Below are 56,476 nucleotides of genomic sequence, written 5' to 3' on the forward strand. Positions count from 1 at the left end.
CGGCAGCGGGGGACCGGCAGCGAGGGACCGGGGAACCGGCAGCAGAGGGCGGGCCGACGATGGCTGACGTCGACGACCGGTGGCGATGGAGTGACCCCTGTCACGAACCGGCTGACCGGTCGGCCGAAACAAACTTCGAGTTCGTTTCGCGAAAGCGCATGCGCAAGCGCTTGTATGCGTCCTAGGCTCCTGCAATCGAGCGACGCGACCGCGTGGCCAGGGGACAAGGGAGTCCACATGTTCAATCACCGTCGGAAGTCCGCGCTGACGATCGGGACCGTGCTCATGGCCGGTTCGCTCGTGCTGGGTCTGACCGCCTGCAGCAGTTCGGATTCGGACAGCGTCAAGGTCGGGCTCATCACCAAGACGGACTCGAATCCGTACTTCGTGAAGCTCCGCGAGGCAGCACAGGCCAAGGCCGATTCCAGCGGAGCCGAGTTGGTGGCTCTGGCCGGCGCATTCGACGGTGACAACGAAGGACAGGTCGCAGCGATCGAGAACCTGGTCGGCCAGGGTGTGAAGGGAATTCTGATCACCCCGAACTCGTCCACCGGAGTCCTCGACGCGATCAAGAAGGCCCGTGACGCCGGCGTCGTCGTCATCGCCCTCGACACCGCAACCGACCCCGAGGACGCGGTCGACGCCACGTTCGCCACCGACAACAAGGCGGCCGGAGTGAGCCAGGGTGCCTGGGTCAAGGGCACGCTCGGCACCACCGCACCCCAGGTCATCATGCTCGACGGCACCGCGGGCGGCACGGTCGACACCTTCCGTCACGACGGGTTCCTCGAAGGCATGGGTCTGACCGACAGTTCGCCGGAGATCGTGGGCCAGGAGAACACCAACGGTGATCAGACCAAGGCGCAGACCGCCATGGAGAACCTGCTGCAGCGCGCTCCGGGCGTCAACGCTCTCTACACGATCAACGAGCCTGCAGCTGCGGGTGCGTACCAGGCGATCCAGTCCGCCGGTCGCGCCGACCAGATCACCATCGGGTCGATCGACGGTAGCTGCACCGGCATCGCGAATGTGAAGTCCGGCATCATCGGCGCGACGGTGCTGCAGTTCCCCGCCAAGATGGCCGAGCAGGGCGTCGACGCAGTGGTGAAGTTCGCGCAGGACGGCACCAAGCCCAGCGGTTTCAACGACACCGGTTCGCAGCTCGTCACCGACAAGCCCGTTGCCGGAATCGATTCCCAGGACACCGCGTGGGGCGAAGCGAATTGCTGGGGCTGATCGCGAATTCCCGGACCGCCGTCGAGTACGAGGACTGATCAGTGAGTACCGAAACCGCTGCGCCTCCCAAGGCACCGAGCCGGTTCAACGTGGGAACCGTCCTGCGTGAACCGCTGCTCGGGCCGTTGGCCGCGCTCGTCATTGCCATCATCGTGTTCAGCTCTATTTCGAGCTCGTTCCTCAACCCGCAGAACGTCTCTCTGATTCTGCAGCAGTCGGTGGTGGTCGGCATTCTCGCCGTCGGCCAGACACTGATCATTCTCACGTCCGGGATCGATCTGTCGATCGGCGCGGTCGCGGTGATGGGCACCATCGTGATGGCACAGTCGGCCGGGGCGAACGGACCGGTCGTAGCGTTGGGTTCGACGCTTGCCGTGTGCGTGGCGTTCGGCGCGATCAACGGCGGATTGGTGACGGTACTGAGACTGCCGCCGTTCATCGTCACGCTCGGCACGTTCACCGCGATTCAAGCGGCCACCAGACTGTTGGCCGGATCCGAGACCTATCAGGTCCCGAGCGGGCCGCTGACTTTTCTCGGCACCTCGTTCAAGGTCGGTAGCTTCTCCACCACCTACGGCGTGGTGGTGATGCTGCTGGTGTACGCCGTGATGTGGTACGCGTTGTCCCAAACGTCCTGGGGCAGGCATATTTACGCGGTCGGCGGGAGTCCGCAGGCCTCGGACCGTTCCGGCATCAAGTCCGGTCGCGTGCTGTTCTCGGTCTACATCGTCACCGGCGTCATCGCGGCGATCGCGGCGTGGGCGGCTCTCGGACGAATCCCCAATGCCGACCCGAATGCGTATCAGAACGCCAATCTGGAAACGATCACCGCGGTGGTCATCGGTGGAACCAGCCTGTTCGGTGGCCGCGGTACCGTCATCGGAACTCTCGTCGGAACCCTGATCGTCGGTGTGTTGCGCAACGGTCTCACCCAGGCAGGCGTCGACAGCCTGTACCAGAACATCGCGACCGGCATTCTCGTCATCGTGGCGGTGGCCGTCGATCAATTCGCACGTCGGAGGTCACAGTGAACGCCCCTCTCGCTCTGGAAGCGCGTGGTCTGGTCAAGACCTACGGCAGCGTGACGGCCATCAACGGTGCAGATTTCGAGTTGCGGGCCGGTGAAGTGTTGGCGGTGATCGGCGACAACGGTGCCGGGAAGTCCAGTCTCATCAAAGCTCTGGCCGGGGCTGTCATTCCGGATTCGGGTGAGATCCTGATGAACGGATCGCCGGTGTCGTTCAAGAACACGCGCGACGCACGAGCGGCAGGCATCGAGACGGTCTATCAGGACCTGGCCGTCATTCCGGCGCTCGACATCGCCTCCAACGTCTACCTGGGGCGCGAGATCAAGCGTAAAGGCATCAGCGGCAGTCTCTTTCGACGGCTGGACATGCCGAGGATGCGAGAGGAGTCGTCGAAGCACCTGCAGGACCTCAAGATCGGTATCAAGTCGGTCAACCAGGCGGTCGAGACGCTCTCCGGTGGCCAACGTCAGGGTGTGGCCGTAGCGCGGGCAGCAGCGTTCGGCCGCGGAGTGATCATCATGGACGAGCCGACTGCCGCACTGGGTGTGCGAGAGTCGGGCATGGTGATCGATCTGATTCGCACCATTCGCGACCGCGGCATACCTGTGGTGCTCATCAGCCACGACATGCCGCACGTGTTCGAGGTCGCCGACCGGATCCACATCCACCGCCTCGGCAAGCGGGCGGGCGTGGTCGATCCGAAGAACCGCAGTATGTCCGAGGTCGTCGCGCTCATGACCGGCGCGGAGGAGCCGACCGACGATGAACGCGCCGGGCTCTGAATCGACAAGCCCGGTCGGTGTTTTCGTCGGGCTGGCGACACTCGACGTCATCCATCGAGTGTCGGCAGCGCCCGCACCCAACCAGAAGATCACCTCGAGCGCTCAGTTCGTCGCGGCGGGAGGTCCTGCCGCCAACGCGGCCGTCACCTTTGCCGCGCTCGGCGGGACGGCCGTGCTCGTCACCGCACTCGGAGACGACCCGGTGGCCGCGCTGGTGAAGGCGGACCTGGCTGCGTTCGGCGTCCGCGTGATCGACGCGGCCGAGGGCTCGAGCAGATCGGTGCCCGTCTCGGCGGTGACGGTGATCGAATCGACCGGCGATCGATCGGTCGTCTCGGCCGACGCCGTGAGATCCGACGCCTCACCGCCGGAGGGGCTGGAGGCCGTCGTCGCCGGTGCCGACGTCGTTCTTGTCGACGGGCACCACCCCCTGATCGCCTGCGCCGCCGCGGAACATGCGGCGGCGCGGGTTACCACGTTGGTCGTGGACGCCGGTCGCTGGAAACCGGTGATGACCGAGCTGATCGAGCACGCCACGGACATGGTGTGCTCGGCGGACTTTCGCGCCCCCGGCACCTCGGACACGGCCGCGAACGCCGCGGAACTCGTTGCATCCGGTGTGCGGACCGTCGTCACCACCCACGGCGGCGAGCCCGTCGAGTGGTGGTCCGAGGGATCGACCGGATCGGTCGATGTGGAGCCGGTCGCGGTGGTCGATACTCTGGGTGCCGGGGATGCGTTCCACGGCGCGTATGCCTACTACTGCACGCAGCCGGGCTCGCTGGCCGAGCGCATCGACAGCTCGGCTCACGTTGCCGCGCTGCGCTGCTCGGTGATCGGCCCCAGAGCATGGCTACGCGAACTTTCCATCAACGGACTCGAAAGCGACAACGGTGAGCATTGACCAGGACGTACAGGAAGCCGCCCTCGACGAACTCGTGGAGCTGGCGCGAAAGCTGGCCGTACCGGGTGAGCGGCGCATACTAGGCCTGACCGGTGCACCGGGTGCCGGAAAATCCACTGTGGCACAGCAACTCGTCGACGCGCTCGGGCCCGAACTCGCGGTACTGGTTCCGATGGACGGATTCCATCTCGCCAACGAGGTGTTGATCGAACTGGGTCGGCTCGATCGCAAGGGTGCCCACGACACGTTCGACGACGGTGGATACGCGCGGTTGATCGCGGCCGTTCACGATCAGCAGCCCGGTGGTCCCCTCGTGTACGCGCCGAGATTTCGCCGAGAGATCGAGGAGTCGATCGGTTCCTCCATCCCGGTCCCGTCGACTGTTCCGCTGGTCATCACCGAAGGCAACTACCTGCTGATGGAATCCGATGCGTGGCCGGCGGCGCGGGCGATGATCGACGAAGTCTGGTTTCTGGCTCCACACACGAGAGTTCGGCACGAGCGGCTGGTGGCCAGGCACGAGGCCTACGGAAAGTCGCACGAGGACGCGGAGTTCTGGGCACTGGGATCGGACGAACGCAACGCGGAATTGATCGGGTCCACCGCACGTCGCGCCGATCGAATCCTGCGGCTGACATGACGATTGCGCAGAACCACGAGACACGACAGCGCTGGGCCGACTGACATGCCCACGATGGACGACGTCGCCCGATTGGCAGGTGTATCGGTATCGACTGTCTCGCACGTGCTCAACGGAACTCGCAACGTCAATGCCGCCACCCGGGAACGTGTCGACGCGGCGATTGCCGAGATCGGATACCGCCGCAACGTCGTCGCTCGATCGCTCGCGGCAGGTCGGACTCACACCGTGGGACTGTCGATCGCCGCGTTGACCAACCCGTATTTCGGAAGCCTGGTCCATGCCGTCGAGCAGCGATTGTCCGAGGCCGGTTACGTCTTGATCCTCGGTGATTCGCACGACGAGCCCAGGTCCGAGCGAAGGGTGACGGACTCGTTGCTCGACCGTCAGGTCGACGGCATGATTCTCGCACCCGCGGCGGGCTCCGAATTCTCGACCATTCCCGAGATCGTCCGCAGTGGAACGCCTCTGGTGTTGATCGACCGGATGCTCGACGTCTCCTGCGATCAGGTGGGTCCGGAGAACGACGCGTCAGCGCACGAGCTCACCACCCACCTCCTCGACGCCGGACACCGACGTATCGCGATCGTGCGCGGCATCGAAGGGATCTCCTCCACGACCGAGCGATTCGACGGCTACGCCCGCGCGCTGGCCGATCGAGGAATCGAACTCGATCCTCGACTGATTCTCGACGGCCGGTCCAACGTCGAGGTGGCCGAGTCTCTGGTGCGTGAGCTGATGTCCGGTCCGGACCGGCCGTCGGCCCTGGTGTCGATGAACAACTCGATGACGATCGGATCGCTGAAAGCTGTTCGAGGCCTAGGTTTGTCGATTCCGGCGGACCTGGCCTTCGTCTGCTATGACGACTTCGAGTGGTCGGACCTGTTCGAGCCTCGGCTCACGGCGGCAGCTCAGGACGTGCAGACCATCGGCCGAACCGCAGCCGACCTGGTTCTCCGGCGCATCGAGGGACACGAGGACGCGCCCCGATCGATCCGAGTACCGACCACCTTCACCCACCGAAATTCCTGCGGCTGCAGTGCACCTCGAGCCGACGTGCCGGCCGCACCCGAAAGATAGGACAGTTCATGCCGATTGCCAGTCCGGACCAGTACGCCGCCATGCTGGATCGCGCCAAGGAGGGCGGGTTCGCCTACCCGTCGATCAACGTCACCGGTTCACAGACACTCAACGCAGCCCTTCAGGGCTTCGCCGAGGCCGAGAGCGACGGGATCATTCAGGTATCGGTGGGCACGGCGCTCTATCTGTCCGGCAATGCGGTGCAGAACCGCTTCGCTGGCTCCAAGGCGCTCGCACAGTACGCCCACGAAGTGGCGCAGCACTATTCGATCTCGGTGGCGCTGCACACCGATCACTGCCCAGCCGAGAATCTGGACGACTGGGTGCGGCCCCTGCTGGCCGACGCCATCGACCGACGCGGACGCGGACTCGACCCGCTCTACCAATCGCACATGTGGGACGGCTCGGCGGTGCCGCTCGACGAAAACCTGCGTGTCGCTCGGGAATTGCTCGATCTGTCGATGCAGGCGAACACGATCCTCGAAATCGAGGTCGGCGTCATCGGCGGCGAGGAGGACGGCGTCTCGCACGAGATCAACGAACAGCTGTACTCGACCGTCGACGATGCTCGGGCCACGATCGCCGCGCTCGGTGCCGGGGAGCGCGGTCGCTACATGACCGCCCTGACCTTCGGCAACGTGCACGGTGTCTACAACCCCGACTCGGTGCACCTGCGCCCGGAAATCCTCGCCGAGATCCAGGCCGTCGTCGGAGCCGAGACCGGTAAGGACAACCCACTCGATCTGGTGTTCCACGGTGGATCGGGATCCAGCGCAGAAGATATCGCCTCCGCGGTCGCGAGCGGGGTGATCAAGATGAACATCGACACCGACACCCAATACGCGTTCACCCGGTCCATCGCCGGGCACATGATCAGCAAGTACGACCAAGTCCTAAAGGTCGACGGCGAGTACGGCAACAAGAAGGCCTACGACCCGCGATCGTGGGGCAAGCCGGCCGAGACAGCGATGGCGGCTCGGGTGGTCGAGGCGACGCAGATGCTGGGCTCGGCAGGTCGCACGATGCGCTGAGAATCTTTTTCGTCGAACGTGTCGAAATCTGCGGACCGGTTCCGTCCCAGGGTCGAATGCGGCAAGAATGGCCGCATCGGACGACAGGAGACACCATGGCCAAGTACCTCATGCTCAAGCACTACCGCGGAGCCCCCGAGCCTGCCGACTGGATCCCGATGGACCGGTGGACACCCGCCGAAGTGCGCGATCACATCGAGTTCATGCAGGACTTCGCCGCCGAACTCGAGAAGACCGGCGAATTCGTCGACGCGCAGGCTCTGGCCCCCGAGGGAACGTGGGTGCGCTCGGATGGGGAAGGGAAGCCTCCGGTCACCGATGGCCCGTTCGCGGAGACGAAGGACCTCATCGCAGGCTGGATGGTGATCGACGTCGACTCCTACGAACGCGCGCTCGAGCTGGCAGGGCAGCTGTCGGCAGCGCCCGGTGCCGGTGGGAAGCCGATCGACGAGTGGCTCGAACTGCGTCCGTTCATGGAGGCACCTCCCACCATCGCCGACTGACGACCGTCGTGGATCCACGGATTCTGCGGGAACTGACGCCCGCGGTGATCGGCGTCCTCGTCCACCGCGGAGCAGATTTCGCGGCGGCCGAGGATGCTGTGCAGGAAGCGATGCTCGAGGCGATCTCGACGTGGGTCTCCGAAGCACCGACCGACCCGAAGGGCTGGTTGGTCACTGTTGCCTGGCGGAAATTTCTCGACGCGCAACGCTCCGAGAACGCGCGACGAGCACGTGAGGATCGAGTCGCCGCCCAACCGGATCCCGGCAGTGTCGGCGGCGTCGACGACACGTTGCAGTTGTTCTTCCTGTGCGCGCATCCCTCGCTCGGTCCGGCGGCAGCGGTGGCACTGACTCTGCGTGCCGTCGGGGGATTGACGACTCGGCAGATCGCGCAGGCATACCTGGTGCCGGAGAAGACCATGGCGCAACGCATCAGCCGAGCCAAGCGCACGGTGCGCGACGTGCGTTTCGACGCCCCCGGTGATGTGGGGACGGTACGACGGGTGCTGTATCTCGTCTTCAACGAGGGGTACAGCGGGGACATCGATCCGGCGGCCGAGGCGATTCGGTTGACCCGGCAGCTGGCCAGGTTGTCCGACGACGAGGAAACGGCCGGACTGTTGGCGCTGATGCTGCTTCACCACGCACGCCGTTCGGCCAGGACAGGGCCCGACGGTCACCTCATTCCTCTCGCCGAGCAGGATCGATCTCGTTGGGATACAACGCTGATCGCGGAGGGAGTGCAGATTCTGCAGACTGCGCTCGCCCGAGATCGGTTGGGAGAGTTCCAGGCGCAGGCGGCCATCGCCGCCCTGCACGCCGACGCGTCGCGTGTGGAGGAGACCGACTGGGTGCAGATCGTCGAGTGGTACGACGAGTTGCTCGCTCTCACAGGCAGTTCCGTCGTGCGGCTCAATCGAGCGGTGGCGATCGGGGAGGCCGACGGTCCGGCGGCGGGGCTTGCGGCACTGGGCGAGGTCGATTCGGCCGTCCCGCGGCACACAGCAGCGGCCGCGTACCTGCACGAGAAGTCCGGTGATCTGCAGCGTGCCGCCGAGTTGTACGTGCAGGCAGCCGAGAGGGCGTCGTCGATGTCCGAGCGGCACCACCTGACGCTGCAGGCCGCGCGGATCCGGGCCGAGTGAGCCCTCCTGGGAGCAAGCGAACGGACCGATCGGTTTCGTAATCCGATCGTTAGCGGTAGGAAGCGAAATTCGTGCGACCCTCGTGTGGTGCTGATGTTACGTGTGGGGCAGAAGAGGAAGAAGCGGACTCGATCCGCTGCGGTCGTGGCGGCCGCGGCGGTAGCGTCGATGCTGATGACCGGAGCGTCGGTGCAGGCGCTGCCGGGGAACACGGGGTCGGCCGACGCGGCTGCGGGCGCCGTCGGCATCCATCAGGTGTCGGCGACCCGAGCGGTACTGAACGTGTTCTCCCCGTCCATGAATCGCGTCGTATCCAACGAGGTGCTGCATTCCCCCGACGACGGACCAGCACCCACTCTCGTGCTGCTCAACGGCGCGCTCGGCAACGAGGACGGCGTGGGCTGGCTCAACAATTCCGGCGTCGAGAAGTTCTTCCTCGACAAGAAGGTCACCGTGGTGGCACCGATCGGTGGCCGGTTCAGTTTCTACACCGACTGGCAGACAACGGATCCGGTGCTCGGCAGCAACAAGTGGCAGACCTACCTCACCCGCGAACTGCCCGCCGCCGTCGACGCAGCCTACGGATCGACCGGCAGGCGCGGCGTGGCAGGGCTGTCGATGAGTGGTGGTCCGGCACTCGACCTCGCGATCCAGGCCCCGGACGTGTTCGACGCGGCCGCGTCCTTCAGTGGATGTCCGGCACCGTCCACTCCGCTTGCCACGGCGGGTATATCGGCGATGATCGCCGGCGGACTCAACAATCCCTTCAATATGTGGGGGCTACCGGGAAGCCAGGGATGGCGCGATCACGACCCATCGCTCAACGTCGAGCGGCTGCGCGGAACCGCGGTGTACGTCAGTTCGTCCCGCGGACTCCCGGGGCCTGTCGATCGCATTCCCGAAGGCGCGATCCCGCCCTTCGGAGGGATGGCGGTCGAAGCGATGGTCAACCACTGCACGTCGATCTTCGTCGACGCTCTGCGCCGAGCCGACGTGCCGGCGACGGTGTCCATGCGCGAGGAGGGCGCGCACACCTGGCCGCTGTTCGAGGATCAGCTACGCGAGGCGTGGTTCACCACGCTGGCACCTGCTCTGGGAACCAGGTGATTGCGCCGACACCGGCGCGGGTACGCGTCGGTGGACAACACCGACGAAGGGACGACTCGAACATGTCGAAGGACGAATTGCACAAGGGCGACAAGGTCGAATGGCAGACCCACGGAACGAAGACCGAGGGCGAAGTGGTGGAGAAGATCACCTCCGATACCGAAGCCGCAGGCCGGACCGTGAAGGCGTCGAAGGACGACCCGCAGTACCGGGTCGAGAGCGACAAGTCGGGTAAGGACGCGGTGCACAAGCCGGACGCGCTCGACAAGAAGGACTGACGACACCCGGCTCTTTCGATGCACCCGAGTGCACGGCCTCGGGTGCATCGGAGGATCTCAGGCCTGAGGCACCGAACGTTCTGCGCCCCAACTCCGTTCGATGTAGCCTCGAATCCGCTCGATGTCTGCGGCCGGGATTCTCTCCGGCTCGCCGTGTTCGAGTGGATCGGTGTGGAAGATGTAGAGCCGTGAGGCGAACTGGTCGAACGGCAGCGAACCTTCGCCTGCGCGTTCGCCGTTGCCCGCCGTACCCACCACGACGCCGTCGCCCCAGTCCTGCCCGCTGTCGTTGTTCGGGTTGAAGAAGTACACCCGCATGACACCGTCGGGGTCTGCGGACACCCGCAGAATCGTGATGGCGTGCCATCCCACATACCGTGCCGCACTGTCGGTTACGGCCACACCGGCCGGTTGTGGATGGATCAACGGTTGGTGCCCGTTGTATTCCGGGTGGTACGCGGCGTAGAACTGCCGCAGGAAGACGTCCAGGTCCACGAGATTGCCGGTCGCGACGTCGACGTCGATGTGGAATTCGCGTGCCGACCACCAGCCGTGGAACTCGGGGTTGACCCAGCGGTGCGGATCACCGGGACGATCGGCGCAACGGCGGACCATCTCGGCGTAGATGCGGTCGAGGTGCGGAACCAACAACAGCGACGCGGGATCGAGGTCAACCGGATCGGACGTGGCGACGCCGCTGACGCTCTCGGTCGACGAGATCGACTGGCCCTCGAAGTGCATGACGATCTCCTCGTCACGCGCCGCCCACACCACCATCTGCAGCAAGTAGTCGGGATCGTTGTAGGCCCACATCGACAACGCCCGCGCCGACTGACACGTCGGGTTGTCGCCTTGGCCGACGCCCAGGGGCTGCCCGAGCATCGAGAGCAAACCCCCGAGCAAGCGTGACTCCGGCGCGGGGACGGGCCCGAACGAGGTGATCAGTCGCTCCCGCACCGCGGGAGCGAGTTTCAGCGAGATCTGGCGCCACAGGGACGGCACGATCGGCGGCTGATGCAGAATTCCCCGATCGAGCAGCAGCGCCAATCCGTAGAGGCACTGCGCGGTCTCGGGATACACCGTCTCCTCGATGAGGCGATGAACCAGTTCGGGATACCGCGTCAGGCAGGTCCGGCCGGTATCGGACAGACCGAGCGCCTCGGGCAGAACATACGAGTAATGGTCGACGAGATACTGCGTCAGCGTCGCGTGGTACGGCGAGACCAGACCGGTGTCGTGCATGGCCCGCGCGAATCCACGGGCCTCGAACTGCAATGCCTCGACGTCCATCGCCTCGAGCCGAGACCGGTACACCTCGACGCCCGGGTCCTCGCGGCAGGCATCGGTGGTGCCGAACAGCGCCGTGATCAATCGATCGAGGCCCTGCCCGGAGTTGCCGAGGTCCACGGTCGGGTCGTCGCGATAGATGGCGATGCGCGTGACCATCGCCTTGATGGTGTCCACCTGAATCGGACGCTGGCGCAGAATCCGCCAGATCTCCTCGACCAACTCGTCGAGCACGCTGTCGTACCCGATCTGCTGCGCGACGTAGCCGAACAGATCACGAATCAGATGCGCGGTGCGGCCCAATCGAACTCGCTCCGATTCCGACGGCGGTGTGAAGAGCACGTCGAGGTTGAGTGCGAGAACCTGCGAGAGAAATCGCCGAGCCTCCTCGGCGGTCACGGCAGGATGCTCGTACTCACCCGCGACGATCGCGATCATGCGCAGTTCGCTGGTCGCCTCGAGCACCACGGTGTCGTCGTTGCCGCTGCGCAGGCTCGGCCCCACGAACGCCGGGACGAGAATGTCCGGCTGGGCCCAGTCGGTACCTGCGAACAGTCCGGCCTGCTCGAGCATCGCGGCGCGTTCGCGAATTGCGCTGCAACCGCCGGGCTGCAACAACACTCGATGCAGGCCGTCGAGCACCCGCCGTACCTTGGTGTTCTTGCTGAACTCGGGTGCTCCGGCCAGCGCCTCGGTGGCGTGGTCCAGCTGGGCCAGCCGTGACACCAGAGCCTTGTCGACCGGTGCAGAGTCGTTCATCGTCTGCGTCGATGGTTCGTGGTCGTTGCCGAGTTGCTGCTTCACACGTAGAAGTCCAGTTCTTCCTGTTGCCTGAGCAGATCACGCATTCGGTACGGGTCCTCGCCGAAGAAGTACAGCAGGCCCCAGTGAGTACCGAATGCTGTTCTCTTGGTGACGGTTTCCTCGACCGGAGCGGACAGGTCGTTGGTCTCGTAGTAGTCGTCGTCTGCGGTGACATCGGGGATGACGAGATCGCTGACGACGCGTCGCCGCGGGTAGACGCCGAAGCATCCGGCGTGACCGGTGGCGTCGACCACCTCCCTCGGGAAGAAGGCGTCGATCTCCTCCTCGGTGGTCTTCGGGTCGAACGCCAATGCCAGGCCCTGGTACGCGTTGAAGCCGTAGGCGCGCTCGAGCAGCTCGAAGACTTTGAAACCCGGTGGCCGGTAAGCAACTTCACCGAAGTACATCTCGCCGTCGCTGGTGACGAAGTACTCGGGGTGAATGAAACCGAACTCGATGTCGAAGGCCTTGATCAGCTTCTCGATCTGCACCGTGATCTGCTCGCGGTACTTCTCCAGTTCCGGTGTGGCCGGGACGAACACCGAGTAACCGAGCCTGACGTACTCGGAGATGTTGAGGAACTTGATCTTGCCGTTGTGAATCCATGCTTCGACCGCGAATTCCCAGCCGTCGAGGTGCGATTCCATCAGCGCCGGAAATTCCTCGTCGGGAATGGAGTCGACCTCGTCAGGGGTGCGAATGACGCGGTGGCCGAGGCAACCTGCCTTGTCGAAGGCCTTGACATGAATCGGGTCATTGGGATCGCCGTCGAGCTTGAGCAGCGTCTGGTTGACACGCTTGAGGAATCGAATGACGTCCTCACGGTCGTGGGCTTCCTCGAAGATGCCCACTCGAATGCCGCCGAGCTGAGCACGGCGCTTCATCAAGGACTTGTCGCGCAACAGCATTGCCTGACCGAACAGGCGTGGGTTGCCGAGCAACACCGAGTTGATGGCACCGGCCCACTCCACTGTCTCCTCGTACAACGGAATCGCGACGTCGACGCCCTTGGCCTGCAGGGTCTCGGCGATTTCCAGCGAGCGATCGTTGAGTCGCTCGAAGTTCCACGGGAGGTACGGAATGTCGTGCTCGGTGCAGTACGCCTCGGCCCACTCCGGAGCGACGACCACGTAGCGCCGATCGAACTTGTCCAGTGCTTCCACTGCGGCCAAACTCCAGCCCAGCAGGGCCACGAAACCTTTGTTCGGGTCTTTCTCCAGCCTGTCTGGCTGAGCCATGAAGTTCCTTCCCCTTGATGATTCATCGGTCGAGGTCCTTCGCTCCACCGTACAGAGGCGCAAACGGTCGCTCGGCACCCCTGTCGGTGACGGTGGATCACGAACCCGCCGTACGCAGGTGCTCGGTGCGGTTCACGATCGACAGATCTCCGCCGATCGTGCACGATCGTGACCGACGAGGTGCGGTGCGCGCCTACCGGGAACGAGGAGTGCGGAATGACGGTCGACAAAACCGGTGCCGAGGTCGAGATCTCCCAGCAGGCGGACCGTTTCACCGTCTCGGTGGAGGGTTCGCAGGTCGGCTTCACCGAGTTCGCCGACGACGAGCAGGGCAGGCGCATCTTCTTCCACACCGAGGTCGACGCAGCCTACGGCGGACGTGGTCTGGCAACGATTCTCGTGCAGCAGGCGCTCGACGCCACCCGTTCCGACGCCAGGCGAATCGTTCCGATCTGCGAACTGGTGGCCGCCTTCGTGGGTAAGCATCGGGAGTACGACGACATCGTCGAACCGGTCACCGACGAGATCCGGCAGTGGCTGGCCGACCGGCAGGGCTGACCGCGGGAATACCGTCGGACACCGCCGGGTTGAAGCGCGTAGAGTAGTTGCAGAGTCAACTACATTGCCGAAAGGGAGCCCATGCCCGCAGTGACGGTCGACAACATCCTCGCGTTGCCCCGCATCCCCATGCCCGACGCCACCGCCGTCCCCCGGCCGGTCCGGTCGGTCACGACGGCACCGACGGGATACGAGGGGGAGGGTTTTCCCGTTCGCAGAGCATTCGCCGGGCTGGACATGTCGTCCCTCGACCCGTTCATTCACATGGATCAGATGGGCGAGGTGAATTACGCGCCCGGTGAGCCGAAGGGGACGCCGTGGCATCCGCACCGCGGGTTCGAGACGGTGACCTACATGATCGACGGGATCATGGAGCACAAGGACTCCCACGGCGGCGGCGGAATCATCAGCGGTGGCGACACCCAGTGGATGACGGCGGGCGGTGGCATTCTGCACATCGAGGCTCCGCCCGAGCATCTGGTGATGTCGGGCGGGCTGTTCCACGGTGTGCAGCTCTGGGTCAATCTGCCGCGCGAGAACAAGATGGCGCATCCGCGTTACCAGGACATCACCGGGAGCAAGGTGGCGCTGGCGTCGAGTCCGGACGGCGGTGCGCTGGTGCGTGTCATCGCCGGCGAGATCGCCGGTCTGCAGGGGCCGGGTTCGACGTACACCCCGATTGCGCTCTCGCACAGCACGATCGCGCCGGGAGCGGCGCTGACGCTGCCGTGGAATCGAGAATTCAACGCACTCGTCTATGTTCTCGCGGGAGAGGGCACGGTGGGCGCGGAGAAGCGTCCGATCAGGATGGGGCAGACGGCACTGTTCGGCCGCGGCGACACCATCGAGATGTCCGCATCCGCGGTGGGGGAGTCGCTCGAGGTGTTCGTTCTGGGTGGCCGGCCGATTCGGGAACCCGTCGCGATGGCAGGCCCGTTCGTGATGAACACCAAGTCCGAAGTGCTGCAGGCGTTCGAGGACTACCAGGCCGGTCGGCTCGGAGTCCCCGTCGAATAATCGCGCCTACCGTGCAACGATCTCCGGCATGAGCGACGCAGAACCCGGTATCGGTGGAACACGGCTGTACAGCCGATTGGTCACCCGCGCGGACGGCCCGCTCGAGCCCGCGCGGGCGGCCAGGAGGCTTTCCGCCTACGTCTACGGAAACATCCTGGTCCTCGCGGCGGTCGCAGCATCGACGCCCAGCTCGATCGAGCACGGAACGGCGGCTGTTCTGGTTCTGGCCACTGCGGTGACGACGTTTCTCGCGCATGTGTTCGCGGACTTCGTCGCGGGCAGTCAGATCCCCGAAGCGCACGGTGATGCCACCGACGAGCAACGCAAGTTCAAGGCCGTCGAGGAATTTCGCGATGCCGTTCCCATCCTGAGTTCCGGCACCGTCCCTGCGTTGATGCTGGCCCTCGGTTGGTTGTCGGTGCTCCCGGGCCAGTGGTCGGAATTGCTGGCCGGCGCAGTGATCGTGGTGCGCATCGCCACGATTCAGATGGTCACCCAGCGAATTCGCGGCAATCGCTTGACCTTCCGTGCCTTTCTGGGTGGCCTGGCCACCGCTGCGGTTGCTGCGTCGATCGTGCTGGCGAAGGTGTTCCTGGGGCACTAGCTCCCGAACTCGGCGTACAACTCCGGTAGGAAGCCCGCGAGATGGTTCATCTCCTGTCCGCAGTGCAGCAGGAGGTCTCGGGCGAGATCGAGGCCAAGAACGAGGTCCGTCGGGTCCACCGACGCCCCACGGCCGACGGCGCACGCGGCCTGCTTGACGTCCGGTACGTGGAGCCCTCGTAGGTTCAGGAAGAAGCGGCTACGCATCTCGGCACCACCGTCGACAGGGCGCACCTGGTGGGCCAGCCAGCCCAGATCCACCGGTGCGATGGAACTGCCCACTCGGCCGAAGACGATCGTCTGATCTGCGGGAACGTCGAATCCGTGCGCGATCGGATCGCGAAAGGCAATGCCCAGCTGCTGCAGCTTCGGACCGACGTATTCGTCCACGAACGTCGTGTTGCCGATGTACTTGGCCTTGTCGGGAATGTCGAGTGACGTTCGATCCTCGGCGAAGTCTGCGTAGAGGTGGGCATCGGGATGCCACAGCTTGTATCGCGCGGCCTCGGTGGAATGCCAGCCGAACCACCAGTCCCACATCGCTGCCGTCACGCGCGGCATCACCGTACGGACCGCCACGAACGTCACCTCGTCGGCGCGGCGACCGTATCCGGTCTCGATCGTGGAGTAGCCGGTGGACGCGAGATCGGTTGTGATCGCATCGAATCCGGGGATCGACTCGGGCGCGAGGGCAGGTCCCGCGTAGGCGTCCGCGACGACCGCCGGTGCGGGCGTCGTCCTCGGTGCCATGTATCTGGCATACGGCAGGTTTCGATCGGCCTCGCGGTAGCCCTGGTAGCGCTCGGTGCACTGGCCGCCCGAGCCGGTCGCCGGGGCCGCTGCCGCCTTGGCGACCGGGCCGACGACGGCGATGGTGGCCGCGGCAGCCGCTCCGATCATGATCTGGCGTCTGCTGGGCCCCCGGCCCGTGTTCCCCCCGTTGCTCAACATCGGTTGAGACTAGGTCTCGGAATCGACGAATGTCAACGGGCTGGCACTACACTGCGCGGTATGAGGTCGGCACACTCCAAGGACGACGAGTCGAGAGTGCGTCGGCGCGACGAGATCGCCACTGCCGCCATCGAGGTGCTCGCCACGCAGGGGCTGCGCGGCTTGACCCACCGGGCGGTGGACGCCGCAGCGGGACTCGGCCCCGGATCGGTGAACTACCACGCGCCCACCCGGAGTCGGCTGCTTCACCTGGCTCTCGGTCAACTGTTCGTCCGCGACTTCGAGGTGGCCGGAGCGACGTTCGGCACTCTGGTGGACGTCAAACCGCTCACCGTCGACGTCGTGATCTCCCACATCATCGACTTCATCGACGCCATGACATCGGCAGACGCGGTCAAACGGGTGATCGCGCGCCACATCATGCTCGGCGAGGCGCAGCACGACGACGAAATCCGCGAGTTGTTCGACAGTCAACGTGCAGCATTCGTCACCTACACCCAGTGGATCGTCGCCTCGCTGGACTCCGAGGATCCGCCCTCCGACGCCGAAACTCTCGTGGTGATGATCGAAGGTCTCGTTCAGCGGCAAGTGCTGATCGGATCGCGCCTTTCCCCCACCTTCATCGAGCAGATGTTGCGCAAGATCATCGTGGCCTCGCCGTTGGTCGAGGGCTGACCGGGGGACGTTGCTTCATCCCAGCAGCGTGCGACGCTCGGTGTGGGTGAAGGTGAAGATCGTTGCGCCGAAGCTGAGCAGTGCGGTCAGAAGCAGCACCTGGGGTCCGGTGATGACGACGCCGATGAAGGCTCCGATCGCTCCGCCCAACGCGAACGATCCGAGAAGGGCTGTGTAGCACAGCCAGTCGTAGCGCGTTCCCCCGCCGAACAGGTGCCGTTCGATACCCTGGCCCAGCTTCACCAGCGTTCCGGTGACGTAGCTCAGCGGAATGTAGGTCTCTTCCTTCTTCGTGAACGCGGTGTTCAGTGCGCCGAGTGCGAAGGCCACCAACAGAATCGGGTAGAAGTTCACGTTCGCCGACGACCATCCCGAGATGGCGATGTCGATGGCTCCCGCTCCGGCGAGCGCGATCGTGGTCAGCACCGTTGCTCCGTGGGGATGGTTCGACCAGTACCGACGGCGGCAGATCGACGAGATCACCACCCCGGCCAGAAAAGAGCCCATGAGCGCGAGAGCCGCTATCGGTGAGGCACCCGGGGTGACCTCCTTGCCCTCGGGGTGCCCGAAGTGCCCGACGACAGCACGTTCGGTGTTGCCGGTCATGAAGGTCACGAAGTAGCCGGCAGAATGCAAGAACGCCACTGCGCCCACCATCCCGGCCAGTCCGGACAATATCCAGGACAGACGAGCTTCGGGACCGACTGCTGTGTCGCGGCTGATTGCCACCGGAGAAGTCATGACTCGATTCTCCTGGCTACGGGCGAACCGGCAAATCTTTGAGTTGTCAATCACATAACCGACGCCGATTCACCATTCGCCACCATTCCGCGATGCATCACCCTGTTTCCCACGACTCCGCTGTGATCGGCTCGATGCATCACACATCGGTTGTCCCACATCACCACATCGCCGGGTACCCACGCATGCCGCAACAGGTTGGTTTCGCGAGTCGAGTGCTCGAACAGCACTCGCACGGTCTCGTGCGCCTCCTCGGAGGACATTCCACTGATCGCGACGCACCGCGCCGGTGCCGACAACGCCAGTGCAGTGCGCCCGGACACGGGATGCACTGCGAACAGGGGATGTTCGGCACTGGAATCGGTGTCCGACGCCACCCCGGTCACTCGATGCGTCACGGTTCGCCCGGCCAGGTTCGCTTTCAGGTCGGCGGGCAGTGTGTCGTAGGCCTCGTACTGATCGCTGAACAGCGTGCTGCCTCCGGCTTCCGGTACCTCGACCGCGCGTAACGCGGTGTAGGCAGGCGGATTCGGCACATACGTGGTGTCGACGTGGAACGTCGACTTCGGCGGGGTGGTTCGGCCGACGTTGCTGATGACGTTCAGATCGGGGAAGCCCGGCACCGGCGTCTCGCCCTCGGTGAACATCATGTCGCCGAACCGTCGGAGAAACGCCAGGAAACCCGCGTCGTCCAAGGGCTGCTCGCGCAGAATCAGCACGCCGTGTTCGGCCAACAGCGCTCGCAGTTCTTCGGTGTCGGTAGAGCTCAGGTCCAGCTCGGCGATCTCGATTCCCAACGTCACGAGGACAGCTCCTTCACAGACAGTTCGTCGAGCGATCGTGCGAACAGTTCGTCGACGGCGATGCCCGCCGCCGAGGCCATCACCGCGAGCACGCTCGACGGCGAGTACGAGCAGTACAACCCGGCCTCGAGGAACCACGGCTCCCCGTCGGGGTCGATTCGGAAGTCGAAGAGACCGTAGTGTCGGCAGCCGAGAGAGCGATAGCACGATCGTGCTGCGGCCCAAACCTTCTCGGTGATCGGATCGGAGACGTCGACCATCCACGCCTTGGTCTGCTCCTTCGCGACCAGGTACAGATCTCCGTCCGAGGTGCGATTCAACTTGTCGGCGCTGGTGCGGATCGACTCGACGGCGTACTCCTCGAGCGGAAGACAGATCAGCTCGTCGCCTCGGGCGATGATGCCGCAACGTACCTCCCGGCCGAGTGGAACGTACGACTCCACCAGTGCCGCAGACGAGTACGCCAGAGCCTCGCTCACTGCGGTTGCCAGACGGTCGGATTCGCGAACGAGCGCGACGCCCATCGAGTTGTCCGAGTCCACCGGCTTGACGACCACGGGCAGGTCGACGTCGATGTCGTCGCCGCAGCGGACCACCACCCCGGTGGGTACGGCGACCCCGGCCGCAGCGACGACGGCTCGGGCACGGGCCTTGTCCGCCGTCATCGCCATCACGTCCGGACCGTTGCCCACGTACGGCACGCCCAACAGATCGAACAGACTGCGGTACGTCGTCATCCCGGGCAGGCAGAACATCTGCGGCACCATGACGTCGAAATGCCACGACGACATGATTTCCACTGCCTGTGCCAACGACATCTGCTGCGCCGCAGCCACACTGGCGGCATCGATCGCGCCGGGGAAGCTCCAGAGCCCACCGGGGGAGACGAACGCCACCTCGAAGCGGTAGTCGGGATTCCCGCCGAGCGCGTCGAGGAATCCGCCCGCGTACACCCGTGACAGATCGCAATGGAACTCGTCCACCGACGATCCGACCAACACCAGTACCGACAGGGTCATCAGTCGCCTCCGTTCTCCACGAGCTTGCCGATGTTGAAGTCGATGCGCGACCAGCCACGTCGCGCCAGCAGATTGCGCAGCAACAGGGACGGGATCTGGAGGTGGTGCACGAGAAAGTACGGCAGAGGATCCCATCCGGTCAGGATGGCGTCCTTGCCGCGGAAGATGCTGCGAAGGCGAGCTTTTCGGTTGCCCTCGGAGAACAAGCGCCATATCTCGTGGTAGACCCAGTAGGTCGGCCGAGCCGTCGGACGCGGCACGATCACCGGGTGGCCGTCGTCGAGATACGCGGCCGCCAGGTCGGGATGGTCGTAGAACATCGTGATGGCCGAGTGGGTGCGGGGGTTGCATTCGATCGCGTAGATGTGGCCGTCGGCGGCGGATTCTATGAAGTCGAACGACAGCTGGCCGGTCACGTCCAGAGAAGAGACGAATGTTTCCACCCAGCGCAGGATGTCCGGCTTGTCCACCATCTCGTAGTTGACCTGGAACGCCGAGGACACGCAACAGCCGTACACCTGCAGCCGACCCTGGCGTACCGTGCCGTGCGTGCAGTACTCCTGACCGGCGATGAACTCCTGCAGAATCCACGGATCGTCGTCCGTGATGTGCAGGCTCCTGGCGAACGACGAGTTCCGCTCCGGTGTGCGTGCCGACAACCGCGTCAGGTCCATTCGCCCGACCGGGTTGTACGAGATCCGTTTCAGAATGTATTCGCGACCCGGCGGAAACTCGAAGTCGTCGATCTGGGCGGGATCGGTGATCCGCCGGAAGTCGGGCACGCGAAGTCCCAACGATGTTGCGTGCTCGGAGAATCGGGACTTGTCGTCGACCATTCGCACGGTGTCCGCGTCGCCGTGGATCACTTCGCAGTGCGGGTCGAGCACGGCCCTGGCGTCTGCGTCGTGAATGCTCGCCGCAGGGCTGGCCACGGGGACGAAGACATCGACGTTCTCGCGTCGAACGATGTCCAGCAGAGCCTGCGCGTATCCCGGGGCACCCGGATCGGGTACACAGTGAAATCGGTCGACGGCCCGGGAGAACCGGTGGCCGGTGAAGCGGTACTTGGCCGATTCCACCAGGATCACCCGATGCCCGGCGAGGTGAAAGGACCGAGCGAGCTGCAGTGCCTTGGTCATCTTGCCGCCGCTGATCAGCACCGTTCTGGGTGACTCGGATCGGCGGGTGGGCGGCGCAGTGCCACCGATCGCGGCCACCGCCGTCGCCGCGAGGTCGACGGGCAGGGTGGCCGCGAGACCGAGCAGCGCGGCAACCGTACGAATCATGTTCGACGGATGAGCGTGACGCCGTCGCGCAGAGGAAGCAGAACCTGCTCCACGCGAGGGTCTTTCGCTACGTAGTCGTTGAATTCGGCGACGGCCCTGCCGTTCTCGGTGGGCTGCTCGCTGTACGGCTGGCCCTGCAGCAGGGTGTTGTCGACCGCGATCACGGCGTTCTCGGCGAGCAGTTCGCTACCGAGCAGATACTCCACGTAGGCGCGGTACCCGGTTTTGTCGGCGTCGATGAACACCAGGTCGAACCGACCGTCGAGCCGTCGAAGGGTCTCCAAGGCCGGACCGACCTCCACCGTGATGGACGAGCCGGCAGGTGATTCCGCGAAGCAGGACTGCGCGAACTCGGCCACGTACGGATCCACCTCACACGCGACCACCTCACCGCCTGCAGGCAGAGCCTCGGCCATCGCCAGTGCCGAATAGCCGGTGAACATACCGATCTCGAGTACCCGCTTCGCCCCGGTCATGTGCACGAGAAACGCGAGGAAGCGTCCCTCCACATGGCCGGAGAGCATCTCCATCTCCAGGGGCCCCGAGCCGGAGACCACGTCGCGTGATCTCCAGTCCTCGGTGCGGGTCCGCGACGCCAGTGTCGCCAGCGCTGCGGATTGGGAGGTGGTACAGGTGTCGAGATACGGGTCGAGTCCCGCTGCGAGATCGCGGGCTCGATGAACACGGGTGGTCAGCTCGTCGGTCACCCCGGCACCGGCGTCGAGCAGATCTGCTATCTCGCTCAGCTCACGCGCCAGAATGGTCGTCGGGGTCACCGGTCGCGGGGCCTTCGTCACGGCGTCGGCGCGGTGAACATGTCGAGGCCCTCGCCTGCCCGGGGGAAGTCCAGGCAGATCTTCTTGTGCAGCGTCAGGACATCGGCCAGCTCCGCTGCGTCGAGGTCGTTGAGGAAGCGGCACGTGCCGATCGGATCGGGCACCGCGGCACGCAGGATCCCGTCGCGTGTCTTGAGGATCGATGCCGTTGCCTCGGAGAGTAATTCGGGTGTCAAGTACGGGCTGTCCAGGGCCAGGCCGATGCTGGACATCACACCGAGTACGCGATCGCGGTCGGCCGTGGACAGATGTCCGCGTTGCTCGGCGACGGTCGTCGAGAGCGCCATGTCGATGTTGATCGCGTGACCGTGGAAGAACGGTGCAGGCGGGGTCAGCTCGAGCGTCGGACTCCAGGTGTGACCGAAGGCGATGACGCGATCGAGATCGATCTCGTGCAGATTGGGGGCCTCGAGTTCGAGCATCGTCGCGATCGCCGAGTAGGTCAGTTTGTCTGCGACCGAACGTAATTCCGCTGTCCCGTCGAGATGGCCGAATCGGGTTCGCAGCAGTTCGGGCCCGTGCTGTTCGAGCATCTCGAAGATTTCCAGATTGCCGACCACGGAGATCTTGATCAGCTCGGCCATGCCGTTGCGCACCTGGTCCTCGGGCAGCGTGCCGAGGAACGAGAAGTCCAGCAGCACCTTCTGTGACGCGTGGTAGGCACCGAGGCGGTTCTTGTGCTTTCCGTAGTTGACGGCCACCTTGATGGACACGCTTGCATCGATCAAGCCGATCAGGGTGGTGGGAATGCGGATGTACGGGGTGTTGCGGCGGTAGCTGGCGCACGCGAATCCTGCTACGTCCGTTGTCAGTCCGCCGCCCACCACCAGTACCGGCTCGGTGCGGACCAGACCGAATGCATCGAACTCACCCACGATGCGCTCGAAGGTCTCGAGCGACTTGGCGGTCTCCGCGATGTGCACCGGAACCACGGTCAGTGCGATCTCGTGGTGATCGAAGTATGCGCTGATCCGGTCGCCGTAGATGTCGTGCACCGCTTCGTCGACGACCATCAGCGCGCGACCGTACGGCCGGTAGCTGTCGGCCAATTCGGTGTTCTCGATCGCGAACACCCCGTCGACGTAGATCAGGTCGTACTCGATGCGCTCGTATCCCTCGACGCGAAACGACCTGTCCCCGGCAACGACCTGGGCCTGAAGATTGCTCACTGGTTACTCCTGGAGGATTGGATGAAAAGGTCAGACAAAACGCGCGCTCCGCAGGTCGGGCTCAGGCGGAGAGCAGAGCTCGGACGCGCTCGGGATCGAGTGCATCGACGGTCTCGGTGGCCGAGTCGAATTCGGTGCCCGCAGTGTTCTCGTTGGGGAATGCCACACAGGTGATGCCCGCAGCCGCTGCCGCCTGGACACCGCCGGCGTTGTCTTCGATGGCCACACTGTCGGACGCGTTCTCGCCCAGCGTCTTCAGCGCGTACTGGTACGAGGCGGGGTCGGGCTTTCCCGGCTCGACCGAGGTGGCGTCGACGATGACGTCGAACGAGTCGGCGGTGAGTTCGGGAGACAGAGCCGCGAGGAGCGCGTCGATGTTCTCTCGCGAGGTCGTCGTCACGAAGCCGACTTTGAGGCCGTTCGCTTTGGCGGAGTCGATCGTGTCGGCGACTCCCGGACGTGTCTTGACGTCGGACTCGCCGATCAGTCGTTGGAAGATCTCCGACTTGGTGGCGTGTACTGCCGCGGCGTCCACCTCGGTACCGGTCTCGGACGCGTATTCGCTGATGCGGTCGGCACCACCGTTCGACCCGAGCATGGCCCGGTAGTCGTCCCGGGACCAGTTCCAGTTCAGATCGTGCGCTGCGAACGCCTCGTTGAACGAGCGACGCTGCAGTTCGGACGTGTCGACGAGTGTGCTGATCGAGCCGAACAGAATTGCGGGCATGGTTGCCTTTCGGAGCGAGAGACGTTGTACCAGTCAACGTCTCGCGTATGCACGATGGGGTGAGTTGGTTCGGGGGGTATGCCCCATCGGGGTCGAACGGGAAACCTTCGAATTTCTTCCGGCCGAGCGATCGTCAGCGGGGCCGCACGGGTGCAGCCAGAATGGTCGGTGTCGAGCGGCCGCGCAGTGTCACCGTCTCGCCCGTCGTCCAGTGCGTGCGTTCGTCGTCGGATGCGTGATCGAGCACCGTCGACGACGTGAGCACATCGGTGTCGGGGTCATCCTTGGCGAGATCGGTGAGCCGGGCCGCCTGGTTCACCGTGTCGCCGATGACGGTGTACTCGAAACGCGACTCGGCTCCGATGTTGCCTGCGATGACCGATCCGTACGTGACTCCGATGCCCAACTCGTAGTCGCCGTCGATGGACAGTTCGGCCGCCAGGGTGCGCGCGGTGCGTAGTGCGGCGGTCGCGGGATCCGGGTGATCGACCGGAGCACCGAAGATCAGCAATGCGGCATCACCCTCGAACTTGTTGACGAATCCGCCGCCTCGCTCGCCGTGCTCCACGACGACCGCGAAGAATCGATTGAGCCAGTCCACCACGGCTTCGGCCGATTCTCGTTCGGCGCGAGCCGTCGAACCCACGAGATCGACGAACAGCACCGCCACAGTCCGATTCTCGCCGCCGAGGCGGGGTGCGCTCGCGAGCGCTCGCTGGGCGACGTCGTGGCCCACGTGGCGACCGAACAGCGATCGGAGACGTTCGCGCTCGTCCAGTCCGACCACCATCTTGTTGAACCCGTTCTGCAAACGGCCGATCTCGGAGGCGTCGTAGACGTCGACACGGGTATCGGTCGCCCCGGCTTCGACGCGTTGCATGGCGCTGCTGACCTGCTGCAGCGGGTCCGAGACGGAGCGTCCGACCAGAAACATGCCGCCGAATCCGACGACCAGGGCAACCGCGGAGAGCGACACCATCGCGGGGGAAAGATCGACGTCGGGAGGGATGACGGTGTCGATCAACCTGCCGAGTCCGATGAGGCCCAACCCGAGAACGGGAATCGCCGTGCTCAGGACCCAGATGAGAACGACACGAAGCCGAACACCGAGAGCTGCGGAATCGGTGACCGCACCGACGTCCATCACCGCGGCTGTGATCGGGCGAAGAGTTCGTTCGGCCACCAGGTAACCCAGCGAGCACGTTGCCAAGCCGCCGAAGCTGACGGCGATCGCCACGATGATCGACAGCGCGGCACCGGCCGACGCATTGACCGAGACGAACACCGCGACGCCGAGCGCCCACAGCAGAACGTGGACGCCGAGTTGGCGCAACGGCAGTCGGACGACGGCGATCGCGGTCTCGTCCGTCGGTGTCCCTCCGGTGTGCAGCCACCGAATCAGGGGTGCTGCGACGCGGAGCCCGAGCCCGATACCGATGGCTATCGCGACCGGTAGGTACACGAAGAACGCCAGGTAATTTCGGTCCGACAGGATCTCTTCGGAACCGACCGGCAGCGGCAGGACGAAGCGCGCCAATACGAACACGATGACGGCCCCGATGGCGTTGGCCGACACCATTCCCACCGCGTACAGACGCATGGGTCTGCGTTCGAGGGCAGATCGCAGGGCGGCGATCACCGGTGGTTCTCCGTGTTCGGCACGCTCGAACTCTAGGGGTCCGGCGAAAAGAATCCAGGAACTTCTGCCCGAACGACTACCTGTGTCGCTGAGTACCTGGTAATCTCCGTAACAGTTACCGACAGCTTTTCGACGATGGAAGGAACCACGGCGATGACCAGCACACTGTCCCGGAACGACGTTCTCGAGCCGGAGGACGTTTCCGCTCGTCTGCTCGATTCCGCCGCCCAGCTGTCCTACGACCCGTCCGAGGAAGTCGACTGGGAAGCCGACCTCGATCCCTCCCTCTACGGACTCAATCCGGAGTGGAGCACCCTGTACGGGACGAAGCTGTGGGACGAGATGAGCGAGGAGCAGCGCATCACGCTCACTCGCCACGAGGTCTGCTCCATCATGAGCACCGGCATCTGGTTCGAGATGATCCTGCAGCAGATGGTTCTGCGCGATCAGTACTGCAAGGACTCGTCGAACTCCGACTTCCAGTTCGCGCTCACCGAGATCGCCGACGAGTGCCGTCACTCGATCATGTTCGCCCGCGCCTGCCAGAAGATGGGCATCAAGGCATACCTGCCGCGTCGATCGAGCATCGAACTCGGCCGCGGCTTCAAGGCTCTCGCGTCCGCCGAGGTCGCCTACGGCGGCATCCTCGTCGCCGAAGAGGTGCTCGACGTCATGCAGCGCGACTGGATGCGCGGCGAGAACGTGCTGCCACTCGTGCGCACCACCAGCAAGATCCACGTCGTCGAGGAATCACGGCACATGACCTTCGCGCGCGCTCAGATGCGTGAGGAGATCGCCCAGAAGAGCCCTGCTCGCCGGAAGACCAGTGCGCTCGTCGTCGCGATCGCTGCTCGGCTGATCGTGTCCAACATGGTCAACAAGGAGGTCTACGCAGCAGCGGGCCTCGACGTCGACCGCGCGGTGAAGGAAGCGAAGAACAACGCGCACCACCACACGATGATGCGTACTTCGAGCGAGCACCTGATGGCATTTCTTCTCGACTGCGGTTTGATCACCAAGCCGGCCGAGATGATCTACCGTCGCTTGCACATGCTCTGATCGCACCGCTCCCGCTCGAGGCCGTGAAGGACATCCGATAACCCATGCCGTTCGCGATCACGCAGAACTGTTGCAACGACGCATCCTGCCTGTCGGTGTGTCCGGTCAATTGCATTCACCCGACACCCGACGAGCCGGACTTCGGTAAGACGGAACTGCTCTACATCGATCCGCGCTCGTGCATCGACTGCGGAGCCTGCGCCGACGCGTGTCCGGTGGACGCGATCACGCGCGTCTCGAGACTGACGCCGGATCAGCAGATCTATGCCGACATCAACGCCGACTACTACAAGGACAAGCCCGCCGTGGCCGAGTGGGGCGCGCCCCGATTCCCGGTGGCGACGGTCAACGACCTACCGCCGATCGACATCGCCATCGTCGGAACCGGGCCTGCGGCCTGCTACACCGCTCAGGCGTTGCTGAGGGTGCCCGGCACCAGCGTCACCTTCTACGACCGGCTGCCTGTCGCGGGCGGTCTCGCCCGCTACGGCGTCGCTCCCGATCACCTGGGTACCCGACGCATCAGCGAGCACTTCCGTGGGATCTTCGCCCATCCTCGGGTGACGATGAAGCTGGGCGTCGAGGTCGGCAAGGACGTCGACCACGTCGAACTGGCCCGCAAGTTCGATTCGGTGGTCTACGCCGTCGGTGCCGACAAGGACCGGGCCCTCGAGATTCCCGGTATCGACCTCGACGGATCCGTCAGCGCGCGCACCCTGGTGGGCTGGTACACCGGCCACCCCGACGTTCCCGCCGACGCGATCGATCTCGCCGGCGTCGACCGCGTCACCATCATCGGAAACGGCAACGTCGCGCTCGACGCTGCTCGTATCCTCACCGCCGACCCGGACGGGCTCGACGGAACCGAGATCGCCCCGCACGCGCTGGCCGAGCTGCGTCGCCATCGAGTGAACGAGGTCGTCGTCCTCGCCCGTCGTGGGCCCGAGTTCGCGGCGTTCACTCGTTCCGAGTGCAAGGCTCTGGTCGATCGGGCAGGCGTCGACGTCGTGGTGGCAGGTCCGGACGGAATCGTCGACGCGATCGATCGGCTGCCGTTGTCCGCTCCCGCATCGGCTCTTGCCGGGGCGACGCGAGTCGAACTGGGATCCTCGGTGCAGGGCCGGCGCATCGTGTTCGCGTTCGGCCGGGCACCGGCTGCTCTGCACGGAAGCGGCTCGGTGGAGTCCATCGAGGTGGGGGTGGGTGAACACGCGGTCACTCTCTCGTCGGAGCTGGTGCTGCTCGCGATCGGATACCGCGGAACTCCGTCACCGGGCATTCCGTTCGACGACATCACCGGCACCATTCGCAACGAGGGTGGTCGTATCACCGCCGCCGACGGCACTCCGGTTCCAGGCTGTTACGTCGTCGGTTGGGCCAAGAGAGGTGCCACCGGTGGCATCGGCGACAACAAGATCGACGCCGAGGAAACCGCCGAAGCGCTGCTGGCCGACGTGCCGACACGCGGGTCTGCGCGTCCGCTCGGGTGGTACGGAAAAGTGAGCGCGGCCCTGGGCGACCGCGTCTCGCGAGTGCGCTGACCGGCCGGTATCGCTCGGTTCTGTTCACCTTGTGTAGCAGTCTCATTCGAGTCTGAGCGATTCGGATGTGCAGCGCGGCGCGCAGGGTTACCGTTGAGTATGGCTGAACGGGGGGCCAAGCCCCAGGTTTCTTTTGTGAGACGGACGATGCTGCGCGCAGTCCGATCGTTGTTCAATCCGCTCCGTCCCGACGACTACCTGTCGATGATCAATCCGCTGTGGACCACTCGCGAACTTCGAGGGAAGGTCGAGCGGGTGGTTCCGGAGGGGTCGGAGGCCGTCTCGGTGTACATCCGTCCAGGTTTCGAGTGGCAGGGCCACACGCCCGGGCAGTACGTCCGACTCGGAGTGCTCATCGACGGTCGGTACCACTGGCGGGCGTATTCGATCACCTCCGATCCGGATCCGGTGGACGGCCTGGTCAGTGTCAGCCCCAAGCTGGTGCCCTCGGGCACTGTCTCGCCGTACCTGGTGGGCACCATCAGAACGGGCGATATCGTCCGGCTCAGCGAAGTCGAGGGTGAGTTCACTCTGCCGAGCCCGATTCCGGAAAAAATGGTCTTCATCAGCGCGGGCAGCGGGATCACGCCCATCATCAGCATGTTGCGCGCCCTCGACCACCACGATCAGGTGACCGATGCAGTCGTGGTGCACTCGGTGCACAACCGCGAGCAGTTGATGTTCGCGGACACGCTCGACGAGCTCGAAGCCAAGCACGCCGGGCTCACGGTGAAGTTGCGGATCACCAGCGACGAGGGGCGGATGAAGGCCTCCGAACTGGACGAGTTGGTTCCCGATTGGCGTGAGCGTGAAGCATTCTGCTCCGGCCCGGGTGAACATCTGGACGATCTGCGCTCGTACTGGAAAGACCAGGGCGACTACGACAGATTCCATCACGAGAGCTTCCAACCGGTCATCGGCGGCGGAGACGACGCGGGCGAGGGCGGCACCGTGCGCTTCCTCAACAGCAAGAAGGACGTCGAATGCGACGGCGGCACAACCATTCTCGCCGCAGGTGAAGAAGCCGGGTTGGATCTGACCTACGGCTGCCGCATCGGCATCTGCCACACCTGTGTAGGTACCCTCAAAAAGGGGCGTTTACGTGACCTACGTAACGGGGATATCTCCGAACCTACGGGGCAAGCGGTTCGGATCTGTGTCAACACCGCCGAGGGCGACATCGAAATCGAACTCTGATCAACCATCGAACAGGGGAATTCATGACGATCGACGAAACCACCAGGCGTACCGGCACCAGTGACGAACCGGTGAACCCGTTGGCGCACCTGAGCGACGAGACCATCGCCGAACTGGCCAAGGAGTTCGACGCCATCCACGACGAGGTCTACGCCAGCCTCGGCGACAAGGACCGCAAATACATCACGTCGGTGATCGCCGCCCAGCGTCAGTTGCTGGTCGCGGGGCGTGTGCTGCTTCTCGGCTCCACCAGCAAGCCGGCCTGGCTCGCCGGAACGACATGCCTCGGGATCGCGAAGATCCTCGAGAACATGGAGATCGGCCACAACGTCATGCACGGCCAGTGGGACTGGATGAACGATCCGGAAATCCATTCGTCCGTGTGGGACTGGGACACCGCCTCCACCGCCAGTTCGTGGAAGCACTCCCACAACTACGTGCACCACACGTACACGAACATTCGCGGCAAGGACAAGGATCTCGGGTACGAGATCATGCGTATCGACCCACGTCAGAAGTGGCACCCTGCGTACCTGGCCCAGCCGTTCTACAACGTTCTGCTGATGGCGTTCTTCGAGTGGGGCGTGGCCCTGCACGATCTCGACATCGAGGCCATCCGTCGTGGCGAGAAGCCGATCAAGGATCTCGTCGAGGACCTCAAGGGCATCGGCGTCAAGGCTCGTAAGCAGTTCGTCAAGGACTACGTGGGCTGGCCGATCATCAGCGCCGGTGCGTTCGCGCTGGCGCAGCTGGCTTCGGGTGGCCGGTTGCCCGAGAGCAAGAGGTCGCGTCTGGCGTCCAAGCTGCGTGGGTCGGCTCGGTTCGGAAAGAACCGCAGGACGGCGTCCTTCCTGGACAGCCGGTTCAGTGGAGTGGAGAGCACGTTCCTGTCCACGTTGGCCGCCAACTTCACCGCCAACATCATTCGCAACGTCTGGTCGAACGCGATCATCTTCTGCGGCCACTTTCCCGACCAGGCCTACACCTTCAGCCAGGAAGAGGTCGAGAACGAGACTCGCGGCGGCTGGTACGTCCGTCAGCTGGTCGGTGCCGCCAACATCGACGGCGGACCACTGTTCCACCTGATGAGCGGCAACCTCAGCTACCAGGTGGAACACCACCTCTACCCGGACATGCCCAGCACTCGCTACGCGGACGTCGCGCCGAAGATCAAGGACATCTGCGAGCGCTACGAGCTGCCGTACAACACCGGACCGTTCTTCAAGCAGTGGGGCATGGTCCAGCGGACCATCGCACGGCTGGCGTTCCCGGGCGGCAAGACTCGGCCGAAGCCGGGCCCCTACCGTCCTGAGGAGAGCTGGCGTCGTAAGTTCGCCGAGGGTGCCACCAAGGACAGCGAGGCCGCGAAGACGCGTGGGCGCGTGCCCGCAGGGCACCCGGCTGCCGGGCCCGAGCACAACTCAGGTGGCGTAGATGTTGCGCCACCGCCCCGCGGCGACGACTGAGTTTCGTCCGTAGAGAGCCGACAAGAACCGCGGCCACCCGACTTCCGGGTGGCCGCGGTTCTGCGTTGTGGTGGGTCAGGTCATGTCGACGTCCTTGGTCTCGATCAGCCTCTTGGTGCACACCAGACTCAGTACCGACAACAGGGCCAGCATGACGCCGATGGAGATGCTGCCGAATGCGGCCGTGAGCGGCGCGGCGAGCATCGGCGGAATCGCTCCACCGAGAACTCCGGCGAGGTTGTAGCCCAAACCTGCTCCGGTGTAACGGAATCGAGTCTGGAACAGCTCGGGGAGCAGGGCTCCGGTCGGTCCGTAGGCCACTCCGAAGATGGCCAGCGTGACGCACATGCCGATCACGAACGCTGCCGGTGACCCGGTGTCGAGAACGGGGAACAGTGCGATCGACCAGGGTATCGCGATGATGCACGCTCCCATGATCACCCGCCGACGTCCCACCCGATCGGAGTAGGTGGCAGAGACCGCGATCGCGATTCCGAAGATCACCGCGGCTCCGATTCCGGTGATCAACACGAACGGGCGCTCGAATCCGAGTGTCTTGGTGCCGTAGCTCGTCAGGTACGCGGTTCCCATGTAGAAGAAGGCGAACAATGATGCCAATGCACCTGCAGCAGTGATGATTTCGCGCTTCTGGATGCGCCAGGCGTCGAAGATCGGCAGTTTCGTCGGAGCCGCGTTCGCCGGTGCCTGCTCCTCGACGAGTTTGTTGGCGCGAAAGACCGGGGTCTCCTCGATGGCCAACCGCATGTACAGGCCGATGAGTACCAGAACGGCGCTGAGCAGGAACGGGATTCGCCAACCGTAATTGAGGAACGTCTCGTTGGTATCGCCGAGCAGGAGGCCGGTCGCGAGGAATGTGGCGCTGGAGAAGATGAAGGCGGCCGACGGTCCCAGCTGGGGGAACATCGCGTAGAACCCGCGTTTGCCGGGCGGTGCGTATTCGGCCGTGAGCAGGGTCGCGCCGGCCCATTCGCCGCCGACCGCGAACCCTTGTCCGAACCTGAGCAGTACCAGGATGATCGGCGCGGCCACGCCGATGGTCTCGGCGCCGGGGAGCAGACCGATCGCGAACGTGGACACACCCATCAGCAGCAGTGTCGAGATCAGGGTCTTCTTGCGGCCGATGCGGTCACCGAAGTGTCCGAACAGCACTGCGCCGACGGGCCTGGCGATGAACGCGACGGCGAACGTCGCGAACGAGGCCACCGTGCCTGCGGTGGAGCCGAGGGCCGGGAAGAAGATCGTCGGGAAGACCAGCGCTGCTGCGGTACCGTAGATGAAGAAGTCGTAGAACTCGATCGTCGTGCCGATGCCACTGGCGACAGCGACCCGGCGGACACTGGTCTTGGTCTGCACCGCAGGTGGCGTCGACGCGGACACACCCGGGTCGTCGGGTGAGACAGTGGTCATTGTTCCTCCGTTTTGTCGGGTATCGGGTAAATGTGCGATACCGAGTGCGACGAACGGTAGTGACCCGGGTCACCCCACGAATACCCCCGGATGGGGGTGTGGGTGGCGGAGAGTGCGCACGTCCGCCGAGGGTTCGACTCAGGCGCACCTCAGGGTTCGCCGGTACCGTTTCGTCACGGGGGCGGAGAGCCCGTTTCTGCGGTCGGTGAAGCGGAGGTGTTCGTATGTCCATAGACCACAATCGAGACGTGTTCGACAGCGCGCGGGTAGCCGCTGCATACGTGGAGTACGCGGGTCCCACCGATGGGTTTCTCGACCGTGGGGAGGCGGCGGCGCTGGTCGCAGCAGCCGGGGTTGCTCGCGGGAAACCGGTACTGGATGTGGGCGTCGGCAGCGGCCGAACCACGGCGCTGCTGCGACTGCTCAGCGACAACTACGTCGCGATCGACTACGCACCGAACATGATCGCGAGCTTTCGACGGAACTTTCCCGACCTACCGGCGCACGTGGCCGACGCACGTGATCTCGCGGACTTCGCCGACGGCGAGTTCGGCTTGGTTGTGTTCAGCAACAACGGAATCGACACCGTGACACACGACGAACGCCGTCGGGTGCTGGCAGAATTCCACCGAGTTCTCGGCGAGTCCGGAACTCTGGTCTTCTCCACTCTCAACCGCAATGGACCGTCGTTCGGGGAGAAGCCGTTTCAGCTGAGCAGGCCGACCCAGAAATTCACGTTCTCACTCGAGCGCATCGTGACCGCCGTCGGCAGGCGACTGCTCGATCCCGCCGGAGTCGTTCGTAGCGTTGCCAATTGGTGGTCTGCGCGCAGTCGAGTCGTCGATCGCGGAACGTGGGCCGTCGCTCCGCTCGCTGCGCACGATTTCGCTCCGATCATGCACTTCACCACGGTGACGGATGTGCGACGACTGGTGACCGACGCCGGATTCACCATCTCCGAGATCTTCGCCGACGACGGTTCGATCGTGGCCCCCGACGCTCCGACGAGCTCGGCGGACAACTTCACCGTCGTCGCGCGAAAGTAGGGGCCCTCAGCCCAATCGCTCGAGTGCCTCGGTCATCTTCTCCACCGTATCCGGCGCGACCTTGGCCTCGAACCCTGCCTTCAGAAACGGGCCGGCCACCTTGGCGGCACCGTTGAATTCGATTTTCGCGTGGTAGTCGACTCGGGTCGAGCGCGGTCCTTCGGCGGTCAACGTGATGTCGTCGACGCTCGTGGCCGTCTTGTTCTCACCTTCGAACACGACGTGATCGGGCTCGTCGGTGACCAATGTGTAGGTCAGTTCGGTGGTGATACCGAACAACTTCGAAACGTTGTGCCACTGCGTGCCGACGGCAACCGGACCGTCGGAAATCTGTGTACAACTCTGGGTCCCGGGATCCCACGCTGCCGCATTGGAGAAGTCCCGGAGAAATGCCGCTGCCTTCTCGATCTCCACTGCGGCGGTGAATGTTCTGGTGACGTCGACCATGACGCTCTCTCTTTCTTCTTCGTGTGGATCAGTCTTCGAGGCGGACGCCGAGATGGTCGGCGAGACGGCGCATGGTGTCGACGATCTGATCCTCGGTCACCCGGGGGAAGCCGGCCATCTTCCTGAACTCCTGGTCGGTGACGCGTGACCAGTCGTAGACCTGAGTCAGGGCAGTGCGATCCTCGGAGACCGCGTCGAGCTCCCAGGACCACCGCGTACCGCGAGGCTCCATGCCTCGACGACGAGGAATCCATCCGATGCGCCGGTCCTGCTCGAACACGAACACGGTGTTCTCCATGACGTACTCGCCGAGCTCCGGCTGATACATGTCCATCGCGAAGGTGTCGCCCACGGCCCCCAACGGCATCGGGTCGATCGCCCCACGCAGCATTTCCGAGCCGTCGACCGCGGCCTGGACCTCGGGGTTGACGAGCGCGGTGAACACGGAGGCGGGGGGAGCGTCGATCACGCGCCTAACGGTCAACTCGTCGGTCATGGAACACGCCTTTCAGTTATTTGTGCTGGCTACGGACTTACCCCCGTCTGCGGGGAAAGAAACTCCGATCGCCGTTTTTGCCTCGCAGTGGACACAGCGACGAAACACGACCGCCACCAATCGTTCGTACAGTCGCCGGGTCGGACTCCGCACAATCCAGGTGCGGAGCAGCACCTTGTCAAGGGGTAGCCATGAGTGGAAATACCGTCCGCCTGCAGGCGATCAAAGACGTCGAGGCGTATGTACCGCCTGCGGTCAGCTTCGTCGGAGACGAGAAGCCGGGCGAGATCTTCGGTGAGAACGTCTTCAGCAAGGTCGTCATGCAGAAGCGTCTGCCCAAATCGGTCTTCAAATCGGTGATGGCAACGATCGACAAAGGCAAGAAGCTCGACCCCATGGTCGCCGACGCTGTCGCGTCGGCGATGAAGGACTGGGCACTCGAGAAAGGCGCGACGCACTACGCGCACGTCTTCTACCCGCTCACCGGGTTGACGGCCGAGAAGCACGACAGCTTCTTCGATCCGGTCGGTGACGGCAGCGCACTCGCGGAATTCGCGGGCAAGACCCTGATCCAGGGCGAGCCCGACGCATCGAGCTTCCCCAACGGCGGCCTGCGCAACACGTTCGAGGCGCGCGGATACACCGGCTGGGACGTCACCAGCCCGGCATACGTGCTCGAGAACCCGAACGGCAACACTCTCTGTATCCCGACGGTGTTCGTCTCGATGACCGGTGAAGCCCTCGACCACAAAACGCCGCTGCTGCGCAGCCAGCAGGCGATGGGCGGTCATGCCGAGCGCATCCTGAAGCTCTTCGGCCACGAGAACGTCGAGAACATCGTCTCGTTCTGCGGCCCCGAGCAGGAGTACTTCCTCGTCGACCGGCACTTCTTCCTCGCCCGGCCGGACCTGCTCAATGCAGGCCGCACCCTGTTCGGCTCGAAGCCGCCCAAGGGCCAGGAGTTCGACGATCACTACTTCGGTGCCATCCCCGAGCGGGTGCTCGGCTTCATGATGGACACCGAACGCGAGCTGTTCAAGCTCGGCATCCCGGCCAAGACCAGGCACAACGAGGTCGCACCCGGACAGTTCGAGATCGCCCCGATGTTCGAGCGCGGAAACATCGCGGCCGATCACCAGCAACTGCTGATGACGACGTTCAAGACCATCGCGAAGAAGCACGGCATGGAGTGCCTGTTCCACGAGAAGCCCTTCGAGGGCGTCAACGGCTCCGGCAAGCACGTCAACTTCTCGCTCGGAAACTCCGACCTCGGATCGCTGCTGGTTCCCGGCGACAACCCACACGACAACGCGCAGTTCCTGGTCTTCTGTGCCGCCGTCATCCGCGCGGTACACAAGTACGGCGGTCTGCTGCGCGCGTCGGTGGCGTCGGCGACCAACGATCACCGCCTCGGCGCGAACGAGGCTCCGCCCGCGATCATCTCGATCTTCCTCGGCGATCAGCTCGCCGACGTGTTCGATCAGATCGCCAAGGGCGCGGCCACCTCGTCGAAGGGCAAGGGCACCATGATGATCGGTGCCGACACCCTGCCCGTGCTGCCGACCGATCCCGGTGACCGCAACCGAACCAGCCCGTTCGCCTTCACCGGCAACAGGTTCGAGTTCCGTGCACCCGGTTCGATGCAGACCGTCAACGGCCCCATGGTCACGATCAACACGATCATGGCCGAGGCTCTCGACTACATGGCGACCAACCTCGAGACGGCCGTCGCAGACGGCACCGATTTCGACACCGCGGTGCAGAACCTGTTGACGGAGATCATCACCGAACACGGCGCCGTGGTGTTCAACGGCGACGGCTACTCCGACAACTGGCAGATCGAGGCCGAGGCACGCGGTCTACCGAACCTGCGTACGACGCTCGACGCGTTGCCGGAGCTGATCTCGGATTCGGCCATGGAGCTGTTCGAGAAGTACAAGGTCTTCAACCACCGTGAGATGCACTCGCGTTACGAGGTGGGACTCGAACAGTACGCGTTGACGGTGTTCGTCGAGGCTCGTCTGACCCTCGAGATGGGCCAGACCTCCATCCTGCCCGCAGCGGTGCGATACCAGACCGAGTTGGCGCAGAACGTCAGCGCGCTCAAGGGTGCCGGTGTCGACGATGTGGACATGACTGCGCTGCAAGCAGTGTCGGCTCCACTGTCGGAGCTGCGCGCAGCGTTGACGACGTTGAAGACCGCCCTCGAAGCCGATCCCGGCGGCGAGGCACTCGCCGAGGCGACACACGCGAAGGACGAACTGCTGCCGGCAATGGCCGCCGTTCGATCTGCCGCGGACACCCTCGAGGCAATCGTGGCGGACGATCTCTGGCCGCTGCCGACGTACCAGGAGATGCTGTACATCCTGTAGTGCGCTGCGGGCAGGAGTGGAGCCTGCGGAACGACCGGGTAGCGCAGTGGTGTGGATAAATGCCCCGGAGGGCACTTATCCACACCACTGTTGTTTTTCGGGGTGAGCAATATCTCGAGTCGGAATAGCTCGATGGATCTTTCGGGTTCGGAGTGGACAGTGGCAAAGACTGTGCACGCACTCGTGAGGAGAGAGATTCATGAAGTTGTTTTCCCCGTTGGCACTCGGTGAGCTGAAGCTCGACAACCGGTTGGTGATGGCCCCGTTGACACGCGTGCGCTCCGGCAAGGACGGTGTGCCGGGCCCGCTGGTGGTCGAGCACTACAAGCAGCGCGCATCGCTGGGGCTGATCGTCAGTGAAGGCACCTACCCGAGCCACGCCGGCCAGGGCTTCCCGGGTCAGCCGGGCCTGGTGACGGACGAGCAGATCGCCGGCTGGCGCAATGTCGCCGACGCGGTCCATGCCGACGGTGGACTGATCGTCGCGCAGGTGATGCACGCCGGTCGGGTGACGCACGAGGCGACGACGGGTGGTCACGAGGTCGTCGGACCCAGTGCCATCGCCATCGAGGGGGACACCCACACCTACGAGGGCAAGAAGCCGTACCCCACCCCGCGTGCGCTGCGCGAAGACGAATTGCCCTCCGTGATCGCAGATTTCGTGCAGGCGTCGAAGAATGCCATCGCCGCCGGAATGGACGGCGTCGAGATTCACGGTGCCAACGGCTACCTGTTGCACGAGTTCCTCTCGCCCGCCTCGAACCAGCGCGACGACGCCTACGGCGGCTCGCCGGAGAACCGGGCGCGCTTCGTGGCCGAGGTCGTCGAAGCAGTGGTCGCTGCTCTCGGAGCGGGCAAGGTCGGAATTCGCATCTCACCCGAGCACAACATCCAGGATGCGCTCGAGACGGACGCCGACGACGTGCGCGCCACCTACCGTGCGTTGGTCGAGCGGCTCGCGCCGCTGGGACTGGCGTACCTCAGTGTGCTGCACAAGGATCCGTCGGGCGATCTCGTCCAGGGTCTGCGACAGGCGTTCGGCGGACCGGTGCTCGTCAACAGTGGCTTCGGTGAGATCACCACCCGCGACGAGGCGCTTTCACTCCTCGACAACGGAATCGGCGACGCAGTTGTCGTCGGCCGTCCGGCGATCGCGAACCCCGACCTCGCCTACCGCTGGCGCGAGGATCTGCCGTTGAACGAGCCCGATCCGAGCACCTTCTACACCGATGGTGCCAAGGGCTACACGGATTACCCGGCCCTGCAGCACTGAGAGTGCCTGCGGCAGTGGTGCGGTCGAGTGCCCCAGAGGGCACGCAGGGGTGGAGCCTGCGGAACGACCCGAGAACAGAGCCGCACCACTGCGCGGAGCGCACTAGAAGTCGGCGGTCTTGCGGGCCCTGATCTTGCTGACGATCGAGAACACCACGGCGATGATCATCAGTGCGTAGAGCACGATGGTGATCGCGCTGCCGACCAGGATCGACGGGTCGCCCTCGCTGACGGCCAGTGCGCGTCGGAGTGACTCCTCGGCCAGCGGGCCGAGGATCACCGCGATCAACACCGGTGCCAACGGAATGTCGTATCGGCGCATCATGAATCCGACTATGCCGAGCCCGAGCATGAAGATCAGATCCACGATCGAGGCACTCGATGCGTACACGCCGAGGGCCGCGAACACCGAGATGCCGGCGTAGAGGTAGTTCTTCGGGATCTTGAGCAACTGCGCCCACAACGGTGCGAACGGCAGGTTGAGGATCAACAGCACGATCATCGCCACGAACAGGCTGGCCAGTAGGGCCCAGACGATGTCGCCGCTGCGCTCGAACAACAGCGGTCCGGGCTGCATGCCGTACTGCTGGAAGGCAGCCAACATGATGGCCGCCGTCGCCGACGTCGGAAGACCCAGGGCCAGAAGCGCTCCCATGGCCGTACCGGCCGTGGAGTTGCCGGCTGCCTCGGGTCCCGCGACACCGCGAATGGCACCCTTTCCGAACATCGGCTTCGTGCGCTTGCGATCGAGTCTGCGCTCGGTGCCGTACGCCAGGAAGCTCGGCACTTCGGCACCACCTGCGGGGATCACACCGAACGGCACACCGAATGCCGTGCCGCGCAACCACGCCGGCATCGCATCGCGGAACTCGGCCTTGCTCAGCCAGGGGCGTCCCTGCGACTTGATCAGGCTGCGATCCTCGGGTCGACCGATCTTGGACGCGATGTGGATGACCTCACCGAGCGCGAGCATCGCGACGGTGATGACGACGATGTGAATGCCGTCGAACAGGGCGGGTACCTCGAACGTGAATCGTGAAGCGCCCGAGGGGCCGTCGATGCCGATCACGGCCAGGGTGAGGCCGATCAGCAGTGCGGTCAGGCCTTTGAGGGCCGAGTCCGAGACCACGGCCGAGGTGGCGATGAACGCGAACACCGCGAGGGCCAGGTACTCGGCGGGGCCGAAGTTCGTCGCCAACGACGCGAGGGTGGGAGCGAAGAACACCACCAGGGTGGTGGCGACGATGCCGCCGATGAACGCTCCGATGGCGGAGGTGGCCAGAGCCTGTGGGGCGCGGCCGTTCTTGGCCATCCGGTGCCCCTCGAACGTCCCGGCGATCGCGGTGCTGTTGCCGGGTGTGTTCATCAGTATGCCGGAGATGGAATCGCCGAACAGGCCGCCGAAATACACGCCGGCGAACATGATCAGCGCTGCGGTGGGGTCGAGGGTGAAGGTGACGGGCAGCAGCAGGGCCACCGCCATGGCGGAGCCGAGACCGGGTAGGACGCCGACGGCGGTGCCGAGCAGCGCGCCGACGAACACCCAGACCAGGTTCATCGGGGTCAGCGCGGTGCCGAACCCGTCGATCAGATTGCTCAGTGAATCCATCGTAAGTTCAGCTCCGTCAGAAGATCTGGGCGAGAACGCCGCCGGGGAGGGTCAGGCCGAGGCCCGCGGAGAATGCGATCTGAACCGCGCTCGAGACCAGCAGAGCGACGGCCGCGTCGAATACGTAACGGCGACCGCCCAATCCGATCGAGACACCCCAGAACAACAGCGCGCCGGCGAGAACCCACCCGAGCGGATCGAGCAGTGCGATGAACACCGCTACCGATCCGACGGTGATCGACAGGGTTCGCCAGTTGCTGACGGTGCCGGTGTGCGGCACGCCGTCGCCGTCCACCCCACGGTCGACGACGTCGGGCTTGATCAACAGTTGAAAGGTGACCAGCAGGGCGACGACGAAGCAGCCTCCTGCAACGATGGCCGGAAAGACCTGCGGGCCAGGTGATGTGGCGGTAGGCGGAACCTGCATCGTGACGGTTCCGTAGACCAGGAAGGCTCCGAGTGCGACGAGCAGCGCCGGAACGATCAGTCCACTGCGGCCCGTCCAGAACGATCGGGATGTGTCCGTGTCGGTGGTCGTCGTTGTCATACCAGTCCCAACTCCTCGAGAATTCCGGTGATACGTGTCTGTTCGACGTCGAGGAACTCTCCGAATTCGTCTCCGGTCAGAACCGATTCCTTCCAGCGGTTGCGTTCGACGGCCGTGGCCCACTGTTCGGTCTCGACCATCTCGGAGACGATCTCGACCAGCGTCTGTCGGTCCTCGTCCGAGATGCCGGGTGGGGCAACGATTCCGCGCCAGTTGACGAGGTCGACGTTGTACCCCTGTTCGATGAACGTGTCCACGTCGAATCCCTCGAGGGGCTCGGGCGCGGCGACTGCGAGTGCGCGCACATTGCCCGCCTCGATCTGATCGCGGAAGTCGTTGAACCCACTCACTGCCACACCGACGGTGTTCGACAGCAGTGACGTGAGTACTTCACCGCCGCCGGAGTAGGCGATGTAATTGATTGCGGCCGGGTCGATGTCGGCTTCCTGTGCCAACTGGCCCGCGACGATGTGGTCGATGCCGCCGAGCGAACCGCCGCCGATCGGAAGTCCTCCGGGGTTCGCCCGCCACGCCTCGATCATGTCTTCGAGATTCTGGATCGGTGAATCCCTCGGCACGACGAACACTTCGAAGTCCTCGGCCAGTTTCGCGATCGGGACGGTGTCGGCCAGAGTGGTCTCGGAGTTGTTGATCGCGATGCCGCCGAGCATGACGGTGCCGGTGATCATGACGGTGGTGGGTTGCCCGCTCAGGTTCTCGAGCTGGCTCAGACCGATGGTGCCGCCTGCACCGGGGACGTTGACGACCTGGGCGTTGTTGACGATGCCGTCGCTGCGCAGTGCCTGCTGCGATTCACGGGCGACGAGATCCCAGCCGCCACCTGCGGCGGCGGGCGCGATCAGCGTCAGTTTCGCTCGTGCGTCCGAGCCGCTGGCGCTGCGAGCGGCATCGATACCTGCCACGGTCACCGCTCCCACCACCACCAATGCGCCGACCGTCCGTAGCAGTGTGGGCGATATCGCCATCAGAGACCTTTCGTGTGGTGTGTCACAGCGTCAGGTTAGATACAGTTTGTCTGATTAGTCCAGTTCACAACTCTCCGAGGTGATCCTCGGTGGATACGACCAACGAGCAACGAGCAACGGGAGAGAACGTGTCGGTATCGAGCGCAGTGGCAGTGGCGATGAGCAACACACCGGAGGGGCAGGAAGCGTTGCGTCGCGGTGCCGCCGAGGCCGAACTTCGTCAGGCTCCGTTGATCGTATTGTCCGTGGTGGACCGGGATTCGGTGTCCGCGGACGACCGCAACTCCGCGCAGGCCGAGGTCGAACGGACTCTGCCCGGTATCGCGACCACGGTTCGAGTGGAACCCGACGGCGGAGACCCGGCCGGTGCTCTGGTCGACCTCGTCGCGGACGTCGGTGCGGGAATGGTCGTCATCGGTTCCAAGCGTCGATCCGCGGTCGGCAAGTTCTTGATGGGCAGCACCGTGCAGAGAGTGCTGCTCGACTGCCCGGTGCCCGTTCTCGTCGTCAAGGCACCGTGACCACGACGTCGCACGGTAGTATCGGACAAAACTCTCACCACACGACCCTGAGGAATCATGGACAGCGATAAACCCGGGCCGGACACGGCCCCCCGCACTACTGCTACTACGTGCGAGGCGGTGTCCGGCGAATGAGCGTAGTGCTCACTCTCTTGCTCGGCCTGCTCGTCGTTTTTCTCATCACCGTCGCGACCGGCTACTTCGTAGCCCAGGAATTCGCGTACATGACCGTCGACCGCTCCCGGCTCAAGGCTCGCGCCGAGGCCGGTGACGCCGTCGCGGCTCGGACGTTGACGGTCACCAAACGCACCTCCTTCATGCTGTCCGGTGCGCAGTTGGGCATCACGGTCACCGGCCTGCTCGTCGGCTACGTGGCCGAACCGCTGATCGGGCAGTCGTTCGGCGCGATACTGGGCGGCGTCGGGGTTCCGACGGCCGTCGGTGTCGGACTCGGTGCCGTGCTGGCGATCACGTTCGCGACATTCGTACAGATGCTCTTCGGCGAACTGTTTCCGAAGAACTTCGCCATCGCGCGTCCCGAGCCGGTGGCCCGCTGGCTGTCGCTCTCGACCACCATCTACCTCAAACTCTTCGGCTGGTTGATCACCATCTTCGACCAGTCGTCGAACCTGCTGCTCAAAGCGCTCAAGATCGAGCCGGTGCACGACGTGGAGCATTCGGCCAGCCTGCGCGACCTCGAGCACATCGTCTCGGACTCACGCGAGACAGGCGATCTGCCCGACGAACTGTCGACACTGCTCGACCGTATCCTCGACTTCCCAACTCGCACAGTAGAACACGCGATGATCCCGCGTTCGCGCTCGGCCACGGTCCGAGACACCGACACCCTCGCCGAGGTCGCGGCTCTGATGGGCCAGGAGCACTCTCGATATCCGGTGCTCGACGAGGACGACGGCATCGTCGGCGTCGTCCATCTCGCGGACGTCCTGTCCGCGACGGTGCCGGGGTCCACCCCGATCTCCGAGCTCACGCGGGACGCGCTGATCCTCCCGGAGATTCAGAGCCTGCCCGACGCGATGCGCGAGTTGCGCTCGACGAAGAACCAATTGGCCTGTGTGATCGACGAATACGGCGGTCTGACCGGCGTCATCACGATCGAGGACCTGGCCGAGGAACTGGTCGGCGAGATCACCGACGAGCACGACGACGACCTGTCCGATCCGAGCCCGGTCAGTGCCGACGACGGCAGCTGGACCATGGCCGGTGAGGTACACATCGACGAGGTCGAGCGAGCGATCGGCATCGATCTGCCCGAGGGCGATTACGAGACCATCGCCGGTTTCGCCATCGCGCACAACGGATCTCTCCCCGACGTCGGGGAACGGATCGAAGTGGACCTACCACCGGACAACGCCGATCTGGCGAACGACGAGGAGAGTCCCGTTCGCTTCGTGATCCTCGAAATCGAAGAGATCGACAGCCACGTCCCGTCCCTGCTGACCCTGACGCTCGGCGAGCGTGACCCCGAGCACGACGACGAGTCGGCCGAGACGAAGGAAAGTGTGCACCGATGAGCAACATCTGGGTCTTCCTGGCCGTCACGATCGGCCTCATCGCTGCCAGTGCCTTCTTCGTCGCCGTCGAGTTCGCGCTGTTGGCCGCCAAGCGGCACCGACTCGAGGACGCCGCTCCCAATTCACGCTCAGCGCGGGCAGCTCTGCGCAGCTCGTCCGAGCTGACCGTCCTTCTCGCCGGCTCCCAGCTGGGTATCACCGTCTGCACCCTCGGTCTCGGTGCGACGACCAAACCGGCCGTGCACTACTGGCTCACGCCGCTGTTCGAGAGCGGCGGCCTGCCGTACTGGTTCGCCGACGTTCTCGGCTTCGTGCTCGCGCTGATCGTCGTCACCTTCCTGCACCTGGTGGTCGGAGAGATGGCTCCGAAGTCCTGGGCCATCGCCCATCCGGAGAAGTCCGCGACGATGCTCGCAATCCCGATGCGCGGCTTCATGTTTCTCACCCGTCCGGTGCTGACGGCGCTGAACAACATGGCCAACTGGTGCCTGCGGCGGGTCGGCGTCGAGCCGGCCGACACCGTGGGCACGGGCCAGAACGCGGACGATCTGCGTCAGCTGGTGGAGCATTCGGTGAATGTCGGTGCTCTCGATGCCAGCTACCAGGCGCAGATCTCGAGTGCGCTCGAACTGCAGGAGCTGACGGTCGGTGACCTGGTGCGCGAGTTCGGCAAGCCCACATCGGTGCCGTCGACGGCGACCATCGACGACGTGCGCGAGGCCTCGCGTCGCTCGGGGCATCTGCGGATCCTGGTCAGCGACGCGGATGTGGTCAAGGGCGTGGTGCACGTCCGCGACACGTTGACCGCACCGCAGACCCTCGCCGAGATCACGCGTCCGGCGTACACGCTGGAGGCGACGACCCCGGTGTACGTTGCGCTGCAGTCGATGCGGGAGACAAGGCACCACCTGGCGCTGGTGGTCGACGGTTCGGCTGCCGCTGACGATCCGGCGCGCAGCGTCGGCGTCGTGACACTGTCCGATGTGCTGACGCGGCTGTTGCCCCAACCCGTCTGAGTCGATTCCGCCTTCGAACGAGGCATCCCCGCCCGGCCTGCGTGGCCGAGCGGGGATGCTTTGTCGTATCGGGTCGTAGATCTCAGACCGGGGCGACAACCAGCAGGTGTGCCCAGTACGACGCGACGTCGTGGCCGAGTTGGGGGAGCAGAACGTCGTAGAGCAGGTAGGACATCATTGCCGTCGAACTCCTTGTTCAGCGGGTCGTTGCCGACTCGCGTTCCGAGACTGTGGGTGACCGAGACTGTGGGTCATTCAGACTCTAGATCACGTGGCCGTCGGTGACATCCATATCGCGCACTCGCCCCGTGGCGCACGTCAGCCGATGCAGCCCTGCAGGGTGGTGAAGCTGCCCGCGATTCCGGCACCGTCGCACACCGCGCCGGTCGGGGTGAGGGTGACGGTGGATCCCGGTGCTGCCACCGCGATGGAGAGCCCGAGGCCGGCTGCCGTGTTCTGGGCCACGGCACCGGGGCCGAATGCGATCGCTGCAGGCGCACCACCGAAACTGCCGTTGCTGACCGCGGTTCCACCGTTCAGTCCGAGTGCAAGGGCTGCGGCATTGTTCATTGCCTCGGCCGAACCCCACCCCTCGAGGCCGAGGCCGGCCGCCGCACTCGCGACGTCTGCGGAGCTGTCGCACTGCGATCCTCCGAGGATCGCAGCGATATCCGCCCCTCCCGGTGCGGTGGTGCAGGCGACCGGCGCTGCTGATGCGGTGCCGGGTACCAGTGCCGCGAACGCGCAGGCGAATCCGAATGCTGCGGCTCCGCCGACAATCCTCTTGGTGTGGAACATGGTGAATGCCTCCCGAGATCGGTGCGTCGGCACCGGTGTGCCGAGCGTGACGGTCGCTGGGCCGTGTTACTGGGGACCCGACTCCCTGATACCGAGTCTCGACCCGCCCGGGCGCAGCGGGGGATCGCTCACATCACAGAACCATCACGGTACGGAAACGCTGCAGTAACGGTGGGTGCTCGTGTACTCGACCGTGGACCACGCCGTCGGGCGGGCCGTTGTCCTGGGCGCGTCGGTGTTCGGCGACCGGCACTCCGACGCGGCGGGATCCTTTCAGGTGCTCCTCGACCCCGAAGGCAACGAGTGGTGCCCGGTGATGCCACCCGGGTGAGCTCGGTCGATCAGCGAGTGTCGTGTTCGGCGCGTGATTCGAGGACGATGGGCATGTTGCCCTCGATGAGTTCGATGAGATCGCTCAATCGGGTACCGACTTCGCGACCCAGCGGGGTGAGGCTGTACTCCACCTTGGGCGGAAAGGTCCCCTGCACGGTGCGAATCACGAGACCATCCCGTTCCAGGGTCTGCAGAGTCTGCGAGAGCATGCGTTCGCTGACGCCGTCGACGCGTCGGCGCAACGCATTGAACCGGTAATCACCCTCGGTGAGCGCCGCGAGCGCGAGCACGCCCCACCTGCTGGTGGCGTTCTGCAACGTCTGCCTCGACGCACAGTCCCGCGCGAAGACGGACGCTTCGAGTGATTCGGTGGCCTCGGACATACCTCCATGCTAGCGCATGCGAAAGGCATAGTGATGACCATGGTGGTTGCACTGCACGAAAAGTAAGTGCATAGTGGGTGAGTACTTGAAACCTCAACCTCAGGAGCTCGATCATGACCACAGCGGTAACCGGAGCAACGGGCAACCTCGGCGGCCTCGTCGTCGACGCACTCATCGAGCGTGGCGTTGCACCCGCCGAGATCGTGGCGGTGGTCCGAAACGCAGACAAGGCCTCGCCACTGGCCGAACGAGGCGTCGTGGTTCGGGTTGCCGACTACTCCGATTCGGCCGCGATGACGGCAGCTCTCGCAGGCGTCGACAAGCTGCTGCTCGTCTCGGGTTCGGAGGTAGGTCAGCGAATTGCACAGCACACCAACGTGATCGAGGCAGCCGAGACAGCCGGAGTCGGCCTCATCGCCTACACGAGCCTGCTGGCCGCCGATACATCCGGAGTGAGCCTCGCGCCCGAGCACAAGGCCACCGAGGAACGCCTCGCCGCGTCCAGCGTTCCCGCGGTGTTCCTGCGCAACGGCTGGTACTGGGAGAACTACCTCGGCTCGCTCGCGCAGACCATCGAGGGCGGAGTGCTCCTCGGCGCGGCAGGAAACGGCAAGCTGGCCGCCGCGTCCCGCGTCGACTTCGCGCACGCGGCCGCCGCTGTGCTGACGCTCGACGATCAGGGCGGAAAGATCTACGAGCTCGGTGGCGACGAACGCCTCACCTACGCCGAGCTCGCGGCCGTCATCGGCGAAATCTCCGGCAAGTCGATCGCCTACAAGGACGTTTCCGAGTCCGAGTACGCCGCGATTCTCCAGGGCGCAGGACTGCCCGACTTCGTGGCAACCATGTTGGCCAGCGCAGATGCGGGAATCGCGCGCGGCGAGCTCGACACCGACTCCGGCGACCTGCAGGCCCTGATCGGTCGAGCATCCACTCCGGCCGCAGAAGTACTCCGCGCCGCAGTGTGACGGGCATCGGGGGCGGTACTTGTAGCGTGGGCGCGGTGAATCACTCCTACACCCGCACCATGTTCCTGGCCGCCTCCGTCTCGCTCGTCCTGCTGACGGGTGCGTGCAGCTCGGACTCCGACGCCTCGTCCTCGGCGACGTCCACGTCCTCGGCTTCGTCCGCCGCCGGTGCCCCGGCCGCCGCGAGCACCTGCCCCACAGCGGCACCCGACGCCGCGGCCACCCCCGACTGGACCCTCGATGGGGACTCGGGCAGCATCGCCGTCGTCGGATCCACCGACACCGCCGCGCCCGCGGTCACCGTCGAAACCCCGTTCAGCGTCGCCGAGACCCAGGTCGAAACGTTGACAGCGGGGGACGGGCCGGTCATCGCGTCCGACGCCGAGGTGTCGGTCTGCTACGTGGGCGTCAACGGACGTACCGGAGAGACGTTCGACAGCAGCTTCGAGCGGGGTGCACCGATCGAATTTCCACTGGACGGAGTCGTCGCCGGCTTCCAGAAGGCCATCGCCGGACAGACCGTCGGCTCGACCGTCGCCGTGGCGGTCACCTCGGCCGATGGATACGCGACCGGCAATCCGGCAGCCGGAATCGAGCCGGGAGACAGCTTGATCTTCGCGATCTCGATCCTGTCCGCGAGCTGAGTGCCTCCGGCAGTGGTGCGGTTGTGCGCCCTCCACGGCACACAACCGCACCACTGCGGCTCCGCCGCACTTACACCGTCGAGAGCTGCTGAATGGTCGTCGCGCCACCCGGGGTGGGTGTCGTGGTGATGAAGTTCGAGTCGTAACCCAGCGATTCGACGACGCCGCGGATCTCGCGGAACTGCTCGACGCTGACGTCGGGCGTGCGCTTGAGCACGAATCCGGACGTGCGGTAGGGGCTTCCGACGAACGCCCACGAGTAGTCGTCGGCGATGTAGGCGACGATGTAGTTGGTCGGACCGTCGAGGCTCTCCTGGGTGGGCACCCCCGGGAAGCTCACGTGCAGTTGGGCATTGGTGACGGTGTCGTTGACCCTGGCGTTTCCGACGATGCGGTTCTCGCCGCCGGTCCAGGTGGTGCAGGTGTTCTCGACGCGAATGTTGGTTTCGTCGATCATCTGGTAGTTCGCCTGGGTGTCACGAGCGCAGATCAGGTTGAACGGCTGTGGCACCGCGGCAACCTGGTTCCAGGTGCCCAGGTAGCGCTCGACATCGAGTGACGGGATCGGAGCCAGCGGCTCCAGGCCGACCGATCCCAGTGGACCGACCGGCTGCGCCTGAGCCGGGGCCGCGGTCAGCAGTGCGCCTGCGGCCAATACTCCGGCAATTGCGGTGCGTCCGAGTGCGGTACGGATGTTCATCAATTCGCTCCTTGTGTTGCGGTTGTGGTTACGGTCTCGCTGGAATCGATTCTGTTCGGCCACCAGATTTTCGGGCCGATGAGGGTGAACAGGGCGGGAATCACAACGGTGCGCACCACGAAGGTATCGAGCAGAATGCCGAGTCCGACGATGATGCCGAGTTGGGTCAGGGTGATCAGGGGCAGGACGCCGAGCACGCAGAAGACTGCTGCCAGAACGATTCCCGCGCTCGTGATGACACCGCCGGTGGCCGAGACGGCGCGCACGATGGCCGATCCGGTGCCGTGCCGAGGCGTCTCCTCGCGGGTGCGAGTGACCAGGAAGATGGTGTAGTCCACACCGAGCGCGACCAGGAACAGGAACGCGAACAGCGGGGTGTTGTCGTCGAGGGCGGGGAAGCCGAAGACGTGCAGGCTCACCCAGCTGCCGATCCCGATCGCTGCTACCGCACTCAATACCGTTGTGGCAACCAGGATCACGGGTGCGACGAGGGCACGCAGCAGTACCAGGAGCACGGCGAGCACAACCGCGAGGATCGCGGGGATCACCACGAGGCGGTCGCGGGCCGCTGCGTCGGATGTGTCGAGCGCCTTGGCGTCGCTGCCGCCCACTCGGGCTCCGTCGACGTTGCCGAGTGCCGAGCGAAGGTTCTCGACCACGGCGAACGACTCGTCCGACGCGGGGGCCGCATCGGTGACGACCGAGAGGCGGGTGAGTCCGGTGTCGGAATCCGCGACGCGATCGACCGACACGACACCGTCGATGCCCTTGGCGGTGCCGATGACTGCGTCGATGTCTGCGGTGGGAGCCAGGACCGTCATCGGATCGGCGGATCCGGCCGGAAAGTGTTGCGAGAGAGTGTCGAAGCCTTCGACGGACTCGGCGGTGACACGGAACTGCTCGGTCTGCGAGAGTCCGATCTGCGTTCCGAACAAGGCCGCGCAGCAGGCCAGCAGCGCGACGATGGTCACCGAGGCCGTCGCCACGGGGCGTCGGGCAACACCTGCCGCGATCGAGTGCCAGACGCCCTCCGTGGTGGTGTCACGGTCGGACTCCTTGGGGACGAAGGGCCAGAACAGCTTCGGGCCACACAGTGCCAGCAGGGGCGGCAGTACGAACAGCACGAACACCGCTGCCACGACGAGGCCAGCGGCGGCCAGGGCACCCAGGCTGCGGGTGCTGGGCAATATTGCCAGGAGCAAGGTCAGCAGCGCCAGGACGACGGTGGCGTTGCTGGCGAGGATGGCGGGCCCGGCCTGGCGAACGGCGTGGCGCAGGGCGAGACGATGATCGGGCTCGCGCCGCAGTTCCTCGCGGTACCGAGAGATCAACAGCAGCGCGTAGTTGGTGCCGGCACCGAAGACCAGCACGCTGGTGATGCCCGACGTGGACCCGTCGAAGGACAGGCCGGTGACCTCGGCCAGCGCGGTGCCGACGGTAGTGGCGAATCGGTCTGCGAAACCGATGACGGCCAACGGCACCAACCACAGGATGGGCGATCGGTAGGTGACGATGAGCAGGACGGCCACCACGAGCGCGGTAACGGCGAGAAGGGTGAAGTTGGCACCGGAGAACGAGTTCGCGATGTCGGCTCCGAAGGCCGGTCCGCCGGTGACCTGAGCGGTCAGATCGGGCGACAGGCCCTCGGTTGCTGCGGACCGCAGTTCGGTGATCAGTTCGTTGAGGGTGAAGCCCGACAACTCGGAATCGACCTGAACCAGCGCAATCGCAGCTCTGCCGTCGGGTGCGACGATCGGGGGCGGGCCGGGCTCGTCCGGTACCGAGCGATCCACGGCGATCAACCGGCTCTGCGCGGCAGCTGCGTCCTCGATGTCGGCCGGGGTGAGGTCACCGCCGTCGGTGCGGCTCAGAACCAGAATGACGGGTGCGGTGTCGGAGTCGGGGAACTGGGAGAGGAGCTCGTCCACCTGGTAGGACTCGGCCGACGTCGGCAACGAGTTCGGTGACTTGCCGGCGGAGTCGTTGCTGCCGACCAGACCCATGACGGCGATGGAGAGAACGAGGACGGCGAGCGCGATCGCCCACGATCCACGGTGCGTCACGACTGCGGCGACGCGGTCCCAGGCTGCGGTGTTCTCGGTTCGAGTGCTGTCCACGTGACAAACAATCTCATTTACTTAGATATTAAGCAACTGAATCTCTTGTGGGCAGTAGTCTGACCATGACCACAGCAAAGGAGTTACCACCGACATGGCCGACCGAAACCAGCTCGAATCCGCGATCTCCGCGGATCTCCGAGCGCTGTCGTCGGTCTCGGAACAGATCGGCCAAGTGTTCGGTGCTCTGCACAGCCTGCGGCCCAACGACTTTCGCGCGTTGCTCCACGTCATGGTTGCCGACGTCGAGGGTGCGCCGCTGACGGCGGGGGAACTGGGCACGATGCTGGGGCTGTCGTCGGCGGCGATGACCTACCTCGTCGAACGCATGATCACCTCCGGGCACATCCGCCGCGAATCCGACGCATCCGATCGACGCAAGGTCATTCTGCGATACGACGAGCACGGAATGGAGGTTGCAAGCGGGTTCTTCGGCCCCCTCGGCAGGCGCACGAGCGCCGCGTTGGCGGACCTTCCCGACGCCGATCTCGCCGCCGCGCATCGGGTGTTCGAAGCGCTCATCGGAGCCATGCGAGAACACCACGCCGACCTGGGAGACAGCCGCCGGTCGTAGCGAATGTTCCTGGTCCGATGTTCGAACCGCTGGTGGACGGCCTGCGCAGAATCGATGCTGGACTCCGAGCGTGCGAGTGCCGTAGGGTTGGCGCTGGTTGAGCTAACAGCCGGTCACGGGGAAACGCAGCGAAGTCGGCGTCCGGGTCAGGCTCTATTCTGCTCCCGCTGCATCGATCGGTTTCCCCCTCAGTTCGACCGATCGATGGGATCTGCCATGAGTGTTGAATCTTCAGGCAACAAAGTTCGAACCACCCCGGTGACTGTCGCGGAGAAGTCCGTGTCCGTCGCAGCGACCGGAGCAATCTTCACCGCGCACGACGGCCCCGACGGTTCACTCGTCGTCGCCGTCCACGGCGACATCGACATGCGCAGCGCGCCGATGTTCTCCGATTTCGTCTGCAGCCGCATGTCCAGCAAAAGGCATGTCACTCTCGATCTGTCCGATGTCGAATTCTTCGGCATCGCAGGTCTCACAGTCTTCGATGCAGTCCGTGAGTACACGGTAGGCATCGGCGCATCATGGTCGATCGTCGCAGGACGCTCGGTCTCACGTCTGATCCAGGTCGCCGACCTCGAGTCCACGATTCCGACGGCTCGTCCCTCGAACGACCGGTAGTACTCCGGCGATCATCGCCGCGACAAGAGGTGGGCAGCTCCGATTCAGGGGCTGCCCACTGTTCGTTCGGCCCCCGATCGCACCACCCGATCGACAGATCGGACGATCCCGGTCGACGGTGTGACCGAAGTTCGGGATCGTCCGAAACTGTTGCAGCACAGGCGAACTAGTCTTTGGTTCCTTCGGAGTCACTGAAGAACGCCCACTCGCCGTCGTGCTCGACCTCGAGCCGCCACCCCAACTCCTCGTTGTCGGCGCGGCTGTCCTTGAACCAGGCGTGCGCGTCCTCAGAACTGGCGATGTCCTTGGTCTCGACGACGGTTCCGTGCGGATCGATAACTCTGTAATTTGCCATGCAGCCAGGGTGCCCCGATGTCGCAGAACCTAATCCACGTCGGGACGCCGCGGCCGACTCCTGGGATCCGCACACGCGCGCGCATTCGTCGAATGCGCGCAGAATCGCCTCCGAAACGATGAGATTCTGCGCGCGGATGACAAACGCGCGCGCGTTTGCGGCGACCGGGGTGCGGCGACCGGGTGGTGCGGCGACCGGGTGGTGCGGCGACCGGGTGGTTCGGTGAGTGAGTTCTTCGGTGCACCCTCAGGTACGCGAGAGGACCGATCGCGCGAAGAACATCAGGTTCGCGGGGCGTTCGGCAAGCCTGCGCATGAAGTAGCCGTACCACTGCGATCCGTACGGGACGTACACGCGTACTTTGCGTCCCGCGTCCACGAGTCGACGCTGTTCGGGATCGCGGATTCCGTACAGCATCTGGAACTCGAACTCCTCGGACGATCGTCCTGCAGCCGACGCCAGCCTGTCCGCCGCCTCGATCATCTCCGGGTCGTGCGAGGCCACCATGGGGTAGCCGCGGCCGTACATCAGGATCTGCAGGCATCGGAGGTAGGAGTCGGAGACCTCGCGTGCACCCTGGAACGCCACCGACGACGGTTCGTTGTACGCACCTTTGCACAGTCGGATACGAGATCTCGGCCCGGACAGGTCGCGGCAGTCCCCCTCGGTGCGCCGCAGGTAGGCCTGCAAAACCGTGCCCAGGTCGGGGAAGTCGACGCGTAGTTCGCGGACGATCGACAGGGTCGAATCGGTGGTGGTGTGGTCCTCGGCATCGACTGTCACCCACACCCCGGCCGCGGCGGCGGCCGTACAGATCGTCCGTGCGTTCTCGAGCGCCAGAGTCCGGTCGATTCCCTGGCCGAGTGCGGACAGCTTGAGTGATATCTCGAGCGCGGTTGCATCGGCTTCTCGCGTCGAAAAGCGTTGTACAAGTGAGAGATAGGCGTCCACGGTTGCCTTCGCCTGGCCTCGGTCGGTGGTGTCCTCACCGAGGTAGTCCACCGAGACGAACCGGCCCGACGCCAGCAGGGCGTCGACTGCGCTGACGGCCGCGGGCTCGGATTCGCCCGCAACGAAGCGGTCGACGAGGGACCGGGTGGCGCGTAGACGTGTCACGGTCGCCTGCAGTTTGGGTGAACGTGCAGCCGCGAGCAGGGCCGGACGCAGCGGATTGCTCAGCAGAGTGGTCATCGCGTGCCCTCGCCTTCCTGATGCGGGTAGCCGTGAGTGGTCGGCGGAACGAACGTTTCCTTCACGGTGCGGGCCGAGGTCCACCGCAGCAGGTTCTGCGGTGAACCCGCCTTGTCGTTGGTTCCCGACGCGCGGGCCCCGCCGAACGGTTGCTGTCCCACCACCGCGCCGGTCGGTTTGTCGTTGACGTAGAAGTTGCCTGCGGCGAATCGCAGTGCCGCATGGGCCTGTTCGACGGCGGTGCGATCGGTGGCGATGACCGCTCCGGTCAACGCGTACTTCGATCCGGTGTCGACGGTGCGCAGTGTCTCGGCATAGGCGTCCGGCCTGCTGTCGTCGTAGACGTGCACGGCCAGGATCGGCCCGAAGTACTCGGTGGTGAAGGCCTCGTCGGTGGGGTCGTCCCCGAGAAGCACCGTGGGGGAGACGAAGTACCCCTCCGAGTCGTCGCAGGTACCACCGGCGGCGATGGTCAGGCCGGGAACGGACTTCGCTCGATCGAGAGCAGCTGCGTTGCGGTCGAACGCCTTTCGGTCGATGACGGCACCGCCGTAGTTGGACAGGTCGGTCACGTCGCCGTACTTCAGTGCCGAGACCTGCTCGATGAACCCGTCGCCCATCGAAGCCCACAGCGACTTCGGTACGAAGGCCCTCGACGCTGCCGAGCACTTCTGACCCTGGAAGTCGAAGGCACCGCGAATCATGGCGGTGGTCAGCACATCCGGATCGGCGGAGCTGTGCGCGACGACGAAGTCCTTGCCGCCGGTCTCACCCACGAGCCGTGGATACGAGTGGTAGTTCGAGATGTTGTTGCCCACCTCGCGCCACAGCGTCTGGAATGTCGCGGTGGACCCGGTGAAATGGATACCGGCCAGCCGTGGATCGGCAAGGGCCACGTCGGAGACCATCGGTCCGTCACCGAGAACCAGATTGATCACCCCCGGCGGAAGGCCTGCGGCTTCGAGCAACTGGAGCGTCAGATATGCGGCGACGGCCTGCGTGGGCGAGGGCTTCCACAGCACGGTGTTGCCCATCAGCGCAGGTGCGGTGGGCAGATTGCCTGCGATGGCGGTGAAGTTGAACGGGGTGATGGCGTAGACGAAGCCCTCGAGCGGACGGTATTCGACGCGATTCCACACTCCCGGTGCCGAGACCGGCTGCTCGGCGAGAATCTGTCGGGCGAACGCGACGTTGAACCGCCAGAAGTCGATCAGCTCGCAGGGTGCGTCGATCTCCGCCTGGTAGGCCGACTTGGACTGACCGAGCATCGTTGCCGCAGCGATTCTTTCGCGCCACGGACCGGACAGCAGATCGGCGGCTCGCAGGAACACCGCGGCGCGCTCGTCGAAGGGAAGCTCGCGCCACGCGGGGGCCGCTGCCGTCGCAGCATCGATGGCGTCGCGCACGTCCCCGTGGGTGGCACCGGTGAAGCTACCGATGACCGACGAGTGTCTGTGCGGTTCGACGACGTTCTCGACCGGGCCGTCGGCCTCTCGGTGAATGCCGCCGATGACCTGACGGATCTCGACGGGGGAACTCCGGAGCTCGTCCAATCGGCTGCGCAAGCGGGCCCGTTCCGGGCTTCCGGGGGCGTAGGTGTTGACCGGCTCGTTGATGGGGGTGGGGACGGATGTGACGGCGTCCATGGCTGCTCCTCGTCTTCGGTGTGTGCTGCTCATTGAAGTCCGATCCGCACCTCGTTCAATCAGCCCACCGGCCAAAGAATCGGTGATCTACTTGTCCGCATGGCCAACACTGTGTCGCTGCGTTCGATGCTGACCTCGCTGCACAGCGCTGTCGTCGAACTCGTCCTGGCGCCGGCAGGAACGGATATGGAGGTCGAGTCCGTCGCGCTGCTCGATGCCGACGACCTGCGGCTGCCTCCGGGAGCATCCTCCGATCTGACGCTGCTGGTGGGCGTGACCGAGGCCGACGTGGTGCGGTGGTTCGACGATCTCGCGTTGCGCCCGGTGGCGGATCGACCGCTCGCGGTGCTGACCAAGGTCGCCGCCTCGACTGCGCTGTCCCACGGTGCGCGGGAGGCAGGTATCGCACTGGTCGCGGTGCACCAGCAGACACGGTGGGAGCTGTTGCTGTCGATGATGCGGGGAGTTCTCGACCAGGTCCGTGCCCAGAGCTCCGACGACGGACTGTTCGGAGCCGATACCGATCTCTACGAACTCGCGCAGACGGTGGCGTCGCTGACGAAGGGCATGGTGAGCATCGAGGACGAGCGCTCACATGTGTTGGCCTACTCGGCATCCGACGACGCGGCCGACGAACTGCGGACCCTGTCGATCCTCGGACGCGAAGGTCCGGCCGACTACCTGCGCAGACTGCACGAGCGAGGTGTGTTCGATCGACTCCGCCGCACCGACGACGTGATCGACGTACCGGCCGATACCGAACTGGGAATTCGGCGACGCCTCGCGGTCGGGATACGTCGCATCCACGGGAGCGCGACGACTCTGGGGACGATCTGGGTGCAGGAGGGTGCCGCCCCGCTCGCCGCCGACGCCGACGCCGTACTGCGCGGTGCCTCGGCCGTCGCGGCTCGACTGATCACCCGCATCGCGAACGCCCCGACCAACGAGGCCCTGCAGATTCAGCGCCTGCTCGGTGCACGGGGCGGCGGTGTCGACGTCCCGTCGCTCGCGTCGGCACTGTCGATCCCCACCTCGGGATCGGCGGCGGTCGTCGGATTCGCTGCCTGCGGGGAATTCGAGATCAGCACCCTGGCACCGTCTATCCGATTGCACGCCAGCGCTTTTCGCCGTGACTCGTTGGTCACCACCATCGGTGAGAGAATCTACGCACTGTTTCCCGGGGTGGCGTCGGGCACGGGGATCGCGGCGTGGACCGCCGATGCCGTCGGGCGAATCGAGACGCGCACCTCGCTGGCGTTGCGCGCTGCGGTCGCCGCACCGATCGCCGATCTCGACGGGGTGGCCGTGGCCAGATTCGAGGTCGACCGAGTGCTCGACGGCACCACCGGCGAGGTGCGGGTCACGACGCTCGAGGAGTCGAGAACCTCCGTGCTGCTGGGCGAAATCCTGGAACTGATCGCCAATCACGAACAGCTACGAGACCCGCGCATCACCGCCCTCGACCGATACGACGCGACCAACGACTCCAGAATGCGCGAGAGCCTCGAGTCGTACCTGGCGTGTTTCGGTGACGTTCGGGCGGCCGCCGAGCGACTGCACATCCACCCGAACACCCTGCGCTACCGCATTCGCCGCGTCGAGCAGATCCTGGACCTCGATCTCGGCGATTCCGATGCTCGCCTGTTGGTGGAACTGCAGCTGCGCATGTGAGAGCGGCTTCGCCGCACGTGAGAGGAAATTCGTAGCAGGCTACGAATTTTCATGCACGTGCGGCACCGGTGCTCGACCTGATCACCAGGCTCGGTTCGATGCTCGAACGCATGGTGCTTCGATTTCCGGTGTCGATCTGGTCGAGCAGAATCTCGACGCTCCGGATGCCGACGTCGGTGAACTCCTGGCGGATGGTGGTCAGGGGCGGCGAGAAGAATTCCGCGTCGGGAACGTCGTCGAAGCCGACCACACTGACGTCCTGTGGCACTCGCCTGCCGTGGACAGCCAGTGCGCGAAGCACCCCGAGCGCCATGGAGTCGTTGCCTGCGAACACCGCGGTGACGTCGGCGTTCCCGGCCAGTTCGCTGCCGGCCTCGAACCCCGATCTCGCGGTCCAGTCGCCGCCGAGAGTGGGCGGTGGCTCCACGCCGGCATCCTCGTGGGCCATCCGCCACCCGGTGACGCGATCGGTGGCCTCGTACCAACCCAGCGGCCCGGCAACGTGCCACACGGCGCGGTGCCCGAGCGAGAGCAGGTGCGCGGTTGCGGCCTTGGCTCCGGCGATCTGATCGACCGAGACCACGGCCAGATCGCCGGCGGGCGAACCCTCGACGGCCACCAGCGGCAGCTCCCCGGCCAGATCGGCGATGTCGCCGCCGTCGGTGCGCAGTGGCGCGATGACGACCACGCCGTCGACGCCCTGCTTCTGCAACCGGCGCACGCAGGTGATGATCGCCGACTCGTCGAAGGAGGTGGGGACGGCGACCACCACCGAGTAGCCGGCGTGGCGTGCTGCGTACTCGACGCTGTAAAGGGTCGAGACCGGGCCGTACAGAGCGTTTCCGGTGCCGAC

The 56,476-nt window shown here is 64.9% G+C and carries 56 protein-coding genes (1 of these 56 cut by a window edge); 31 read left to right on the top strand and 25 right to left on the bottom strand.

What is annotated here, in order from left to right; translation table 11 throughout:
• Positions 1–237: 237 nt before the first annotated feature.
• From CH274_RS00475 to CH274_RS00525, 11 genes are all read left to right on the top strand, one after another.
• Positions 238–1,236, top strand: a complete 999-nt coding sequence (locus CH274_RS00475) for a substrate-binding domain-containing protein (protein WP_032396008.1) — start codon at positions 238–240, stop codon at positions 1,234–1,236.
• Positions 1,237–1,277: 41 nt separating this feature from the next.
• A complete protein-coding gene (locus tag CH274_RS00480) occupies positions 1,278–2,267 on the top strand; it encodes an ABC transporter permease (protein ID WP_032396007.1) in 990 nt (329 codons plus the stop codon).
• Positions 2,264–3,046 carry an ATP-binding cassette domain-containing protein gene (locus tag CH274_RS00485; protein WP_032396006.1) on the top strand — a complete coding sequence of 261 codons (783 nt, stop codon included), beginning with the start codon at positions 2,264–2,266 and terminating at the stop codon, positions 3,044–3,046. Before CH274_RS00480 ends, CH274_RS00485 begins: the two co-directional genes overlap by 4 nt.
• Entirely contained in the window at positions 3,027–3,950 is a 924-nt protein-coding gene (locus CH274_RS00490) for a PfkB family carbohydrate kinase (protein ID WP_094656508.1), read from the top strand. Before CH274_RS00485 ends, CH274_RS00490 begins: the two co-directional genes overlap by 20 nt.
• Complete coding sequence (locus CH274_RS00495) at positions 3,940–4,590, top strand: nucleoside/nucleotide kinase family protein (protein ID WP_045196796.1); 651 nt, start codon at positions 3,940–3,942, stop codon at positions 4,588–4,590. Before CH274_RS00490 ends, CH274_RS00495 begins: the two co-directional genes overlap by 11 nt.
• A 45-nt stretch (positions 4,591–4,635) precedes the next feature.
• Complete coding sequence (locus CH274_RS00500; RefSeq protein ID WP_094645778.1) at positions 4,636–5,670, top strand: LacI family DNA-binding transcriptional regulator; 1,035 nt, start codon at positions 4,636–4,638, stop codon at positions 5,668–5,670.
• 8 nt (positions 5,671–5,678) lie between these two features.
• Positions 5,679–6,701 carry a class II fructose-bisphosphate aldolase gene (gene fbaA, locus CH274_RS00505; RefSeq protein ID WP_094656509.1) on the top strand — a complete coding sequence of 341 codons (1,023 nt, stop codon included), beginning with the start codon at positions 5,679–5,681 and terminating at the stop codon, positions 6,699–6,701.
• A 95-nt stretch (positions 6,702–6,796) separates the two neighbouring features.
• The gene (locus tag CH274_RS00510; RefSeq protein WP_045196792.1) at positions 6,797–7,204 is read left to right on the top strand and encodes a YciI family protein; all 408 of its coding nucleotides are present in this window, start codon (positions 6,797–6,799) and stop codon (positions 7,202–7,204) included.
• A gap of 8 nt (positions 7,205–7,212) precedes the next feature.
• On the top strand, positions 7,213–8,349 hold the full coding sequence (locus CH274_RS00515) for an RNA polymerase sigma factor (RefSeq protein ID WP_045196790.1): 1,137 nt from the start codon (positions 7,213–7,215) through the stop codon (positions 8,347–8,349).
• 93 nt (positions 8,350–8,442) lie between these two features.
• Positions 8,443–9,456 (top strand): alpha/beta hydrolase, encoded by a 1,014-nt coding sequence (locus CH274_RS00520; RefSeq protein WP_230596878.1) that lies wholly within the window; start codon positions 8,443–8,445, stop codon positions 9,454–9,456.
• Between the two features lie 62 nt (positions 9,457–9,518).
• A complete protein-coding gene (locus CH274_RS00525; RefSeq protein WP_032395999.1) occupies positions 9,519–9,734 on the top strand; it encodes a DUF2945 domain-containing protein in 216 nt (71 codons plus the stop codon).
• A 57-nt stretch (positions 9,735–9,791) separates the two neighbouring features.
• On the opposite strand, the gene CH274_RS00530 is transcribed toward CH274_RS00525, so the two are convergent.
• Together CH274_RS00530 and CH274_RS00535 are read right to left on the bottom strand one after the other, a co-directional pair.
• The gene (locus CH274_RS00530) at positions 9,792–11,780 is read right to left on the bottom strand and encodes a hypothetical protein (protein WP_094645848.1); all 1,989 of its coding nucleotides are present in this window, start codon (positions 11,778–11,780) and stop codon (positions 9,792–9,794) included.
• A gap of 41 nt (positions 11,781–11,821) precedes the next feature.
• Positions 11,822–13,063 (bottom strand): ATP-grasp domain-containing protein, encoded by a 1,242-nt coding sequence (locus tag CH274_RS00535; RefSeq protein ID WP_094630393.1) that lies wholly within the window; start codon positions 13,061–13,063, stop codon positions 11,822–11,824.
• A 216-nt stretch (positions 13,064–13,279) separates the two neighbouring features.
• Here CH274_RS00535 and CH274_RS00540 point away from each other — a divergent pair, with 216 nt between their 5' ends.
• The 3 genes from CH274_RS00540 (at position 13,280) to CH274_RS00550 (ending at position 15,242) form a co-directional block, all read left to right on the top strand.
• Positions 13,280–13,621, top strand: a complete 342-nt coding sequence (locus CH274_RS00540; RefSeq protein WP_032396329.1) for a GNAT family N-acetyltransferase — start codon at positions 13,280–13,282, stop codon at positions 13,619–13,621.
• Between the two features lie 81 nt (positions 13,622–13,702).
• Complete coding sequence (locus CH274_RS00545; protein ID WP_032395997.1) at positions 13,703–14,638, top strand: pirin family protein; 936 nt, start codon at positions 13,703–13,705, stop codon at positions 14,636–14,638.
• Positions 14,639–14,666: 28 nt separating this feature from the next.
• Positions 14,667–15,242, top strand: coding sequence for a hypothetical protein (locus CH274_RS00550; protein ID WP_052049658.1), 576 nt, complete (start codon positions 14,667–14,669; stop codon positions 15,240–15,242).
• Here the strand turns inward: CH274_RS00550 and CH274_RS00555 are convergent.
• Positions 15,239–16,192 (bottom strand): DAPG hydrolase family protein, encoded by a 954-nt coding sequence (locus tag CH274_RS00555; protein ID WP_256993441.1) that lies wholly within the window; start codon positions 16,190–16,192, stop codon positions 15,239–15,241. The genes CH274_RS00550 and CH274_RS00555 overlap by 4 nt on opposite strands.
• A 60-nt stretch (positions 16,193–16,252) precedes the next feature.
• Here CH274_RS00555 and CH274_RS00560 point away from each other — a divergent pair, with 60 nt between their 5' ends.
• Entirely contained in the window at positions 16,253–16,867 is a 615-nt protein-coding gene (locus CH274_RS00560) for a TetR/AcrR family transcriptional regulator (RefSeq protein ID WP_052049656.1), read from the top strand.
• A gap of 15 nt (positions 16,868–16,882) precedes the next feature.
• Here CH274_RS00560 and CH274_RS00565 read toward each other — a convergent pair whose 3' ends face one another.
• The 8 genes from CH274_RS00565 to CH274_RS00600 all read right to left on the bottom strand — a co-directional run bounded on the left by CH274_RS00565 (position 16,883) and on the right by CH274_RS00600 (position 25,087).
• Positions 16,883–17,608 carry a YoaK family protein gene (locus tag CH274_RS00565; protein ID WP_045196782.1) on the bottom strand — a complete coding sequence of 242 codons (726 nt, stop codon included), beginning with the start codon at positions 17,606–17,608 and terminating at the stop codon, positions 16,883–16,885.
• A gap of 50 nt (positions 17,609–17,658) precedes the next feature.
• Positions 17,659–18,411: a TauD/TfdA dioxygenase family protein gene (locus tag CH274_RS00570; RefSeq protein WP_094656510.1), complete on the bottom strand. Its 753-nt coding sequence runs from the start codon at positions 18,409–18,411 to the stop codon at positions 17,659–17,661.
• Positions 18,408–19,430 carry a D-alanine--D-alanine ligase family protein gene (locus tag CH274_RS00575; protein WP_094656511.1) on the bottom strand — a complete coding sequence of 341 codons (1,023 nt, stop codon included), beginning with the start codon at positions 19,428–19,430 and terminating at the stop codon, positions 18,408–18,410. The genes CH274_RS00570 and CH274_RS00575 overlap by 4 nt, the downstream gene beginning before the upstream one ends.
• Positions 19,430–20,716, bottom strand: a complete 1,287-nt coding sequence (locus tag CH274_RS00580; RefSeq protein WP_032395995.1) for an ATP-grasp enzyme — start codon at positions 20,714–20,716, stop codon at positions 19,430–19,432. Before CH274_RS00580 ends, CH274_RS00575 begins: the two co-directional genes overlap by 1 nt.
• Positions 20,713–21,492: an O-methyltransferase gene (locus CH274_RS00585; protein WP_045200333.1), complete on the bottom strand. Its 780-nt coding sequence runs from the start codon at positions 21,490–21,492 to the stop codon at positions 20,713–20,715. Before CH274_RS00585 ends, CH274_RS00580 begins: the two co-directional genes overlap by 4 nt.
• A 17-nt stretch (positions 21,493–21,509) precedes the next feature.
• Positions 21,510–22,721, bottom strand: a complete 1,212-nt coding sequence (locus tag CH274_RS00590) for a sedoheptulose 7-phosphate cyclase (protein WP_094656512.1) — start codon at positions 22,719–22,721, stop codon at positions 21,510–21,512.
• Between the two features lie 61 nt (positions 22,722–22,782).
• On the bottom strand, positions 22,783–23,448 hold the full coding sequence (locus tag CH274_RS00595; RefSeq protein ID WP_032395993.1) for an HAD-IA family hydrolase: 666 nt from the start codon (positions 23,446–23,448) through the stop codon (positions 22,783–22,785).
• A 133-nt stretch (positions 23,449–23,581) separates the two neighbouring features.
• Positions 23,582–25,087 (bottom strand): adenylate/guanylate cyclase domain-containing protein, encoded by a 1,506-nt coding sequence (locus CH274_RS00600; RefSeq protein WP_094656513.1) that lies wholly within the window; start codon positions 25,085–25,087, stop codon positions 23,582–23,584.
• A gap of 153 nt (positions 25,088–25,240) precedes the next feature.
• On the opposite strand from CH274_RS00600, the gene CH274_RS00605 reads away from it, so the two are divergent.
• The 4 genes from CH274_RS00605 to CH274_RS00620 all read left to right on the top strand — a co-directional run bounded on the left by CH274_RS00605 (position 25,241) and on the right by CH274_RS00620 (position 30,350).
• Positions 25,241–26,146, top strand: a complete 906-nt coding sequence (locus CH274_RS00605; RefSeq protein WP_045200329.1) for an AurF N-oxygenase family protein — start codon at positions 25,241–25,243, stop codon at positions 26,144–26,146.
• Between the two features lie 44 nt (positions 26,147–26,190).
• A complete protein-coding gene (locus tag CH274_RS00610; RefSeq protein WP_094656514.1) occupies positions 26,191–27,687 on the top strand; it encodes an FAD-dependent oxidoreductase in 1,497 nt (498 codons plus the stop codon).
• A 99-nt stretch (positions 27,688–27,786) separates the two neighbouring features.
• The gene (locus tag CH274_RS00615) at positions 27,787–28,884 is read left to right on the top strand and encodes a ferredoxin reductase (RefSeq protein ID WP_176459128.1); all 1,098 of its coding nucleotides are present in this window, start codon (positions 27,787–27,789) and stop codon (positions 28,882–28,884) included.
• Positions 28,885–28,907: 23 nt separating this feature from the next.
• Entirely contained in the window at positions 28,908–30,350 is a 1,443-nt protein-coding gene (locus CH274_RS00620) for a fatty acid desaturase family protein (RefSeq protein ID WP_094630401.1), read from the top strand.
• 75 nt (positions 30,351–30,425) lie between these two features.
• Here CH274_RS00620 and CH274_RS00625 read toward each other — a convergent pair whose 3' ends face one another.
• Positions 30,426–31,778: an MFS transporter gene (locus CH274_RS00625; RefSeq protein ID WP_032395988.1), complete on the bottom strand. Its 1,353-nt coding sequence runs from the start codon at positions 31,776–31,778 to the stop codon at positions 30,426–30,428.
• A 224-nt stretch (positions 31,779–32,002) separates the two neighbouring features.
• Between CH274_RS00625 and CH274_RS00630 the strand changes: the two genes are divergently transcribed.
• A complete protein-coding gene (locus CH274_RS00630; protein ID WP_094656515.1) occupies positions 32,003–32,824 on the top strand; it encodes a class I SAM-dependent methyltransferase in 822 nt (273 codons plus the stop codon).
• Positions 32,825–32,830: 6 nt separating this feature from the next.
• Here the strand turns inward: CH274_RS00630 and CH274_RS00635 are convergent, their stop codons facing one another.
• Both CH274_RS00635 and CH274_RS00640 read right to left on the bottom strand, forming a co-directional pair.
• Complete coding sequence (locus tag CH274_RS00635) at positions 32,831–33,271, bottom strand: SRPBCC family protein (protein WP_094656516.1); 441 nt, start codon at positions 33,269–33,271, stop codon at positions 32,831–32,833.
• 28 nt (positions 33,272–33,299) lie between these two features.
• Positions 33,300–33,740, bottom strand: a complete 441-nt coding sequence (locus CH274_RS00640) for an SRPBCC domain-containing protein (RefSeq protein ID WP_094630405.1) — start codon at positions 33,738–33,740, stop codon at positions 33,300–33,302.
• 218 nt (positions 33,741–33,958) lie between these two features.
• Here CH274_RS00640 and CH274_RS00645 point away from each other — a divergent pair, with 218 nt between their 5' ends.
• Positions 33,959–36,139 (top strand): glutamine synthetase III family protein, encoded by a 2,181-nt coding sequence (locus CH274_RS00645; RefSeq protein WP_094656517.1) that lies wholly within the window; start codon positions 33,959–33,961, stop codon positions 36,137–36,139.
• A 199-nt stretch (positions 36,140–36,338) separates the two neighbouring features.
• On the top strand, positions 36,339–37,412 hold the full coding sequence (locus tag CH274_RS00650) for an alkene reductase (RefSeq protein WP_045196766.1): 1,074 nt from the start codon (positions 36,339–36,341) through the stop codon (positions 37,410–37,412).
• Between the two features lie 102 nt (positions 37,413–37,514).
• Here the strand turns inward: CH274_RS00650 and CH274_RS00655 are convergent, their stop codons facing one another.
• The 3 genes from CH274_RS00655 to CH274_RS00665 are packed head-to-tail and all read right to left on the bottom strand — an operon-like array spanning position 37,515 to position 40,553.
• The gene (locus tag CH274_RS00655; protein WP_032395982.1) at positions 37,515–39,020 is read right to left on the bottom strand and encodes a tripartite tricarboxylate transporter permease; all 1,506 of its coding nucleotides are present in this window, start codon (positions 39,018–39,020) and stop codon (positions 37,515–37,517) included.
• Positions 39,021–39,036: 16 nt separating this feature from the next.
• The gene (locus CH274_RS00660) at positions 39,037–39,567 is read right to left on the bottom strand and encodes a tripartite tricarboxylate transporter TctB family protein (protein WP_094656518.1); all 531 of its coding nucleotides are present in this window, start codon (positions 39,565–39,567) and stop codon (positions 39,037–39,039) included.
• The gene (locus CH274_RS00665; RefSeq protein WP_032395980.1) at positions 39,564–40,553 is read right to left on the bottom strand and encodes a Bug family tripartite tricarboxylate transporter substrate binding protein; all 990 of its coding nucleotides are present in this window, start codon (positions 40,551–40,553) and stop codon (positions 39,564–39,566) included. Before CH274_RS00665 ends, CH274_RS00660 begins: the two co-directional genes overlap by 4 nt.
• An 89-nt stretch (positions 40,554–40,642) precedes the next feature.
• On the opposite strand from CH274_RS00665, the gene CH274_RS00670 reads away from it, so the two are divergent.
• The 3 genes from CH274_RS00670 to CH274_RS00680 all read left to right on the top strand — a co-directional run bounded on the left by CH274_RS00670 (position 40,643) and on the right by CH274_RS00680 (position 43,625).
• Positions 40,643–41,074 (top strand): universal stress protein, encoded by a 432-nt coding sequence (locus tag CH274_RS00670; RefSeq protein WP_256993442.1) that lies wholly within the window; start codon positions 40,643–40,645, stop codon positions 41,072–41,074.
• A 131-nt stretch (positions 41,075–41,205) separates the two neighbouring features.
• Entirely contained in the window at positions 41,206–42,609 is a 1,404-nt protein-coding gene (locus CH274_RS00675; protein ID WP_094656519.1) for a hemolysin family protein, read from the top strand.
• Complete coding sequence (locus tag CH274_RS00680) at positions 42,606–43,625, top strand: hemolysin family protein (protein ID WP_094645762.1); 1,020 nt, start codon at positions 42,606–42,608, stop codon at positions 43,623–43,625. Before CH274_RS00675 ends, CH274_RS00680 begins: the two co-directional genes overlap by 4 nt.
• Before the next feature lie 318 nt (positions 43,626–43,943).
• On the opposite strand, the gene CH274_RS00685 is transcribed toward CH274_RS00680, so the two are convergent.
• Positions 43,944–44,423, bottom strand: coding sequence for a DUF6764 family protein (locus CH274_RS00685; RefSeq protein ID WP_032395976.1), 480 nt, complete (start codon positions 44,421–44,423; stop codon positions 43,944–43,946).
• A 181-nt stretch (positions 44,424–44,604) separates the two neighbouring features.
• Here CH274_RS00685 and CH274_RS00690 point away from each other — a divergent pair, with 181 nt between their 5' ends.
• Entirely contained in the window at positions 44,605–44,754 is a 150-nt protein-coding gene (locus tag CH274_RS00690; RefSeq protein ID WP_256993443.1) for a VOC family protein, read from the top strand.
• A gap of 10 nt (positions 44,755–44,764) precedes the next feature.
• On the opposite strand, the gene CH274_RS00695 is transcribed toward CH274_RS00690, so the two are convergent.
• Entirely contained in the window at positions 44,765–45,139 is a 375-nt protein-coding gene (locus CH274_RS00695; protein WP_094656520.1) for a winged helix-turn-helix transcriptional regulator, read from the bottom strand.
• Positions 45,140–45,252: 113 nt separating this feature from the next.
• On the opposite strand from CH274_RS00695, the gene CH274_RS00700 reads away from it, so the two are divergent.
• Positions 45,253–46,107 carry an SDR family oxidoreductase gene (locus CH274_RS00700; protein WP_045196757.1) on the top strand — a complete coding sequence of 285 codons (855 nt, stop codon included), beginning with the start codon at positions 45,253–45,255 and terminating at the stop codon, positions 46,105–46,107.
• Between the two features lie 59 nt (positions 46,108–46,166).
• Complete coding sequence (locus CH274_RS00705; protein ID WP_094656548.1) at positions 46,167–46,751, top strand: FKBP-type peptidyl-prolyl cis-trans isomerase; 585 nt, start codon at positions 46,167–46,169, stop codon at positions 46,749–46,751.
• Positions 46,752–46,821: 70 nt separating this feature from the next.
• Here the strand turns inward: CH274_RS00705 and CH274_RS00710 are convergent, their stop codons facing one another.
• Together CH274_RS00710 and CH274_RS00715 are read right to left on the bottom strand one after the other, a co-directional pair.
• On the bottom strand, positions 46,822–47,451 hold the full coding sequence (locus CH274_RS00710; protein WP_094656521.1) for a lipocalin family protein: 630 nt from the start codon (positions 47,449–47,451) through the stop codon (positions 46,822–46,824).
• Positions 47,451–49,454 carry an MMPL family transporter gene (locus CH274_RS00715; RefSeq protein ID WP_094656549.1) on the bottom strand — a complete coding sequence of 668 codons (2,004 nt, stop codon included), beginning with the start codon at positions 49,452–49,454 and terminating at the stop codon, positions 47,451–47,453. Before CH274_RS00715 ends, CH274_RS00710 begins: the two co-directional genes overlap by 1 nt.
• A 208-nt stretch (positions 49,455–49,662) precedes the next feature.
• On the opposite strand from CH274_RS00715, the gene CH274_RS00720 reads away from it, so the two are divergent.
• On the top strand, positions 49,663–50,142 hold the full coding sequence (locus tag CH274_RS00720) for a MarR family winged helix-turn-helix transcriptional regulator (protein ID WP_094656522.1): 480 nt from the start codon (positions 49,663–49,665) through the stop codon (positions 50,140–50,142).
• 279 nt (positions 50,143–50,421) lie between these two features.
• Positions 50,422–50,760 (top strand): STAS domain-containing protein, encoded by a 339-nt coding sequence (locus CH274_RS00725; RefSeq protein WP_230596842.1) that lies wholly within the window; start codon positions 50,422–50,424, stop codon positions 50,758–50,760.
• A 166-nt stretch (positions 50,761–50,926) separates the two neighbouring features.
• Here CH274_RS00725 and CH274_RS00730 read toward each other — a convergent pair whose 3' ends face one another.
• The 3 genes from CH274_RS00730 to pruA all read right to left on the bottom strand — a co-directional run bounded on the left by CH274_RS00730 (position 50,927) and on the right by pruA (position 53,952).
• Positions 50,927–51,115: a hypothetical protein gene (locus CH274_RS00730; protein ID WP_045196749.1), complete on the bottom strand. Its 189-nt coding sequence runs from the start codon at positions 51,113–51,115 to the stop codon at positions 50,927–50,929.
• A 246-nt stretch (positions 51,116–51,361) separates the two neighbouring features.
• On the bottom strand, positions 51,362–52,306 hold the full coding sequence (locus CH274_RS00735) for a proline dehydrogenase family protein (protein ID WP_094656523.1): 945 nt from the start codon (positions 52,304–52,306) through the stop codon (positions 51,362–51,364).
• Complete coding sequence (pruA, locus tag CH274_RS00740; protein ID WP_094656524.1) at positions 52,303–53,952, bottom strand: L-glutamate gamma-semialdehyde dehydrogenase; 1,650 nt, start codon at positions 53,950–53,952, stop codon at positions 52,303–52,305. The genes CH274_RS00735 and pruA overlap by 4 nt, the downstream gene beginning before the upstream one ends.
• Positions 53,953–54,051: 99 nt before the next feature.
• On the opposite strand from pruA, the gene CH274_RS00745 reads away from it, so the two are divergent.
• Positions 54,052–55,623, top strand: a complete 1,572-nt coding sequence (locus tag CH274_RS00745) for a PucR family transcriptional regulator (RefSeq protein WP_094656525.1) — start codon at positions 54,052–54,054, stop codon at positions 55,621–55,623.
• 49 nt (positions 55,624–55,672) lie between these two features.
• On the opposite strand, the gene CH274_RS00750 is transcribed toward CH274_RS00745, so the two are convergent.
• On the bottom strand, positions 55,673–56,476 hold the 3' portion of the coding sequence (locus CH274_RS00750) for a LacI family DNA-binding transcriptional regulator (protein WP_094656526.1). Its footprint extends 207 nt past the window's final position; only the last 804 of its 1,011 coding nucleotides appear in the window; its start codon lies off the right edge, out of view; the stop codon is at positions 55,673–55,675.

The organism is Rhodococcus sp. 06-418-5, from assembly GCF_002258285.1.
Taxonomy (GTDB): domain Bacteria; phylum Actinomycetota; class Actinomycetes; order Mycobacteriales; family Mycobacteriaceae; genus Rhodococcoides.

Excerpts from the sequence above, each read along its gene's own strand:
- CH274_RS00475 (WP_032396008.1), top strand. The coding sequence starts at position 238 with ATGTTCAATCACCGTCGGAAGTCCGCGCTGACGATCGGGACCGTGCTC.
- CH274_RS00490 (WP_094656508.1), top strand. The coding sequence starts at position 3,027 with ATGAACGCGCCGGGCTCTGAATCGACAAGCCCGGTCGGTGTTTTCGTC.
- CH274_RS00500 (WP_094645778.1), top strand. The coding sequence starts at position 4,636 with ATGCCCACGATGGACGACGTCGCCCGATTGGCAGGTGTATCGGTATCG.
- fbaA (WP_094656509.1), top strand. The coding sequence starts at position 5,679 with ATGCCGATTGCCAGTCCGGACCAGTACGCCGCCATGCTGGATCGCGCC.
- CH274_RS00510 (WP_045196792.1), top strand. The coding sequence starts at position 6,797 with ATGGCCAAGTACCTCATGCTCAAGCACTACCGCGGAGCCCCCGAGCCT.
- CH274_RS00520 (WP_230596878.1), top strand. The coding sequence starts at position 8,443 with ATGTTACGTGTGGGGCAGAAGAGGAAGAAGCGGACTCGATCCGCTGCG.
- CH274_RS00525 (WP_032395999.1), top strand. The coding sequence starts at position 9,519 with ATGTCGAAGGACGAATTGCACAAGGGCGACAAGGTCGAATGGCAGACC.
- CH274_RS00530 (WP_094645848.1), bottom strand. The coding sequence starts at position 11,780 with ATGAACGACTCTGCACCGGTCGACAAGGCTCTGGTGTCACGGCTGGCC.
- CH274_RS00535 (WP_094630393.1), bottom strand. The coding sequence starts at position 13,063 with ATGGCTCAGCCAGACAGGCTGGAGAAAGACCCGAACAAAGGTTTCGTG.
- CH274_RS00540 (WP_032396329.1), top strand. The coding sequence starts at position 13,280 with ATGACGGTCGACAAAACCGGTGCCGAGGTCGAGATCTCCCAGCAGGCG.
- CH274_RS00545 (WP_032395997.1), top strand. The coding sequence starts at position 13,703 with ATGCCCGCAGTGACGGTCGACAACATCCTCGCGTTGCCCCGCATCCCC.
- CH274_RS00550 (WP_052049658.1), top strand. The coding sequence starts at position 14,667 with ATGAGCGACGCAGAACCCGGTATCGGTGGAACACGGCTGTACAGCCGA.
- CH274_RS00555 (WP_256993441.1), bottom strand. The coding sequence starts at position 16,192 with ATGTTGAGCAACGGGGGGAACACGGGCCGGGGGCCCAGCAGACGCCAG.
- CH274_RS00560 (WP_052049656.1), top strand. The coding sequence starts at position 16,253 with ATGAGGTCGGCACACTCCAAGGACGACGAGTCGAGAGTGCGTCGGCGC.
- CH274_RS00565 (WP_045196782.1), bottom strand. The coding sequence starts at position 17,608 with ATGACTTCTCCGGTGGCAATCAGCCGCGACACAGCAGTCGGTCCCGAA.
- CH274_RS00575 (WP_094656511.1), bottom strand. The coding sequence starts at position 19,430 with ATGACCCTGTCGGTACTGGTGTTGGTCGGATCGTCGGTGGACGAGTTC.
- CH274_RS00580 (WP_032395995.1), bottom strand. The coding sequence starts at position 20,716 with ATGATTCGTACGGTTGCCGCGCTGCTCGGTCTCGCGGCCACCCTGCCC.
- CH274_RS00595 (WP_032395993.1), bottom strand. The coding sequence starts at position 23,448 with ATGCCCGCAATTCTGTTCGGCTCGATCAGCACACTCGTCGACACGTCC.
- CH274_RS00605 (WP_045200329.1), top strand. The coding sequence starts at position 25,241 with ATGACCAGCACACTGTCCCGGAACGACGTTCTCGAGCCGGAGGACGTT.
- CH274_RS00610 (WP_094656514.1), top strand. The coding sequence starts at position 26,191 with ATGCCGTTCGCGATCACGCAGAACTGTTGCAACGACGCATCCTGCCTG.
- CH274_RS00615 (WP_176459128.1), top strand. The coding sequence starts at position 27,787 with ATGGCTGAACGGGGGGCCAAGCCCCAGGTTTCTTTTGTGAGACGGACG.
- CH274_RS00620 (WP_094630401.1), top strand. The coding sequence starts at position 28,908 with ATGACGATCGACGAAACCACCAGGCGTACCGGCACCAGTGACGAACCG.
- CH274_RS00625 (WP_032395988.1), bottom strand. The coding sequence starts at position 31,778 with ATGACCACTGTCTCACCCGACGACCCGGGTGTGTCCGCGTCGACGCCA.
- CH274_RS00630 (WP_094656515.1), top strand. The coding sequence starts at position 32,003 with ATGTCCATAGACCACAATCGAGACGTGTTCGACAGCGCGCGGGTAGCC.
- CH274_RS00635 (WP_094656516.1), bottom strand. The coding sequence starts at position 33,271 with ATGGTCGACGTCACCAGAACATTCACCGCCGCAGTGGAGATCGAGAAG.
- CH274_RS00645 (WP_094656517.1), top strand. The coding sequence starts at position 33,959 with ATGAGTGGAAATACCGTCCGCCTGCAGGCGATCAAAGACGTCGAGGCG.
- CH274_RS00650 (WP_045196766.1), top strand. The coding sequence starts at position 36,339 with ATGAAGTTGTTTTCCCCGTTGGCACTCGGTGAGCTGAAGCTCGACAAC.
- CH274_RS00655 (WP_032395982.1), bottom strand. The coding sequence starts at position 39,020 with ATGGATTCACTGAGCAATCTGATCGACGGGTTCGGCACCGCGCTGACC.
- CH274_RS00660 (WP_094656518.1), bottom strand. The coding sequence starts at position 39,567 with ATGACAACGACGACCACCGACACGGACACATCCCGATCGTTCTGGACG.
- CH274_RS00665 (WP_032395980.1), bottom strand. The coding sequence starts at position 40,553 with ATGGCGATATCGCCCACACTGCTACGGACGGTCGGCGCATTGGTGGTG.
- CH274_RS00675 (WP_094656519.1), top strand. The coding sequence starts at position 41,206 with ATGAGCGTAGTGCTCACTCTCTTGCTCGGCCTGCTCGTCGTTTTTCTC.
- CH274_RS00680 (WP_094645762.1), top strand. The coding sequence starts at position 42,606 with ATGAGCAACATCTGGGTCTTCCTGGCCGTCACGATCGGCCTCATCGCT.
- CH274_RS00685 (WP_032395976.1), bottom strand. The coding sequence starts at position 44,423 with ATGTTCCACACCAAGAGGATTGTCGGCGGAGCCGCAGCATTCGGATTC.
- CH274_RS00695 (WP_094656520.1), bottom strand. The coding sequence starts at position 45,139 with ATGTCCGAGGCCACCGAATCACTCGAAGCGTCCGTCTTCGCGCGGGAC.
- CH274_RS00700 (WP_045196757.1), top strand. The coding sequence starts at position 45,253 with ATGACCACAGCGGTAACCGGAGCAACGGGCAACCTCGGCGGCCTCGTC.
- CH274_RS00705 (WP_094656548.1), top strand. The coding sequence starts at position 46,167 with ATGTTCCTGGCCGCCTCCGTCTCGCTCGTCCTGCTGACGGGTGCGTGC.
- CH274_RS00710 (WP_094656521.1), bottom strand. The coding sequence starts at position 47,451 with ATGAACATCCGTACCGCACTCGGACGCACCGCAATTGCCGGAGTATTG.
- CH274_RS00715 (WP_094656549.1), bottom strand. The coding sequence starts at position 49,454 with ATGGGTCTGGTCGGCAGCAACGACTCCGCCGGCAAGTCACCGAACTCG.
- CH274_RS00720 (WP_094656522.1), top strand. The coding sequence starts at position 49,663 with ATGGCCGACCGAAACCAGCTCGAATCCGCGATCTCCGCGGATCTCCGA.
- CH274_RS00730 (WP_045196749.1), bottom strand. The coding sequence starts at position 51,115 with ATGGCAAATTACAGAGTTATCGATCCGCACGGAACCGTCGTCGAGACC.
- CH274_RS00735 (WP_094656523.1), bottom strand. The coding sequence starts at position 52,306 with ATGACCACTCTGCTGAGCAATCCGCTGCGTCCGGCCCTGCTCGCGGCT.
- pruA (WP_094656524.1), bottom strand. The coding sequence starts at position 53,952 with ATGGACGCCGTCACATCCGTCCCCACCCCCATCAACGAGCCGGTCAAC.
- CH274_RS00745 (WP_094656525.1), top strand. The coding sequence starts at position 54,052 with ATGGCCAACACTGTGTCGCTGCGTTCGATGCTGACCTCGCTGCACAGC.